Source organism: Carnimonas nigrificans ATCC BAA-78 (assembly GCF_000526695.1).
GTDB classification, from domain to species: domain Bacteria; phylum Pseudomonadota; class Gammaproteobacteria; order Pseudomonadales; family Halomonadaceae; genus Carnimonas; species Carnimonas nigrificans.
In genome coordinates this window covers 461,371-506,296 of record NZ_JAGO01000011.1, presented here as the reverse complement: position 1 = coordinate 506,296, position 44,926 = coordinate 461,371, and the positions used below count along the sequence as shown (strand labels likewise).

General features: G+C 56.3%; 44 protein-coding genes (1 of these 44 cut by a window edge). 17 read left to right on the top strand and 27 right to left on the bottom strand.

Annotation, left to right across the window (positions count from 1 at the left end):
• Positions 1–595: 595 nt before the first annotated feature.
• Both L881_RS0106020 and L881_RS0106015 read right to left on the bottom strand, forming a co-directional pair.
• The gene (locus tag L881_RS0106020; protein WP_025732803.1) at positions 596–1,288 is read right to left on the bottom strand and encodes a GntR family transcriptional regulator; all 693 of its coding nucleotides are present in this window, start codon (positions 1,286–1,288) and stop codon (positions 596–598) included.
• Positions 1,289–1,368: 80 nt separating this feature from the next.
• The gene (locus tag L881_RS0106015; RefSeq protein ID WP_025732802.1) at positions 1,369–2,208 is read right to left on the bottom strand and encodes an alpha/beta fold hydrolase; all 840 of its coding nucleotides are present in this window, start codon (positions 2,206–2,208) and stop codon (positions 1,369–1,371) included.
• A 108-nt stretch (positions 2,209–2,316) separates the two neighbouring features.
• Between L881_RS0106015 and pabB the strand changes: the two genes are divergently transcribed.
• Entirely contained in the window at positions 2,317–3,702 is a 1,386-nt protein-coding gene (gene pabB / locus L881_RS0106010; RefSeq protein ID WP_025732801.1) for an aminodeoxychorismate synthase component I, read from the top strand.
• Positions 3,703–3,823: 121 nt separating this feature from the next.
• Positions 3,824–4,456, top strand: coding sequence for a phosphoadenosine phosphosulfate reductase domain-containing protein (locus L881_RS0106005; RefSeq protein ID WP_034578669.1), 633 nt, complete (start codon positions 3,824–3,826; stop codon positions 4,454–4,456).
• Between the two features lie 148 nt (positions 4,457–4,604).
• Here L881_RS0106005 and rpoD read toward each other — a convergent pair whose 3' ends face one another.
• The 3 genes from rpoD to rpsU form a co-directional block, all read right to left on the bottom strand.
• A complete protein-coding gene (rpoD, locus tag L881_RS0106000; protein ID WP_025732799.1) occupies positions 4,605–6,461 on the bottom strand; it encodes an RNA polymerase sigma factor RpoD in 1,857 nt (618 codons plus the stop codon).
• A 340-nt stretch (positions 6,462–6,801) separates the two neighbouring features.
• Positions 6,802–8,649, bottom strand: a complete 1,848-nt coding sequence (dnaG, locus tag L881_RS0105995; protein WP_025732797.1) for a DNA primase — start codon at positions 8,647–8,649, stop codon at positions 6,802–6,804.
• 182 nt (positions 8,650–8,831) lie between these two features.
• The gene (gene rpsU, locus L881_RS13560; protein WP_084055411.1) at positions 8,832–9,047 is read right to left on the bottom strand and encodes a 30S ribosomal protein S21; all 216 of its coding nucleotides are present in this window, start codon (positions 9,045–9,047) and stop codon (positions 8,832–8,834) included.
• Between the two features lie 300 nt (positions 9,048–9,347).
• Here rpsU and tsaD point away from each other — a divergent pair, with 300 nt between their 5' ends.
• From tsaD to folK, 3 genes are read left to right on the top strand one after another with little or no spacing between them, the layout of a single operon-like run.
• Complete coding sequence (gene tsaD / locus L881_RS0105985) at positions 9,348–10,412, top strand: tRNA (adenosine(37)-N6)-threonylcarbamoyltransferase complex transferase subunit TsaD (RefSeq protein ID WP_025732795.1); 1,065 nt, start codon at positions 9,348–9,350, stop codon at positions 10,410–10,412.
• Positions 10,405–10,758 (top strand): dihydroneopterin aldolase, encoded by a 354-nt coding sequence (gene folB / locus L881_RS0105980; protein WP_025732794.1) that lies wholly within the window; start codon positions 10,405–10,407, stop codon positions 10,756–10,758. The genes tsaD and folB overlap by 8 nt, the downstream gene beginning before the upstream one ends.
• A 3-nt stretch (positions 10,759–10,761) precedes the next feature.
• Positions 10,762–11,316, top strand: coding sequence for a 2-amino-4-hydroxy-6-hydroxymethyldihydropteridine diphosphokinase (gene folK, locus L881_RS0105975; protein WP_025732793.1), 555 nt, complete (start codon positions 10,762–10,764; stop codon positions 11,314–11,316).
• 68 nt (positions 11,317–11,384) lie between these two features.
• On the opposite strand, the gene L881_RS0105970 is transcribed toward folK, so the two are convergent.
• From L881_RS0105970 to L881_RS0105945, 6 genes are all read right to left on the bottom strand, one after another.
• Complete coding sequence (locus L881_RS0105970; RefSeq protein ID WP_281172170.1) at positions 11,385–12,518, bottom strand: tRNA nucleotidyltransferase/poly(A) polymerase-related protein; 1,134 nt, start codon at positions 12,516–12,518, stop codon at positions 11,385–11,387.
• The gene (gene glpE, locus L881_RS0105965) at positions 12,515–12,835 is read right to left on the bottom strand and encodes a thiosulfate sulfurtransferase GlpE (RefSeq protein WP_025732791.1); all 321 of its coding nucleotides are present in this window, start codon (positions 12,833–12,835) and stop codon (positions 12,515–12,517) included. Before glpE ends, L881_RS0105970 begins: the two co-directional genes overlap by 4 nt.
• 60 nt (positions 12,836–12,895) lie before the next feature.
• A complete protein-coding gene (locus L881_RS0105960; protein WP_025732790.1) occupies positions 12,896–13,708 on the bottom strand; it encodes a symmetrical bis(5'-nucleosyl)-tetraphosphatase in 813 nt (270 codons plus the stop codon).
• Positions 13,705–14,541 carry a 16S rRNA (adenine(1518)-N(6)/adenine(1519)-N(6))-dimethyltransferase RsmA gene (gene rsmA, locus L881_RS0105955; RefSeq protein ID WP_025732789.1) on the bottom strand — a complete coding sequence of 279 codons (837 nt, stop codon included), beginning with the start codon at positions 14,539–14,541 and terminating at the stop codon, positions 13,705–13,707. Before rsmA ends, L881_RS0105960 begins: the two co-directional genes overlap by 4 nt.
• Positions 14,542–14,682: 141 nt before the next feature.
• Positions 14,683–16,143 (bottom strand): peptidylprolyl isomerase, encoded by a 1,461-nt coding sequence (locus L881_RS0105950; protein ID WP_051464805.1) that lies wholly within the window; start codon positions 16,141–16,143, stop codon positions 14,683–14,685.
• 163 nt (positions 16,144–16,306) lie between these two features.
• Positions 16,307–18,796, bottom strand: a complete 2,490-nt coding sequence (locus tag L881_RS0105945) for an LPS-assembly protein LptD (protein ID WP_025732787.1) — start codon at positions 18,794–18,796, stop codon at positions 16,307–16,309.
• A 215-nt stretch (positions 18,797–19,011) separates the two neighbouring features.
• Here L881_RS0105945 and L881_RS0105940 point away from each other — a divergent pair, with 215 nt between their 5' ends.
• From L881_RS0105940 to L881_RS0105920, 5 genes are all read left to right on the top strand, one after another.
• Positions 19,012–20,055, top strand: a complete 1,044-nt coding sequence (locus tag L881_RS0105940; RefSeq protein ID WP_025732786.1) for an aminoglycoside phosphotransferase family protein — start codon at positions 19,012–19,014, stop codon at positions 20,053–20,055.
• Positions 20,052–20,732: an N-acetylmuramate alpha-1-phosphate uridylyltransferase MurU gene (murU, locus tag L881_RS0105935; protein WP_025732785.1), complete on the top strand. Its 681-nt coding sequence runs from the start codon at positions 20,052–20,054 to the stop codon at positions 20,730–20,732. Before L881_RS0105940 ends, murU begins: the two co-directional genes overlap by 4 nt.
• Before the next feature lie 53 nt (positions 20,733–20,785).
• Positions 20,786–21,208 carry an OsmC family protein gene (locus tag L881_RS0105930; protein ID WP_025732784.1) on the top strand — a complete coding sequence of 141 codons (423 nt, stop codon included), beginning with the start codon at positions 20,786–20,788 and terminating at the stop codon, positions 21,206–21,208.
• A 49-nt stretch (positions 21,209–21,257) separates the two neighbouring features.
• The gene (locus L881_RS0105925) at positions 21,258–22,319 is read left to right on the top strand and encodes an AI-2E family transporter (protein ID WP_025732783.1); all 1,062 of its coding nucleotides are present in this window, start codon (positions 21,258–21,260) and stop codon (positions 22,317–22,319) included.
• Between the two features lie 178 nt (positions 22,320–22,497).
• The gene (locus L881_RS0105920) at positions 22,498–23,928 is read left to right on the top strand and encodes an MFS transporter (protein ID WP_025732782.1); all 1,431 of its coding nucleotides are present in this window, start codon (positions 22,498–22,500) and stop codon (positions 23,926–23,928) included.
• Here the strand turns inward: L881_RS0105920 and L881_RS0105915 are convergent.
• From L881_RS0105915 to purD, 5 genes are all read right to left on the bottom strand, one after another.
• Positions 23,918–24,478, bottom strand: a complete 561-nt coding sequence (locus L881_RS0105915; RefSeq protein WP_169730594.1) for a prepilin peptidase — start codon at positions 24,476–24,478, stop codon at positions 23,918–23,920. The two genes, L881_RS0105920 and L881_RS0105915, sit on opposite strands and share 11 nt — an antisense overlap.
• Before the next feature lie 483 nt (positions 24,479–24,961).
• On the bottom strand, positions 24,962–25,606 hold the full coding sequence (locus tag L881_RS0105910; protein WP_025732780.1) for a demethoxyubiquinone hydroxylase family protein: 645 nt from the start codon (positions 25,604–25,606) through the stop codon (positions 24,962–24,964).
• 154 nt (positions 25,607–25,760) lie between these two features.
• Positions 25,761–26,102 (bottom strand): histidine triad nucleotide-binding protein, encoded by a 342-nt coding sequence (locus L881_RS0105905; RefSeq protein WP_025732779.1) that lies wholly within the window; start codon positions 26,100–26,102, stop codon positions 25,761–25,763.
• Positions 26,103–26,168: 66 nt separating this feature from the next.
• Positions 26,169–27,041, bottom strand: a complete 873-nt coding sequence (locus L881_RS0105900; RefSeq protein WP_025732778.1) for a phosphoribulokinase — start codon at positions 27,039–27,041, stop codon at positions 26,169–26,171.
• Positions 27,042–27,272: 231 nt separating this feature from the next.
• Complete coding sequence (purD, locus tag L881_RS0105895; RefSeq protein WP_025732777.1) at positions 27,273–28,574, bottom strand: phosphoribosylamine--glycine ligase; 1,302 nt, start codon at positions 28,572–28,574, stop codon at positions 27,273–27,275.
• Positions 28,575–28,790: 216 nt separating this feature from the next.
• Here purD and L881_RS0105890 point away from each other — a divergent pair, with 216 nt between their 5' ends.
• The 7 genes from L881_RS0105890 to mnhG all read left to right on the top strand — a co-directional run bounded on the left by L881_RS0105890 (position 28,791) and on the right by mnhG (position 35,970).
• The gene (locus L881_RS0105890; RefSeq protein WP_025732776.1) at positions 28,791–29,519 is read left to right on the top strand and encodes a 16S rRNA (uracil(1498)-N(3))-methyltransferase; all 729 of its coding nucleotides are present in this window, start codon (positions 28,791–28,793) and stop codon (positions 29,517–29,519) included.
• 558 nt (positions 29,520–30,077) lie between these two features.
• A complete protein-coding gene (locus L881_RS0105885) occupies positions 30,078–32,912 on the top strand; it encodes a monovalent cation/H+ antiporter subunit A (RefSeq protein ID WP_025732775.1) in 2,835 nt (944 codons plus the stop codon).
• A gap of 1 nt (position 32,913) precedes the next feature.
• Positions 32,914–33,300: a Na+/H+ antiporter subunit C gene (locus L881_RS0105880; RefSeq protein ID WP_025732774.1), complete on the top strand. Its 387-nt coding sequence runs from the start codon at positions 32,914–32,916 to the stop codon at positions 33,298–33,300.
• Positions 33,297–34,823, top strand: a complete 1,527-nt coding sequence (locus tag L881_RS0105875; protein WP_025732773.1) for a monovalent cation/H+ antiporter subunit D — start codon at positions 33,297–33,299, stop codon at positions 34,821–34,823. The genes L881_RS0105880 and L881_RS0105875 overlap by 4 nt, the downstream gene beginning before the upstream one ends.
• On the top strand, positions 34,820–35,317 hold the full coding sequence (locus tag L881_RS0105870; RefSeq protein WP_025732772.1) for a Na+/H+ antiporter subunit E: 498 nt from the start codon (positions 34,820–34,822) through the stop codon (positions 35,315–35,317). Before L881_RS0105875 ends, L881_RS0105870 begins: the two co-directional genes overlap by 4 nt.
• Positions 35,311–35,598, top strand: a complete 288-nt coding sequence (locus tag L881_RS0105865; protein WP_245587930.1) for a K+/H+ antiporter subunit F — start codon at positions 35,311–35,313, stop codon at positions 35,596–35,598. Before L881_RS0105870 ends, L881_RS0105865 begins: the two co-directional genes overlap by 7 nt.
• 15 nt (positions 35,599–35,613) lie before the next feature.
• Positions 35,614–35,970: a monovalent cation/H(+) antiporter subunit G gene (gene mnhG, locus L881_RS0105860; RefSeq protein ID WP_034578768.1), complete on the top strand. Its 357-nt coding sequence runs from the start codon at positions 35,614–35,616 to the stop codon at positions 35,968–35,970.
• Positions 35,971–36,169: 199 nt separating this feature from the next.
• Here mnhG and L881_RS0105855 read toward each other — a convergent pair whose 3' ends face one another.
• The 11 genes from L881_RS0105855 to rnr form a co-directional block, all read right to left on the bottom strand.
• Positions 36,170–37,039, bottom strand: a complete 870-nt coding sequence (locus L881_RS0105855; protein WP_084055407.1) for a Hint domain-containing protein — start codon at positions 37,037–37,039, stop codon at positions 36,170–36,172.
• A gap of 651 nt (positions 37,040–37,690) precedes the next feature.
• On the bottom strand, positions 37,691–38,683 hold the full coding sequence (hemH, locus tag L881_RS0105850; RefSeq protein WP_025732768.1) for a ferrochelatase: 993 nt from the start codon (positions 38,681–38,683) through the stop codon (positions 37,691–37,693).
• A gap of 294 nt (positions 38,684–38,977) precedes the next feature.
• The gene (locus tag L881_RS0105845; RefSeq protein ID WP_025732767.1) at positions 38,978–39,241 is read right to left on the bottom strand and encodes a DUF6482 family protein; all 264 of its coding nucleotides are present in this window, start codon (positions 39,239–39,241) and stop codon (positions 38,978–38,980) included.
• 375 nt (positions 39,242–39,616) lie between these two features.
• Entirely contained in the window at positions 39,617–39,913 is a 297-nt protein-coding gene (locus L881_RS0105840; protein WP_025732766.1) for a hypothetical protein, read from the bottom strand.
• Positions 39,914–39,956: 43 nt separating this feature from the next.
• Entirely contained in the window at positions 39,957–41,345 is a 1,389-nt protein-coding gene (gene dnaB, locus L881_RS0105835) for a replicative DNA helicase (RefSeq protein WP_025732765.1), read from the bottom strand.
• A gap of 244 nt (positions 41,346–41,589) precedes the next feature.
• Positions 41,590–42,036, bottom strand: a complete 447-nt coding sequence (rplI, locus tag L881_RS0105830; protein ID WP_025732764.1) for a 50S ribosomal protein L9 — start codon at positions 42,034–42,036, stop codon at positions 41,590–41,592.
• A gap of 12 nt (positions 42,037–42,048) precedes the next feature.
• Entirely contained in the window at positions 42,049–42,903 is an 855-nt protein-coding gene (locus tag L881_RS0105825; RefSeq protein WP_025732763.1) for a hypothetical protein, read from the bottom strand.
• A 15-nt stretch (positions 42,904–42,918) separates the two neighbouring features.
• Positions 42,919–43,146, bottom strand: coding sequence for a 30S ribosomal protein S18 (gene rpsR / locus L881_RS0105820; RefSeq protein WP_025732762.1), 228 nt, complete (start codon positions 43,144–43,146; stop codon positions 42,919–42,921).
• A gap of 22 nt (positions 43,147–43,168) precedes the next feature.
• Positions 43,169–43,597 (bottom strand): 30S ribosomal protein S6, encoded by a 429-nt coding sequence (gene rpsF / locus L881_RS0105815; protein WP_025732761.1) that lies wholly within the window; start codon positions 43,595–43,597, stop codon positions 43,169–43,171.
• 225 nt (positions 43,598–43,822) lie between these two features.
• A complete protein-coding gene (gene rlmB / locus L881_RS0105810) occupies positions 43,823–44,659 on the bottom strand; it encodes a 23S rRNA (guanosine(2251)-2'-O)-methyltransferase RlmB (protein WP_051464803.1) in 837 nt (278 codons plus the stop codon).
• A protein-coding gene (gene rnr / locus L881_RS0105805) for a ribonuclease R (RefSeq protein ID WP_025732759.1) crosses the window boundary here: on the bottom strand, positions 44,659–44,926 show its 3' end. It continues 2,342 nt past the right edge of the window; only the last 268 of its 2,610 coding nucleotides appear in the window; its start codon lies off the right edge, out of view — the gene reads right to left on this strand; it ends in the stop codon at positions 44,659–44,661. Before rnr ends, rlmB begins: the two co-directional genes overlap by 1 nt.

Below are 44,926 nucleotides of genomic sequence, written 5' to 3'. Positions count from 1 at the left end.
AACTCTTCAGTTAAATACTACTAACAAAGCCGAAGCTCTGTTTAATTTGGCTCGAGAATTGACTGCTAAAGTTCTGCATAATATGAATTATGACAGTGCTAGAACACTCTAATCTCGATTATCTTAATCTCACCCGCCTGATACAGAATAAAAGGCGTTGCTCGTAAGAGCAGTGGTGAGTGACGTTGCCGTCCGAATCGAAACGAGCGCCCACACAAATTGTCTGATCGATTTTTTAAAGAGCGTTGAAAGAAGCGGTGAACTGCTCCGTTCAAGTGGATGCGTATTCTACGCAATCCTGAGTGGAAGTCAACTGCTTTTTTGTTTTCGTTAACGTTTCCGTTAACGTTTCCGTTAATTCAACAACTCAGCGATTTTCTTCCGGAAATCAACAACTTGAAAACCTTGCTGACTTCCTCGTTGAGGCCCTGCCCCAGCGATGGAGGCGTACTTTACGCACCACACCGCTTCTTGGCAAGGGCTTTTTACAAATTAATTTCTTTCCCTGCGTTTACGCTGCTTTGCGCGCAGGCGTAAGCCCGATTAAAGCTCACCACAACAATGGCCGATAGCTCCTCGGTGGCGGCATTGTCGGTCAGTGCTGATCGTCCAGCGCTATCGCATAGCGCTCTGAAATATTTTGTCGCGAAGCCACGACATGACGCCGCATCAGCATCTCGGCCAGCTCTTCATCCCCTGACTCGATGGCATCGACGATTCTGTAGTGCTCAAGATAGGCGCGCTGCGGACGAGCACCGGCGGCACTGAACTGAGTGCGATAAAGCCGTACCAGGTAGTAAAGATCATCACACAGCGTAGTAAAGAGCATACGGTTATGACTGCCCCGCGCAATCAGGTAATGAAAGTCGAGATCGCCTTCGCGCTGAAAATACGCCTCTTCGGAGGGCATCCCCTGCTGGCGTTCATGCACCGCCAGCACCTCGCGCAGCTTTTGAATCTCCTCGTTGGTCATATTACGCGCCGCCAAGCGAGCCGCCATGCTCTCAAGGGCTTCACGCAAATCGAACAGTTCAAGCAGTTCCCGCATGGAGAGCTGGACCACCCGCGCGCCTACGTGGGGCACACGCTCAATCAACCGATACGCCTCAAGCCGCCGCATGGCTTCCCGCAACGGCCCCCGTGAAATACCGTACTCCTGCGCCAATCCTGGCTCGGTGATTTTAGTGCCGGAAGGAATTTCGCCGCGCACGATCGCTTCCTGGAGCTGCTGGAACACGCGCTCCGCGAGCGTTCGTACCTCGCCTCCCGTTTCTGTCAATTCATTCATCACGAACCTATGTGAGGGCAGCCGTTGCAATAATTCTGCAACTTACCTGAATAACACCCATAACGCACACCTATCCCTCTTCATTCTGCACGGTCGATAAGCCTGGCGACATGCTGTGGTTTCTGAAAGGGCAACGAGTGGTCGGTTCCACTCAGTTGCACCGTTCGCCACGCTGGCTGAGTACGCGCCAACTGCTGATGATAATCGCGCAGAGTGTGGGGACTGTTGCCACCGACAATAGACAGCACCTGCTGCTGTGCTGCCAATATTGCTGCTCTATCCAGCGACATAATGGCTTCGGTAACGCAATCAAGGGCATTGGCGAACCCTAGCGGGCGCTCGGCCAGCCTGGCGGTAATGATTCTCTCGACACGCGGGTTACGCGAACGATGCGGAGCGATCAGCGCCAGAAAACGGTCGATGCCTTCCTTCCCTTGCGTTTTTCTAATCAACCGAGCCGCTTCTTGATAACCGGCACGCATACTCCGCATCTCTTCGAGATCAGCGCGCTCCAAAAGGCCCGGCTCAAGCAGCGTCACCTCCACAATGCGATCCCTCAAGCGTTCCTTGAGTAGCATGGTCATTAAGCCACCAAAGGAGTACCCAGCAACATCGAACTGCTCGAACCCTTGCTGATCCACCAGTGCTACGAGATCGTCAACCACCTGGGACGCGCTGAAAGGCACCTCAGCACCCTCCGGCGATGCGGTTCTTCCCGCCCCGCGCAAGTCAGGAATCAATATAGCGCAGCGTGGCTGCAACTGTTCAACGACGCCCTTCCAGGTCAACCCTCCCGCCACACCAGCGCCATGGAGCAACAACAATGGCCGCCCTTCTGCTGCACATGACAAGCGCCGCCAGAAAAGCCGCTGATCGCTTAACGCAAGCGTTCCTTCACGCAAGGTGTAGCAAGATGCCATCACAATCTCCCTGAACAAGTATGGCCTGGTATTATCCTCGCCTTGTCTAGTGGCCTCAATCGCCCTACCGTACCCTCCTTACCTTTGCCATTGAATTTGTGGAATACCATGGCCACTGCTGCTTATCGTGTTACCTCCATCGCGACACCGCTCGATTACTCGCCAACTCCTATTGCCTACTTCAGTGCCGTGCGACATCTGCCGGGAGCTGTTCTGCTCGATAGTGGCGCGCCTTCGCCTACCGCAGGCCGCTTCGATATCATCTCGGCCCTGCCGCTTGCCACGCTGACGACCGATGCGTATGGCAATGCCCATTGCGACGGGCACACGGCACTTGCCAAAGATCCCATTGCAGCCCAGCGTGAACTGCTTTCACTGCTTGTGTGTCATCGTGATCTCATACCCGAGCACCTCCCCTTTGCCGCCGGATTATTAGGCGCATGGAGTTACGAATTTGGACGGAGGCTGGAGCAGCTTGCCGTATCAGAGCAAGGCAGCGACCCCATTGCCCAGTGCGGTCTCTATGACTGGGCCTTGATTCAGGATCACCGTCTTCAGCAAAGTTGGCTGATCGCCTCTCCTGAGCGCCGTGACCAAATAATGCCACCGCTGGAAAAGGCATCTGCTACTGAAGCCGGCCCCTTTACGTTGAATTCACCTTTTGAGCCACTCATGTCACGCGCTCAATACGACGCCGCCTTCACTCAGGTAAAGCGCTATATCAACGCGGGTGACTGTTATCAGATCAACCTCACCCAAGCCTTTAGTGCCACTTACCAGGGGGATGAATGGAGCGCCTATCAACGCTTGCGCGCCGCAACGCCTTCCCCCTTTAGCGCGATGATGAAGGTGGGCGCAGGCTGGCTGCTTTCTGTCTCCCCCGAGCGATTTATTTCCGTGACCGACAATCAGGTCATTGCCCAGCCCATCAAGGGCACCCGTAAGCGCGGCAACACGATAGATGAGGATGAACGGTTAGCAGCAGAGCTGGAAAACAGCCTCAAGGATCGCGCCGAGAATGTGATGATTGTCGATCTCTTGCGCAATGACCTGGGGCGTGCCTGCGCAATCGGCAGCGTTACCGTGCCCATGCTTGCGGAGCGCATTGGCTATTCCAACGTGCATCATCTGGTCAGCACCGTGAGTGGCCGGCTTGCTTCCAACCGCGATGTTCACGATTTGCTGGCGGCTTCACTGCCCGGCGGCTCCATTACGGGCGCCCCCAAGCATCGCGCCATGGAGATTATCGACGAGCTGGAAGTCACCTCGCGCGGATATTACTGCGGCAGCGTTGGCTATATTGATAGCCGTGGCAACATGGATACGTCCATTGCCATTCGAACTGCTCAAGCGAAGGAAGGAAAAATCACCTTGTGGGGCGGCGGCGGGGTTGTCTCTGACTCTGACGGCGAGGATGAATATCTGGAAAGCATCACCAAGATCAACCGGCTGATGCAGGCACTTGCGGAGCTTCCCACCACGCCTTCGCGATAGATCTCCTACTTGTCTATAAGCAGGGAAGTTAACGTTATTACGCGTTGCCGCCTCATTTTGGTAGGGTAACGGCATTGTTGGCCGCCAATCATGCGGCTTGCCATTTAATGGAGATATTCATATGACCAACGAGAAAGCACTGGATCTCGATGCCATCAATCGCGACCTGGGCCATAGCGCTGAGGAGCTGGTGCGCTGGGCACTTTCCCTCGACAAGAAAGCCATCTGCACCACCAACTTTCGTCCGTTTGAAGCCGTGATTCTGCACATGGTAACGCAGGTGCAGCCGGATATTCCGATTGTCTGGATGGATAATGGTTACAATACCGATGCAACCTACCGCTTTGTCGATGAAGTCAAAAAGCGCCTCGGCCTGAACCTGATTACCTACTTGCCCAAGCGCTCGCGGGCACATCGCGAAGCCGTTGATGGCCCTACGCCAGCCCTCGATGACCCGCGTCACGAAGCCTTTACCGAAGAGGTAAAGCTGGAGCCGTTCACCCGGGCCTTGCGCGAAACCAGCCCCGGTGTCTGGTTTACCGCGCTGAGAGCAAGCGACACTGCCGTGCGCGCCACTATGGAGCCGGTCAGCATCAATCAGGATGGCCTTATCAAGGTAGCGCCGTTGCTCCATTGGTCATCCAAGGATCTCTACGAATACCTTCAGGCCCATGACCTTCCCAATGAGTTCGATTATGTCGATCCCACCAAGGGCGAAGAGAATCGCGAGTGTGGCCTTCACTTGCAGCACTGATATTGCCGCTAACCGTTGCACCCACTCCTAGACAGCGGCGAAACCGGTCATCACACAGTAGTTTTCACAGCAATTCTGATAGGCATCCAATGAAAAACCCCCGGCACCTTTCAATGCCGAGGGTTCATTTTTGCGTTGGCGCTCGCCGTTATTCGTCCATAAAGGAGCGCAGCGATTCCGAACGTGAAGGATGACGCAACTTGCGCAGCGCCTTGGCTTCGATCTGACGAATACGCTCACGGGTAACATCAAACTGTTTACCCACTTCTTCCAGCGTGTGGTCGGTATTCATATCAATACCGAAACGCATGCGGAGCACCTTCGCTTCACGCGCTGTCAGCCCACCAAGCACGTTGCGGGTCGCTTCGATCAAGCCTTCGCCGGTAGCGGAATCAATGGGAGAGATCATCGCACCATCTTCAATGAAGTCACCCAGATGGGAGTCATCATCATCGCCAATGGGCGTCTCCATCGAGATCGGCTCCTTGGCAATCTTCAGCACCTTGCGCACTTTCTCTTCCGGCATTTCAAGGCGTTCACCCAGCTCTTCAGGCGTAGGCTCACGCCCCATCTCCTGAAGCATCTGACGGGATACGCGATTGAGCTTGTTGATGGTCTCAATCATGTGCACCGGAATACGGATGGTACGCGCCTGATCCGCAATCGAGCGAGTAATGGCCTGACGAATCCACCAGGTTGCGTAGGTCGAGAACTTGTAACCGCGACGATATTCGAACTTGTCCACGGCCTTCATCAAGCCGATGTTGCCTTCCTGAATCAGATCGAGGAACTGCAAGCCACGGTTGGTATATTTCTTCGCAATGGAGATAACCAGACGCAGGTTGGCCTCAACCATCTCTTTCTTGGCACGACGCGCTTTCGCTTCACCGATAGAAAGGCGGCGGTTGATCTCTTTCAGCTCGGCAACCGAGAGACTTACCTCTTCCTGCTCTTCGGCAATACGGCGCTGGGCACGCAGAATATCGGGACGATAGATTTCCAGACCTTCAGCGTATTTGGGGTGCTTGGCGATAAACTCGTCAAGCCACTGCTGATTGCTCTCGTTCGCCGGGAAGGAAGAGATAAAGGTCTTGCGTGGTACGCGCGCGCGCTTCACAAAGATCTGCATGATGCGTTTTTCGTTCGCACGCACCTGCTCGATGGTGATACGCACCTGCAAAATAAGGCGTTCGAAATGCTTGGGCACCAGCTTGATCGGTGAGAACAGCTCGGCAAGACGCTCCTGCGCAACAATAACGTCCGGTGCATCACGACCGTTTTTGGCGATCAGCGCCTTGACCAGATCATTCTGCTCACGAATCTGCTCGAAGCGCACCTTGGCCAATTCAGGATCGGGGCCACCTTCATTGGTGTTATTGCTGTCATCATCCTCGTCGTCTTCATCGTCCTCATCGACGTCAGACTCCTCATCGGACTCTTCTGCCGAGAGGTCGATCTCTTCCTCGACCTCGGCAACACCGGGCACGCCTTCATCGGGGTCGATGAAGCCGCTGAAGAGATCGGAAAGACGACCGCCCTCTTCTCCCTGGGTGCCATCAAAGACGGTCAGGATGGTGTCTACTGCGCCCGGCAAAAATGCCAGCGCCGACATGACCTCGCGAGTACCCTCTTCGATACGCTTGGCGATTTCGATTTCGCCTTCGCGAGTCAGCAGCTCTACCGTACCCATTTCACGCATATACATGCGCACGGGATCAGTGGTACGCCCGACTTCAGTTTCAACGGCTGCCAGTGCAGCTACCGCCTCTTCTGCAGCACTCTCGTCAGTGGAGCTATCCGACATCATCAGATCATCGGCGTCGGGCGCCTCCTCAACGACATTAATACCCATGTCATTGAACATGCTGATAATATCTTCAACCTGATCTGGATCGGCAATATCTTCAGGAAGATGATCGTTGACCTCAGCGTAGGTCAGGAAGCCTTGCTCCTTGCCTCGCGCGATCAATTCCTTAAGACGCGACTGCGGTGTATTTCCAGCCATAGAAACCTGTCTCGACGAATTAAATGGATCATGCCGCCGCTCACTAAAAAAATAGCGCCGTCTCACTAGAACGGACGTGGCAACATGTAATTCCTACTACTGCAAAACACAAGTCAAGCGTATCGCTCTCAACTGCATGTGCCTACGCGAGCGCCATGCTCTGAAATGTTTTGCAGCCTGTCATTTTTGCCGTATTACGCTTTCATCCATACGGCGATCTCGCGTACTACGGTCTATCCACAGCAGGCATCAAACTACTGCCCTCATCACCTGCTGCGTTTAACCTGTTTGTTCCTCAAATGGGGCGTTACGCCTGGCATTTCAACCCTTGGCGCGCCCATCAGCGCCTGCCCAGCTCCTCAATGAGTGCCAAAAGACGCTGCTGCTGTGTCGCTGTCAGCTTCTGTCCTTCGCGGGTGATCGCCAGGAGCTGCTGGTACTCTTCTTCCGGCGAGAGCCGCTGGCGCCGCTGGTAAAGCATCTCGATAAGGGCGCGCAGCTCCGTCGCCTGATCCTCGCGTCTGATATCGGTAGGACGCCTGAGGAGCGCACTCAGCGGCTCCCCCTGGTCAGTGCCATGAAAATGCGCCAGCAGTACCTGGGAAGAGCGATAGCCTCCCGCTTTCAGCAAACGGGCCACTTCTATAAAAAGTAGACCATCCTCGTTTTCAGGGCACCAATCATTTTGTTCAGGAAGCTCGCTCACCAGCTCCGGATTGTGCACCAGCAGATGCAGCGCCCGCGTAATGGGGGCAGTGCCGATATGAACCTTTGCTGCGCGCCCTGGAGAAGCAGCATGTTGATTATCGGCGTGACCTTCAACAGCGTGATCTACCACCCCCTGTTCCTGCACATGACTACTCTGAGTCGCAGGAGTGACGAATTGTTCCAGACGCGCCACGCTGATACCGCTGCGCGTCGAGAGTTCTTCCATCAACAGGGAGTGAAGTACGCCCTGGGGCAGCAGACGGAGCTTTTCGAGCACATGCGCAACGAATCGCTCACGCCCTTCGACACGCTTGAGATCGACTCCCTCACGCGCCTGATCAAACAGAAACTCTGACAACGGGCTGGCGCACTCGATGCGCGCCTGAAAGGCTTCCCGCCCTTCCTGACGCACCAGCGAATCAGGGTCTTCCCCTTCAGGCAGAAACAAAAAGCGCGCCTGCCGGCCATCAATCATTGACGGCAGCGCCACTTCAAGCGCCCGCCGGGCAGCACGACGTCCGGCACCATCACCGTCAAAACAGAACACCACTTCATCGACCAAACGGTAGATGCGCGTCAGGTGCTCGTCAGTAATCGCGGTGCCCAGAGTAGCGACTGCGTTATGAATGCCGTTCTGCGCCAGCGCAACAACATCCATATAGCCTTCCACGACCACCAGCCGGGCGATATTGCCCTTCTGCTGGCGCGCTTCATACAGGCCATACAGCTCACGCCCCTTATGAAATACCGGCGTCTCGGGGGAGTTCAGATACTTGGGCTTTGCATCTCCCAGTACACGGCCGCCAAATCCAAGCGTTCTCCCCTTCCAGTCACGAATAGGGAAGATAACGCGATTGCGGAACAGGTCCCAGGTGCGCGAATCCTCCTCGCGCTGACGCAAAAGCCCGTACTCCACCTGCACGCTTTCAGCCACCGAGTGACCGTTGAGATATTGCTTGAGGCCATCCCAACCATCGGGCGCAAAGCCAATCGCAAAGGCGTCGATAATATCGCTGTTCAGGCCACGACCATTGAGATAGCGACGCGCCTCGTCAGCGTGCGGTTCGGTCAACTGCTGCTTGAACCAGCCGGACGCCAGCTCCAGCAAATTGACTCCGGCATCGCGCTTGCGGCGCTGGGCGGCTATTTTCTCCTTCTGCGCGGCAGGCAGATGGTCGTCTTCACGCTCCACTTCCATGCCCTGACGCTGCGCTAGCTGCTCAACCGCTTCAGGAAAACTCAAGCGGTCATATTCCATCAGGAAACGCAGCGCGTTGCCGTGAGCACCACAGCCGAAGCAGTGATAAAACTGTTTTTCACGGCTGACGGTAAAGGAAGGCGACTTTTCATCATGGAAGGGACACAGCCCAGACAGATTGCGCCCAGCCTTCTTGAGCACCACCCGTTCACCTACCAGTTCACCAATATCAACCCGCGCAAGCAGATCATCAATAAAGCGCTGAGAGATGGGTCCAGCCACGCTAATCTCCGCCAGGAATATTCACGACCAGCAGTGAAGGAAATACATGCCGCTGAAGCACATCAATGGATACAAGGATGCGCATCACCGGCTATAGAATACGAAAGGCCGCCGAAATGGCGGCCAATCAACCCTCTAGAAGCGGCGGGCTACCGCTTCGGGTACGCAGTATCAATCAGGGATCAATACAGACGTTCGAAACGCTTACGTTCACGCTGAAGTTTCTTGGCATGACGTTTCACAGCAGCAGCTGCTTTACGTTTACGCTCGGTAGTCGGTTTTTCATAGTGTTCACGGCGACGGACTTCAGAAAGAACGCCCGCTTTTTCGCAGGAACGCTTGAAACGACGGAGAGCGACATCGAACGGCTCGTTGTCACGTACTTTGACGGAAGGCATTAAGCGATCACCACCTTAAGGGTAAGTCGATTTATGATAAATCGCGCCCCAGGTATTCACCTGCCCGGAGTGCGGCCCAATTAAGAGACACGGCATTCTACAGCTCGCCCCGTCCATTTGCAATCCAAACTCTTCTTTCTCCAGCCGCGGGCTGTACGCCTGATAACGACCTGCTGATGCCTGGTTGACGGGGCCTTCGCAAGCAAGGGAAGACGTTGACCTTCAAAACAATTAGAATCTGCGCCCTGATTCCGCCCCTTTTGCGGCGGCAACGCTATTTTTTAAGCAACGGAGACGCCGATGCGTGTGCTGGGCATCGAAACATCCTGCGATGAAACCGGTATTGCTCTCTACGATACCGAACAGGGCCTGTGCGCGGATGCGCTCTTCAGTCAAATCGAGATGCACGCCGGGTATGGCGGCGTAGTGCCGGAACTGGCCTCCCGTGACCATATCCGCCGAATCCTGCCGCTGATCGAGAAGGTATTGGCCGATGCGAACCTTCAGCGCCAGCAGCTCGACGCCATCTGCTATACGGCAGGCCCGGGGCTGGTAGGTGCCCTCATGGTAGGCGCCAGTACCGCCCATGGCCTCGCCCACGCACTGAATATCCCTGTACTGGGCGTTCATCACATGGAAGGCCACCTGCTAGCCCCCATGCTGGAAGAGAACCCGCCCGCCTATCCCTTCGTTGCGCTGCTGGTATCCGGCGGCCACACGCAGCTGGTCGATGTGGCAGGCCACGGTGACTACCGTCTGCTCGGTGAATCCATTGATGATGCGGCGGGCGAAGCCTTCGACAAGGTTGCCAAGATGCTGGGGCTTTCCTATCCGGGCGGCCCTTCCGTCTCGCGGCTGGCCGAACAGGGTGACCCTACCGCTCTGCGCTTCCCTCGTCCCATGACCGACCGGCCCGGGCTCGATTTCAGCTTCTCAGGGCTAAAAACCCACACCCTCACCTGCTTGCGCCAGATGGATGCCGATAACGCTCTTACCGAGCAGGGCAGAGCCAACGTGGCCCGTGCCTTTGAGGAAGCCGTTATCGACACCATCGTGATCAAATGCCGCCGCGCGCTCGAACAGACCGGCCGCGACCGACTGGTAGTGGCAGGAGGCGTCAGCGCCAATCAACGCCTGCGCGCTCAGCTTGAGCCTGCACTACGCAAAAAGTGCCCAACTGCCAGGGTGTTCTATCCTGCCGCACGCTTTTGTACCGACAATGGCGCCATGATCGCTTATGCGGGCGCACTGCGTTTACAAGGCGGCGAACGGGACAGCAGCGGCCCCGTAGTTACCGCACGCTGGCCCCTCGCAGAACTATCCCCGACCACCGCCCCCTCTTCGGAGCATCATGCACATGGCTAGTATCTTGATCGAAGGGTTGGCATTCGACGCCGTGATTGGCGTGTACGAATGGGAAAAGAAGATTTACCAAAAGCTGCGTCTTGATCTGGAGATGGCGTGGGACATCAGCGCGGCGGCAGCCACCGATGATCTTGCCCATACGATCAATTACGCGGCGGTCTCTCAGCGCATCATCGAATGCGCCAATGAGCAACCGATTGAATTGATCGAAGCGATGGCTGAAAAAATAGCCGATGTTGTCAGCCACGAATTTGGCGTCAGCAAACTGCGGCTAACCCTGCGCAAACCGGGGGCGGTGCCTGAAGCTGATGCCGTGGGCGTGAGAATTCAGCGAGGTGAGTGGTAACCGATGGCGGCTGAAAAGCACAGAATTCTACTCGGCATTGGCAGTAACCTTCAGCGTAACCACCATATTGCACTGGCCCTGGATGAGCTTGCCCGGGAATTTGGCGAGCTGGATATTTCGCGGGTGTTTGAAAGTGAACCGGTAGGTATTACCGGTGCCGAGAACTTCTATAACCTGGTGGTGGGCTTTTACAGCGATATCGATGTTGCAGCACTATCGCAGTGGACCAAGCAGTTGGAAGCCGCTACTGGCCGACGCCCCGAAGATGGCCGTGCAGCGCCGAAACACCTTGATATAGATCTGCTTTGTGTAGGCAATCTGCATGGTGTGGTAGATGGCATTACGCTGCCCAGAGACGAAATTCTGACCAGCGCTTTCGTGCTGCGCCCGCTGGCAGAGTCCTTCGGCAGTGAAGTTCATCCTGTATTAGCGCTGAATTACGCTGTTTTGTGGGGCAGGTTCCGTCAGGCTCAACGGCTATGGCCGGTGGAGTTCCAGTGGAGGGGCACTACCATCTCCCGCACAGATGCGCAGCCCACAGAAAAACCACTCTCCTGACCGACTTTTGCGCGCCTCGCCTTGATATCCAGCCCCTCACGCACGAAGGGGCTTTCGTATTCCTGCCATTACTTCTTATTCACTGGGGCATCACCCGCCAATACTGCGTGCCGGGCCTTGGCGAGATATTCACCAATCTGCTTGCCCTTGATCCCCTGCTCTACCCAGAGACGCGGTGATAGCGCGCGCGCCTGTTCAAGCCGTACACCCAGCGTGTCGGTATCAAGCAGCGGTGCATACACGCTGAGTAACGGCAGCAATCGGCTCCAGCGCTCAGGCTTGCGCCATATATCAACGCTATTGCACCAACCTAGCCATCGGTCAGCGTCACAGCAGGAGTGGTTCAAGCGTTCGACCGAGAGTGCCAGCAGACGCGCCAGCTCCCGCACTTCCGTAGGCAGCTTGAGACGCTCGGCCAGTGCGCTACGCTGCTCATCCTCCAGAGGCAGTACCAGCGCCGCCCAACGTGGCGCCGCATCACGAATATCTGTCTCAACCGCCCGAGCCAGGGAGGAGAGACAGCTTTCAAAGCGGCTTTTATCCTCCAGCTCCGCAAACCATGGTGACAGAGCATCAGCACGAAATAGTGTGGTGAAGTAGCGGTCGGGCTGCCGTTCAGAGAGCGCCTTGAAGGTTTCCTGCTGCACCCGTTCAGCCGCCAGTTCACCCAGCTCGCCTGCATGGGCAAGCTGTTTGCATAGCGCCAGGGTCGACTCCGCCGGCTGAAACCCCAGCGGCGCATAGCGCGCATCAAAACGCGCCAACCGCAGCACCCGCAGGGGGTCTTCGACAAACGCAGGGCCGATATGCCGAAGCCGACGTGCCTCGATATCCGCCACTCCGCCGAAAGGATCGACCAGGCTGCCATCAAGCCGCTCGGCAATGGCATTAATGGTCAGATCGCGGCGTTCAAGGTCCTGTTCCAGCGTCACCTGCGGCGATGCATGGACCTCAAAACCGGTATAGCCCCGCCCTGCCTTGCGCTCGGTTCTCGCCAGCGCATACTCTTCATCGGTATCAGGATGCAGAAACACCGGGAAGTCGCGCCCAACCTGAAGAAAGCCTCGTGCCAGCATCTCATCGACACTGCTCCCCACCACCACCCAATCGTGATCGCTATAGGGATGGCCCAATAAACGGTCGCGTACCGCGCCGCCTACCAGATAGACCTCCAGCCCATCCAACGCGCTGCTGTCACTCACTGGCCGACCCACTCCGGATGACGCTGTTGCCATGCGGTAAAGCCACCGTCGAGGCTATAGACATCACTGAACCCCTGCTCGGCCAGCCAGCCTGCCGCTCCCTGGCTGGAGTGGCCGTGATAGCACACCACCACCAGCGGTTGCTGTTTGGGAGCACTCTCCAGAAAATGCGTCAGCGACACATTATCAAGATGGGTCGCCCCCACCACATGGGCATCGGCAAAGCTGACCGGATCGCGAATATCCACCAGAGTCACCTCTTCTTCATGATCTAGCCACTGCGCCAGCGTATCCGTATCAAGATGCTTGAATGACATGGCAGCTCCCTCGTTGGTCGTCGAGAATTGAATAGTAGTAGAGCGGCATTGACCTGCGGGTCATGCTCGACTGGTGGCCGCCACGCTAACGCGCTCACCGCTTTCCAGCGACATGGCGGTCAGGGCGCCGCCCCACGCGCAGCCGGTATCGAGCGCTTCACAGGCAATCTGCGCACCGGAAGTACGCCCTTCCAGCGCCGCCCAGTGCCCGAACAACAGCCGTAAGGAGTCACTGCGCCGATAGTGAAACCAGGGATTAAAGCCTCGTGGCGCAGATTGCGGCCCCAGTTTGGCGGAAAAATCCAGGCGGCCTGTGGCATCAATGAAACGCATGCGCGAGAACACATTCAGAATGGCACGCAGCCTGTCCCAGCCGCGCAAGGATTCTTCAAAATGGTCGGGGGAATTGCCATAGAGATGCTGCATCAGCACTTTCCAGTCACTCCCCCTCAGCACCGCTTCAGCTTCACCTGCATAGCGTTGCGCATCATCCAATGACCACTGCGGTAGAATGCCTGCGTGCACCATACAGACCGCGTTATCCTGCGAAGCAACCAATAGCGGCCGATGGCGCATCCATTCGATCAGCTCAGCCGCATCAGGTGCGGCGAGAATAGGCTTGATGGTATCGTTGCGCTTGGCCTTTTGTGCCCCTGCTGCCACTGCCAAAAAATGCAGGTCGTGGTTTCCCAGTACCATGGTGGCATTCAGCGAACGCGCCAGACGCAGCGCCCCCAGTGAACGCGGGCCTCGATTAATCAGATCCCCCACCAGCCATAGCTCATCCTGAGCGGAGTCGAAGCGCACCTTCTCCAGCAATGCTTCCAGCTCGTCAGCGCAACCGTGCACATCGCCCACTACCCACCTGGTCATGATCTCTCCTGCTGCTCGCTATACCGGTTAGTGATGCGCACAAACTCTTCGAGCGTGACCGTCTCGGGGCGACGGGTCGGGTCAATATCAAGAGCGCTTAACGTGTCGCTGTCTACCCAGCCCTTCAGGGTATTACGCAGGGTTTTACGCCGCTGGGAAAACGCCTGACGCACCACGGCGGCCAGAGCATCTATATCGTTGGCCTTGAATTCCGGTTCGCTGCGCGGGGTAAGCCGCACAATCATGGAATCCACCTTGGGGCGAGGCACGAAGGCTTCGGGCGGCACGATAAAGAGACTCTCAACGCGGCAGTGGTACTGCGCCATCACCGACAAGCGCCCCCAGTCACCGCTACCAGGACGTGCCGCCAGACGTTCGACCACTTCCTTTTGCAGCATGAAGTGCATATCGCGGATGGTGTCCGCCCCGAATGACAGCAGCTTGAAAATAAGAGGCGTCGAAATGTTATAGGGCAAGTTCCCCACCACACGCAGTGCCGGGCCATCTCCCTGCAATTCACTGAAATCGAAGTTCAGCGCGTCGGCCTGATGTACATGAAAGTCAGGATAATTGAAGAACTGGGTACGCAAGCCCGGCACCAGATCACGGTCCAGCTCGATGGCATCCAGCTGCCCTACGGCTTCCAGCAACTGCTCGGTAATCGCCCCCTGCCCCGGACCAATTTCAACCAAACGATCGCCCTGTTTGGGCCGAATGGAAGAGACAATGCGTGCGATGATATTGCCATCACGCAGAAAGTTTTGGCCGAACCGCTTGCGCGCGCGATGACCGCCGGTAGGTGATAGCGTTTCACCCTGAGTAGGCTTTGACATGCTGAATTCCACTTGCCTGAACACGCGGCCTGCGCCGCAAAAAAAGACACTCGCCATCAGTGCGAGTGTCCTCAGTGTAACTGATCAATACCACTGCGCCCATGCACACGCGGCGCAGCCCGATATCACAGCGGTGATGACTTATTGCTGCGGCTGCTGTTGCGCACCGCCGCCCATCGGCATCATCGGCCCGATTCCCTTGTCGTTGGGATACAGGCGATTATCGACGTAAGCCTCGGAGCGAATTTGCTGCAACCAGGTTTGCAACTCGTCCTGCGCCTTGCGCTGGAACAGCGCGCGACGCGCCTGCTCACGCTGCTGATCAACGGTCACGTCTTTCTGACGATGATCCTGTAGTTCAATCAGGTGCCAGCCAAACTGCGTTTTGATCGGCTGAGACAGCTGACCAATGGTGCCGCGATGCAAATAGTCGTTGAACGGGCCAACGGTATCGCCGTCATTCACCCAGTCCATCTGACCGCCGGAGAGTGCCGAACCGTGGTCATCGCTGTATTGCTTGGCGAGCTGAGCGAAGTCGGCGCCGCTTTCGATTTTCTGACGCAGCTCAAGCGCCAGCTGGTGGGCCTGTTCGTCAGTCCGAATCGGGTTAGGTGAAATCAAAATATGACGCGCCTTGAACTGCTCGACCTTGACCGGTGCCTGCTGACCACCACGGCGCTCAATCAGGCGCACCAGATGGATGCCGCTGGCACTGCGCACCGGCTGACTGACCGTACCCACGGTAAGATTAGGCACCACGCTTGAGAAGAGCGTTGGCAGCTCTTGCTGCGAACGCCAGCCGAGATCGGCGCCCTCTACCTGGCTGGAGCTGCCCTGGTCATTCTCGTCTGCGTTTTGATTGGCGTCGGCAGCCGCCTGCTCAAGGCTTTCACCGTTAAGAATGCTGTTGCGCAACTGCGAGGCACGCTGCTGCGCGGCCCTGACCTGCTCATTGGTGGCTCCATCAGGCAGCGGAATCAGCAGCTGCGCTACGTGATACTGCACGCCAGTGGCTGCCGCCTGATTTTCAAGGAGCTGATTGACCTCTTGATCGGACACTCGCACCTGCCCGCCCACGCTGCCCTGCTGTACCTGAGAGATCAGGATTTCGCGGCGAATCTGCTGGCGAACTTCATCATAGGAAAGCCCCTGACGGCGCAGTGTCTGAACGAACTGCTCGGAACTCATATGGTTGCGGCTGGCGACTTCGGCAACCGCTTGATCCAACTGCTGATCACTGACGTTCAGGTTGGCGCGCTTGGCCAACTGCAACTGGATATGCTCAAGGATCAGACGATCAAGCACCTGCCGCTGTAGTATGTCCTGCGGCGGAAGCTGCCCACCTTCACTGCTGACCTGCTGACGCACCTGCGCCATGCGTGCCTGCAGCTCGCTGGTCATGATCACTTCCTGATTGACTACCGCAGCGATGCCTTCAAGCTGCTGCTCCGGTGCCGCGGCCCCTGACTGCTGACTGGCAGACATCTGCTGGGCATATACCGGCGCTGCCGCACCCAAGGTTACCACCATTCCCAGAGGGAGCAGCATCGCCCGCGTCGACACGGGAAGACGCAGCCTCGCAGCCTTATTGCCATTCTTCATTATACGAACCTTGAACTTGACCAAGTAGCTGTTGGCACCTCGCCAGCATAAGCGTTGGCGCCGGAGAATCGAGCGGTTACATACCGCCTCGTCGGATGCGCAAAGCATCCCGAATCAAACGGCGCTTGTCCAGCCATAGGAACAAGCGCACGGGGTACAAGGGTTAGAAACCCGAGGGTCTATACCCTGGGACTGCGTCCTGGAAGTACGGTTCCGGGTTGGAACCAAGGCCGCCAAGTCCCTTGAAGATAAAGCGCAGGAAGACACCGCTTTTCGATTTATCGTCGTCGATACGGTTAAGTGTATCGTCGTCGTCGATGTATTTACGCCACGCTACCTGCACCGCATAGCAGCAATCGTTGAACTGGATGCCCGCCAGTTTCTCAAGCGAACGGCTGTTGGTCTGGTCGTACAGATAGCGCCCCACCAACGATACCGAAGGCGAAATGGCCCAGGCACCGGAAACATCGAACTCATTACGGTTATAGCCAAGACGATCATCGCGGTCACCGGAGGAATCGAAGCCTTCGCGTTCCCAGCGGTTACCGATATTGAACGCATTACCGTTGTCGAGATTGTGATAATGCACGTAGAGATCGTTGCGCTCCGCATTGCCGCGCTCAGTGTCATAGAACATCGCATAGCTCGCGCTCCAGTCGCGGTTGATGTTCCAGGTAGCGCGTGCGATGGCCGGCGAGTAGTCACGCGTCAGGTCATAGTTATATTTGTCGCGCGGCCCTTTGCCATTGGGACCGAAGTATTTCGACGGGTCATCATCGGTCACATGGCGATTTTCGAAGAAGTAGCTCTGCCCCAGATCAAACGTGAAACGCTGGAAGCCTGAGTCGTCATCGAAGAAGCTGGTGCTGACACCGTAGGAGATCTTGTTCACGTCACCAATACGGTCAATGCCGTTGAAGCGATAGGGAGACCACAGATCCTCGTAGGAAGGCGAACGCAGCGCCGTATCGAATTCAGGCAGCTTGCTCTGGTCGCGATAAGGTACGTAGGCGTAGTAAAGCCGCGGAGTAAGCGTCTGGCGATAGGCATTTCCGAACATCGACGAGTGGCGTTCGAACACCAGTCCTGAATCCACGCTGAATACCGGCACGGCACGATCGGGGGAAGAGTCCCAGTTGCGGTTCTGAGGGCTTTTCCAGTCGAGATCGTACTGGGTCAGATACATCTGCACGCGTGGTTCGAAGAAGCCCCAGGTCGGATCGTTGCGATAGCCGATGGCAGGCGCAATGTTGAAACGCGCGCCATTTACCTTCTGCGTCAGATAATCCTTGCTGCCTGGCATGTCCTCGGTACGCCACGAAACTTCATGATGGTAATAATCGTAGGACTCACTACGGTGGAAGTAGGTCGCGTTGGAGTTGAACTCTTCATAGAAGCCGTTCTCCTGCTGCCACAGCGCGTTGGCTGTCAATGACGGCAGCTCGTTGAACGGTTTATCCTCAGGATCGACCGGATCATCCATTATCTGATAACCGCGTGCGCGGGCCTGCAAGTGCCACACATCGCCTGCGTAGTCGAGCATCGCAATGCTTTGCAGGTTGTCGCGGTTCTGTTCGTCAAATGAATTGCCGAAATCATCGAAGTAGTCGCCGTCACTGGCACGAGCATACTTCATGCGGTAGGTCAGGCGATCAGTGAAGCTGCCGCTGTGATCGTAGTTGAAATACCAGCGATCATCTCCGTGGTGATCAGTGTCATTGCCAGTGCTGTGAGCACCATCATTGGCCAGATAGTTACCTTCTATCAGCCCTTCATCACGCTCGCCCCGATAGCGGAACTGCCCTCCCATCATCAAGCCACGCCCTGTCATGACGCGCGGCGTTACCGTAGCGTCGTAGTTGGGCGCAAGGTTCAGATAGATCGGCTGGTTGTAGTCGAATCCATTGTCGCTGCTAACCCCCACTGTGGGGTAGAGCAGCCCGGTAAGACGACGGTCATCAATGGGGAAGCGCATCCACGGCCAGTAGAAGACGGGCACATCATGGATACGGAATTTGGTATTGGTAGAAGTACCGTACCCTTCCGCGCGATTGATCACGATCTGATCGCCCTGGATTTTCCACAGGCTGCTATCAGGATCACAACTGGTGAAAGTGGCGTTACGCATCATATAGCGGCCATCGTCGAGGCGCTCAAGGCGATCAGCGTCGCCACGCGCATGGGACGAATGAAACACGTAATGCGCTTGCTCTACGTCGGCAGCGTTGCTGTTGACCGCAGCGCTGCCGGTGGTACCACGCACCAGAATATTGGGCTGGCGGTAGGTAACGGGGCCGGTCAGGTTAACCCGCGAGCGATCTTCGTTAAGTGTCGCCTGGCTGGCCTGAAGCTGCTGATCCTGCTGACGCACGATGACGTTACCGCTGAGCGTGGTAACGCCGGAGTCGCTGTAGCCGGCGTCGTCTGACTGGGAGTTGAGCTGGCCGTCGCCGGGCTGTGAAATCGAATAGCTGGGCGCTAGATAATAACCGCTGCATAGTTCGCCTTCAGGGCGGTTTTCGCCCCACGCATGCCAATCAAGCTGAGAGGCAGGTAGCGAGGAAGGAAGCGGTGCTGCAAAGGTAAACGCGGGCAACAGCGATGAAAATACGCCAGTCAGAGTACTCGCCGTCCAAAATAGGCGCTGAGCCATGGTGCTTGGTGTCCTTGCTTCTTGGGAATATCGCGCGATGAGCCGCAACGGCTTCATCACTTGACGTATACGAAGGGCGCGTTCAAGGTGCCTTCGGCACAACACGCGGCCATTATATTATGCGCTGGGTGCTAGCATGCGTGGTGTAGTGTGGAGCGTCAACCACGACCACGCTGCGATTTGTCATTTTTGTCCTTTATTACTCAGGAGAGTCAATGAGCGCTCGGTTCAAGGCGTTAACACACTGGGTCGCGCAACGTCACGCGCGAGCGGCACACTCATGCACGCTGACAGCAGTCGCTGATGACGCCAGTTTTCGCCGCTACTATCGACTCAATCTTGATAATGGTAGTCGCATCATAATGGATGCGCCTCCTGAAAAGGAGCCCACGCGCAGTTTTGTCGATATTGCATTGGCCTGGGGAGAGCAAAAGTTACCGGTGCCTGCCCTCTATGCTGCTGATCTCTCTCGCGGTTTTGTTGAGCTGGAAGATCTGGGCGGCACGCTTTTGACCGATCATCTGGCGACGCTTGATGAAAAAGCACAGTTGGAATGGTTACAACGCGCCATGACGCTTTCCACACAAATAGCCGCACAGCCAGCAGCAGCGCTTCCCCCTTATAACGAGCAGCGGCTGGGCATGGAACTTGACCTGTTCCCTGAGTGGGCGCTTGAGCGCTGGCTTGATATCCCGCCGCCGCCGCACTGGCAGTCACTGCGCAATCAACTGATTCGCCAGATTCTCGGCCAGCCCCAGGTGACTACCCATCGCGACTATCATTGCGGCAATCTGATGGTCGATGCCCAGCAGCAGCTTCGAGTGATTGATTTCCAGGGCGCATGGCAGGGTGCCATTGGCTATGACCCTGGCTCACTGCTGCGCGATCGCAACCTTCCCTGGAGCAGCGACATTCAACGCGCCGTATTCCAGCATCATCATCAGGCCACGCTCGACGCAGGTATTTCGCAGGAAACCTCGCTGGAGCAGCATCTTGGCTGGATAGATGAAGCCAGCGCCCAGCGCTCGTTGAAAGTGCTGGGGCTATTTTGTCGCCTGGCGCAGCGCGATGGCAAGCCACGCTATCTGCTCAACTATGAGCTGTTTTTCCTCGAACATCTCAAGCAATCGCTGAGCGCCATGGTACAGCGTGGCGCCCCTAACGCTTCGATGTGGAAGTCGCTGCTTGAGTGGCTGCAACACGAATTTGAACCTGCGCTCACTGGCGCACTCACTACACTAAAGGAGCAGCAGCGATGAAAGCGATGATTCTCGCCGCTGGACGCGGCAAGCGCATGTCGCCTCTCACCGATCACTGCCCCAAGCCGCTGCTACCGGTGGCCGGCAAGCCGCTGATCGTGCATCACATTGAACGGCTGCGCGATGCAGGAATTACCGAACTGTTAATCAATGCCGCTTATCTGGCGGATATGCTGATGGAACGGTTGGGCAATGGTCATCAGTACGGTGTCACCATCGCCTGGAGCCGTGAGGAGCAGGCGCTCGAAACCGCCGGCGGCATCCGGCAGGCACTGCCACTCCTGGGAGAAGAGCCGTTTTTGCTGGTCAATGGTGATGTATGGACCGACTTCCCGTTTAGTGAGCTAATCAACCACTCTCTCGGCGATGACCTCGCCCGCCTGGTGATGGTGCCCAATCCTGCGCACAATCCAGGCGGCGATTTCCACTTGACCGATACCCACCGTTTGCGGCTGGATGGCGAGCCACAACGGGTATACAGCGGCGTGGCCCTGATGGCTCCGGCACTGGTCGCTCACCTCCCCCTGGGTGAAGCCGTCAAATTGCTGCCGCCGCTACAAGCGGCCATCCAGCGGGATAAAGTCGGCGGCATTGATTATCGCGGCGCGTGGGTCGATGTTGGCACCCCCGAACGGCTTGCCGCACTTGACCAGCGTCTTGCCCACGCAGCCCCCTGAATCTATCGAATGAAAACATGTGCCAAGACGTATAAATGGATAAGGAGAACTCCATGAAGGCAGTCGTAAAATGGACAGATGGTCGCCAGTTTCTTGCCGAATCAGGCACTGGTCACAGTGTAGTAATGGATGGAGCGCCGGATCACGGCGGACGTAATACCGGCCCACGCCCAATGGAGATGTTATTGATGGGCCTGGGCGGCTGTACCGCCTTTGATGTGATGGAAATTCTCGAAAAGTCACGTCAGGACGTGATCGACTGCCGGGTAGAGCTGAATGCCGAGCGCGCTGATGGCGTGCCAGCGGTGTTTGAACGCATCCACGTACACTTTATTGTGATTGGCCGTAATTTGAAGGAAGCTCACGTCAAGCGCGCGGTTGACCTGTCGGCGGAAAAATATTGCAGCGCTTCGCTGATGCTGGCCCGCGGCGGTGTTGAAATTACCCACGATTACACCATCGAAGACGCAAGCTGAGTGACACTAAACACAAACGGCACGGCCAGCGGTCAACACAGGAGCTACCATGCAGACATCTACTGAGCACAAGGCCTTTGTGCTGCTGCTGGCGATTGTAAGCATCGCCTTCTTCTGGCTGATATTGCCACGCTATGGCGCCATTTTCTGGGCCATCGTGTTGGCGGTACTGTTCAATCCGATGAATGTTGCATTGACCAGAAAGCTGGGCGGAAGGCGCAATATTGCCTCGCTGCTCAGCGTACTGGTCTGTATTTTCATCGTCATCATTCCCATGTCGCTCATTCTCGGCGCCCTGATTCAGGAAGGGGCCTCCATGTATGTGCGTATCAGCAATGGGGATATTGACTTCAATGCGTATCTGGCACGCTTCCAGCAGGCGATCCCACCGAACGTCAGCGAATGGCTGCATAACAATCACCTCGGCGATCTCTCCGAGCTGCGCCAGCGCATCTCTTCTGCGGCGCTACAGGGCAGCCAGATGTTTGCGCGACGCGCCCTCAGCTTCGGCCAGAATACCCTCGACTTCATCATCAGTCTGGGCATCATGCTCTATCTGCTGTTCTTCCTGTTCAGAGATGGCGAGCGCCTGGGCGCACTGATCCGCGCCACCATTCCGCTGAGTTCTGCCTACACCAACAAGCTGCTGGCCAAATTTACTGCGGTAGTACGTGCCACGGTAAAGGGCAACGTCATCATTGCGGTGGTGCAAGGGGCCATCGGTGGCGTGACCTTCTGGTTCCTCGGCATTGAAGCGTCGCTGTTGTGGGGCGTACTGATGGCGTTCCTGTCGCTGCTGCCCGCCATTGGGGCCGCGATTGTCTGGGCCCCCGTTGCGGCGTATCTGCTGCTGGTCGGCGACTATATCAGCGGCTCCGTGCTGCTGTTCGTCGGGATCGTGGTTATTGGCCTGACGGATAACGTGCTTCGCCCGCCGCTGGTCGGCAAGGAGACCAAACTGCCTGACTACGTGGTGCTGATTTCAACTGTCGGCGGTCTATCGTTGTTCGGTATCAATGGCTTTGTGATGGGGCCATTGATTGCCGCTTTTTTCATTTCCGCCTGGACACTGTTTGGTGCCGAGCGGAAAGAGGAGGCTGCGCGCCAGTAACCCTTACGGCAGGCATGAGCGACCATGCCTGCCTTCTTCGTTAACTTGAAATTAAATTTCAATAAATTATAAAAAATAGCTACAAACAACCAAAAACATCAACACCCTCACCATATTCAAACAGCACCTTTCCTGATCTTCGCCTTATGATAGTGGCCCTTTCACTTTGGTTACCGTCATGAGCACTTCCCCTACTTCCTTCGGTATAAATGTCAGCAATACCGCTGACACATCAAGCGATAGCCATTCCATTGGAGCGCGCATCGACCGTCTTCCGGCCGTCGCTACGCTGTGGAAGCTGACAGCCCTGATCGCCATCGGGGGATTTTTTGAGCTATTTGATCTGTTCCAAACGGCCTATATCAGCCCAGGGCTACTGGAAGCAGGCATTTTTTCACGCGGCAGTGAAGGTCTATTCGGCTTCTCGGATCAAGCCGCGTTCGGCGCTGCTACATTTCTGGGACTATTTATTGGCGCAGTGCTTATCAGCCCCATGGCAGACCGCTTCGGCCGTCGCTCGATCTTCGCCTACGCCTTGCTTTGGTACACGCTACTCAGCGTTTTGATGGCGCTTCAATCCACTTCAGCAGGAGTGATGAGCTGCCGTTTGCTGGTAGGTATCGGGCTGGGCGTCGAGCTTGTCACCATCGACACCTACCTGAGCGAGTTGATGCCCAAGCGCATGCGCGGCTCAGCGTTCGCCTTTGCCTTCTTTATTCAATTTCTGGCAGTACCGGCAGTAGCGTTGCTGTCGTGGCTACTGGTGCCTCATAGCCCGTTTAATATTGCCGGATGGCGTTGGGTTATTCTGATCGGCGCTGCCTGCGCGCTGTTGATGTGGAGACTGCGCCGCACGCTGCCTGAATCGCCGCGCTGGCTGGCAAATCACGGCCAGAGCGAAGAAGCAGCGCGCGTGGTAAGTGACATTGAGCGCCGCTGTGAGAAGGAGTACGGTCAGCCTCTGCCGCCCATCGAAGCGCCCGCCAAGGTACCGCCGCACGCCAGCCAGCAGCCTTCCATGTGGCAGCCCCCCTACCGCAAGCGCATGCTGATGCTGATTACCTTCAACATCTTCCAGGCGATCGGCTTTTTCGGGTTCGGCAACTGGCTCCCTGCACTGCTGGGTGGTCAGGGCAGCGCGACGACTCATAGCCTTTTGTACGCATTTTTCATTACTCTGGCTTACCCGTTGGGTTCGCTGGTGATGATGAAAGCGGCCAACCGGCTGGAGAACAAGTGGCAGATCGTCGCTTCCAGTTTGGGCACGGTCATTTTCGGGTCACTGTTTGCGCTGGCAAGTGCCCCATGGGCGCTGATCGTCAGCGGTCTGGCGATTACCCTGTGCAATTCGTGGATGACCTATGCCTTTCACGCCTATCAAGCGGAGCTGTTCCCCACCGCGATTCGCGCTCGTGCGGTAGGGTTCTGCTACTCTTTCAGCAGACTATCGACGGTCTTCTCAAGCGTGCTGATCGGCTTCATTCTGGATAATCTGGGGGCTTCTTCAGTACTGGTGTTCATTATCACCAGCATGCTGATTGTGGTGCTGACCATTGCCCTGTTCGGCCCGCGTACCCAAGGGGTTGCGCTCGAACACATCAACCAGTAGCGGCTGCCTGACCGTACAAGACCCACATCAACCACCCCCACCCTGATAATGCCAAGGCGGGGCCAAAGGGAATGCGCGCTCGGCGATGGCCGCCTGACCAAACGAGCACGCTGGTCACCATTCCCAGCAGCGCCGCGACTGCCATGATGGGGGCCAGCAACAGTGGGCCGCCCCAGGCCCCTAGCGCAGCGAACAGTTTTACGTCGCCGCCGCCCAAGCCTTCACGCCGAACACATAGCCAGTAACCAGCGCGAATCAGCGTAAACAGTGCCCAGCCTGTCACGCTGCCAATAATCGCCTGCTCGGCACTGGTCAGTAATTGCTGGCTGTTGGCGAGCAAACCACCCCACAGCAGCGGAATAGTAAAATGGTTAGGCAGGGTGAAGGTTACCATATCGACGATCGCCAAACGTGCCAGTACAGCGCCACATAGCGCGACGGCCCAGGCAGGCATGGAGAAATTGCCGACCAGCAAAGGCCCTACCATGGCTAGAGCGACGACGATGACTGCAAGCACAGGCGGGCAGCAGTAACAGGGAGTATTCTTCACCACGCATCTCCAATAACAGGGATACCCGTTATCGGCCATTGCTGAGAGAAGTTGATAGCCTCCCGTGGTTATCTCATCTTTCACATAGGCCATGTTCGACGCTCTGCACCGCCCCTGCGCGCAGAATTGACACAAAAAAATACCCGACACTCGTGCAAGTGTCGGGGCGTCATCTGATAGAGTGCCGAGCCGCTATTGTTGTTGTAGGGCGGTGGCGCTATCAAGGATTGCAGTATTGTTTTTGTTGGGCAATCGTTCGTTATGGGTATTGACCAGGCGACGAGGTGTTCGCTCTCACATTGCTGTGCGCTGGCAAAAAGAATAAGGCAAAGCGTGGGCCATTTTTTAAAAAAACTTAAAGGTCAATAACTTAAAATAGAAAACCGTTTCAGGCAGCGCTATCTCTTCCCTATTCACGCACTCCGCTGGCGCAGAAACGGCATATCCGTGCACCGCAACCAGAACACCGCCAGTAGCACCCTGCTAGAAACGACGCGCCAGATAAGCAGTGGCCGTTGATGCCAATCTGGCGCCGGCACGAAGCGACCACTGCCGCCAGCCGGTATCGTCGGCGGCCACATAAGCCCCCTGCGCCTGCTGATCCGCCAATGCTTTCAGCAGCGCGCGTGAACGTTCATCCGTTGTCGGCAACGCAGTTAACTGCTGGCGAAGACGTTTTTCGCTGGCACCACAGTGGGCTGCCGAAACACGCCTGCCATTGCCCTGCCCCATTCTCTCTACCGCAGCACCACTCGCGAGCGCCGTGACGTAAGCCAAGGGAGCCAAATGGCTTGCACTCCCCTGTAGCTCTGATAACCGAGCGCGGATCCACACAATGCGATCAAAGCCCTGCGCCGCCAGACCAAATAGCTGCTCACGCTCGGCATCACTCTGGGCACTTAACGCGCGCCCTCGAAACAGCGCCACGCTCATGACCTGGTCGATATGATCCACGCGCAGCAAATCGGCTACCGCCTGGCGTTCGTCATGATCCACGGTTTCAGCGAGGGAGCGCCCTGGCGCTGGCTTGCTCGGAAGAAAATGCTGTGTACTGCCCAACGTTTGCAGCAAGCCATCGAACTGCACGATCAACGCATCAGTAAGGGTGAAGCGACGGGGAGCTTTCATCTCGATCTTCTCCGGGGTAAATACCAGCCCACATCAAAAGGCGCAGCGTAGCGGTATTCGGTGCTGATCAACACTATTCACCGCCAGCTCAACGCGCTGCTGCCACTGAATATTTTCTTGCACACGTTCGCACGATGCACCTTCTCGCCATGTATCAGGCCAGCGGCAGCAACAATGGACGGCCGCCCAACAAGTGCATATGAATGTGATAGACCGTTTGACCGGCATTTTCACCACAGTTCATCAGCACGCGATAACCCTCTTCCGCAATACCCAGCTCTTTGGCGAGACGCGCGGCGGTAATTGGCAAGCGACCAAGCAGTGCAGCATCGTCGTCGCTGAGGTCATTCAGCGTAGCGATCGGCTTTTTAGGCACGATCAATACATGTACCGGCGCCTGTGGCTCGATGTCGTTGAACGCAATAACCTGATCGTCCTCGTAAACAATGTCGGCCGGAATTTCGCGTGCAATGATCTTTTCAAATAGAGTCGTCATAACATCCTCACATGGTGGCTAAACAGCTAGATGCGTAAGCAATACCTGCTGCATTCTGCGCTAATCTCAGCGGAAACGCCGCTGACCAAGCAGTGCTTCTATTTTGGGGGCGAGTATCAGTTCAATTGCCAGCGGCATTTTGGCGCCGGGCACCACTATCGTATGGGGGCGGGAGATAAAGGAGCCTTCGATCATCGCCAGCAGATAGGGAAAATCAATCTGCATACGGTCACGGAAGCGAATCACCACGAAGGATTCAGCATCGGTCGGCACCGCCTGCTGCTCGAAAGGGTTGGTGGTATCGACCGTCGGCACGCGCTGAAAGTTGATATGCGTGCGCGAGAACTGTGGCTGAATAAACCGCACGTAATCCTGCATGCGCCCCAGAATCGTATCGACCACCGCCTCATGGGAATAGCCCCGCAGATTGGTATCGCGATCAATCTTCTGAATCCACTCAAGGTTCACGGCAGGGGCAATGCCCACCAGCAAATCGACATGGCGCGCGATATTGTATTCATCGGTGACCAGCCCGCCGTGCAATCCTTCATAAAACAGCAAATCGGTGCCCGCGGGCAGTCGCTGCCATTCGGTGAAGCTACCAACACGGTGCCCCTCCTCGATCAGGCGCTTGTCCTCGGCGTGAATATAGCGGCGAAAGTCACCCGTACCACGCAAGTTGTACTCGACGAACAGCGCTTCGAGGCGATCAATCAGGTTAGCTTCAACATGAAAGTGGGATAACTGCGCTTCGCGCTCCGGCTCTTCGCGGCGAATGCGAGCAAGATCGTCACGGGTGTAGCGATGAAAGGCATCGCCATCGACGTATGCGGCATTCACCCCCTCGCGCAGAAACATCCGCTCGAACGCCCGCCGAGCGGTGGTAGTGCCGGCCCCTGATGAGCCGGTAACAGCAACGATGGGATATTCACGCGACATCGAGGATCTCTCTTGATTAGTGGCTAAAGCACGAATGATCAGCACGGCGCAGCATCACCACCACTGCACCATTACCTGCCAGATCGCGTTAGCGGCTGTTCAACGCTCTGCTGTGCGCCGGCTCTACCGCGGTAAAACAGGCTCGGACTGCTCATTTACAGCGCGTAAACTTAGCACCTTCACCTGTTTTTGCCTTGCACAACGCTGGCTCGCGAGACGTTGAACGGGCTATTAGTGCTGCTCGCGGGCAATCGCACGATGGGCAATATCGGTACGGAATTCAGCCCCTTCGAGGTTGATCTGCTCGACGCCGCGGTAAGCATTGGCAGCCGCCTCAGCAACAGTGTCGCCCAGCGCGGTAACACACAGTACACGACCGCCTGCCGAGACGAGCTGATCATTTGCCAGTGCCGTACCCGCCTGAAATACCTTACAGCCCGTCTGCTCGGCAGCTTCAATACCGCTGATCGGATCACCCTTGCGGTAGCTGCCAGGATAACCACCCGCCGCAACCACCACACCGACTGCCGGCTGCTCATTCCACGCACACTCGACGCGATCGAGGCGGCCTTCAACCGCGGCCTGCACCAGCTCTACCAGATCGCTATCGAGCCTTAGCATAATGGGCTGTGTTTCAGGATCGCCAAAACGCACGTTGTATTCAATGACCTTGGGCGCGCCTTCAGTATCAATCATCAGCCCCGCATACAAGAAGCCGCAAAAGGGCGCACCTTCCTGCGCCATACCGCTGACGGTAGGCTCGATCACTTCACGCAAAATGCGCTGCTCCACCTCAGGGGTGACGACCGGTGCGGGAGAATACGCCCCCATGCCGCCGGTATTGGGGCCTTTGTCACCATTCAGCGCGCGCTTGTGATCCTGACTGGTTGCCATGGGCAGGATGTGGGTGCCATCAACCATGCAAATAAAGCTGGCCTCTTCGCCATCGAGAAACTCTTCGATAACCACCCGAGCACCGGCATCGCCGAAGGCGTTGTCTTCAAGCATATCGCGAATGGCATCACGCGCTTGCTGTTCGGTGGTGGCAACGACTACGCCCTTGCCCGCCGCCAAACCGTCAGCCTTGATCACGATAGGCGCAGCACGCCCCTGTTGGGATAGCTCATCAAGGTAAGCGAGTGCTTCATCAATACGGGTGAAGGTTTGAAAATCTGCGGTGGGAATCGCGTGGCGGGCCAGAAATTCCTTGGTGAACGACTTGGAGCCTTCAAGCTGTGCGGCAGCCGCCGTCGGCCCGAAAATCGCCAGGCCGTGCTGCTGAAAAAGATCAACGATCCCTGCCACCAGCGGCGCTTCCGGCCCGACAATGGTGAGTGCAACCTGCTGCTCCCTGGCGAAGGCTACCAGCGCGTCGTGGTCATCCATCGAGAGCGCCACATTGGTAAGTGCCGGGTCCTGCGCCGTACCTGCGTTGCCGGGTAGCACAAACACGTTGCTCACCCTGGGAGACTGCGCCGCTTTCCATGCCAGCGCGTGTTCACGCCCGCCGTTACCGATGATAAGCACGTTCATTGCACCCTTCCTATGTACCTGACAGCTCCATGAAAATCGCGCGCTCACGCATGAAAATGCGAAGCATCGCGGCTATGTGGCGTATTATGCCAGAAATTGCACGCTAACCGAGTAGCCTGACCCTCGCGTTGCGTCAGGCCGATAGTGAACACCACACAATACGGTGATTTGCTATGATTGGCCGCCTTATATAAGTAGACCCTGCACGAGCCAACCATGAATCTGATTCTCTTTTCCCAGGCTGACACCTTTACCAGCAGCGACGGTGAGCTGCGGGTACGCATCAATGATGCACGCCGCCTCGCCCATCTTCATCAGGTACATCGTGCAGAAGAGGGAAAAATGTACCGGCTGGGTGAAATCAACGGCGCAATGGGGCGTGGTGAACTGCTGACGCTCACCGAGCAGGTCGCGGAATTTTCCTTTGTCGCCGAACAGCAGCCACCGGCGGCGCTGAATGTGCATGTGCTGCTGGCCCTGCCACGACCACGCATGCTGGCGCGCAGCCTTGAAAACATGGCGGCACTGGGGGTAAAGCGCATTACCCTTATTAATACCGCACGAGTCGAGAAGAGCTTCTGGCAAAGCCCCGAACTGCGCGAAGAAAAGATCATGCACCATCTACAGCTAGGGCTTGAGCAGTGCTGCGATACTCTGATGCCACAGGTGGATAGCGCGCCACGTTTCAAGCCATTTGTTGAAGATCAGCTACCGGCACTGTTGGCGGAGCGTCGTGGGCTGGTGGCTGACCCCGGCGCAGCGCTCCCCTGCCCGCGCGGCTTGCCCGTAGAGACCCCGCTGCTACTGGCCATTGGCCCTGAAGGCGGCTTTGTTGACTACGAGCTGGAACAGCTCCAGCAGACGGGAGTAGAAGGCGTACAGCTCGGCGCACGTATTCTGCGCGTCGAAACTGCCGTGGTCGCCCTGCTCTCTCGCCTTTATTGATGTGCTGATGAGCGCGAGTGGCAGCGCTTCCACTTCAGCGGGAGGGCTGCCACCGACAGCCAATGTTGCAAACATTCTGCACAGTCAAGTGGCAATTGTTTGAAACAAATGATATTTTTTCAGGCATTAACAATTTCCGATTCCGGCAGTCCTCACGCCAGCAGCCTCTGCTCCTCTGACGATGAGCAACCGCTGCTATCGGTAACGCCCGCCGGGCCAAATGCAACGTTTGACCTAACACGCCTCCGTGCAGAGCGCCACATTCAGCGAGTGCCATGATGCCTTGCATGCCAGCACTCAAGAACGCTGCCGGAGAAATCACGATAGAAGGTTGTTGCGCGTGTTGTAACAACCACAAGCAAGCAGCGTATCGCTTGCCTGAATGCGAATGTTTCGCTCGAAGGCTGGCTAGCGCACTCGCGTTACTCCGGAACGCCACCATCATCAGCGTTACGGGAAGCAACGCCGCTAGTCGCCGATAATCTGCACAAGTGAGCACCTGTAGATGGCCGCTGCTGGTGCACTCAAGGTAACTATTTCTTTAATAAGAGAGCATTAATGTTACTGCCCTTGATTATCCTGCTTCCCCTTATCGGCAGCCTGGTACCGGTGCTGGCACGGCGTGCCAGACGCACGCCCATCGCCCTGTTGACCGCGCTACTGCCCGGTGCGGCGCTAGCGATTACCATCTGGCTGGGAATACAGGTGCTGAAGGGTGACATCCTTCACTTTGCCCTGCCGTGGGTGCCTCAAATGGGCCTGGCGCTGGCATTTCGCTTCGATGGGCTTTCGCTTCTCTTTACCCTGCTGATTCTTGGCATTGGTCTGCTGGTCATCGTCTACGCGCGTTACTATCTCGATCCCAAGGATTCGATGCCGAAATTTTACGGCTTTCTGATGCTGTTCATGACCTCCATGCTCGGCATCGTGACCTCCGACAACCTGATGCTGCTGTGGTTTTTCTGGGAACTGACCAGTGTGTCATCGTTTCTGCTGATCAGCTTCTGGTCGTGGTCAAGCAACGCGCGTAAAGGCGCTCGCATGGCCTTTGCGGTCACCGGTGCCGGCGGATTGTGCCTGCTGGCGAGTCTGATGCTGATGGGCCATATCGTCGGCAGCTTCAGCCTGGATACCGTGCTTCATTCAGGCGAAACGCTGCGCCAAAGTCCGCTCTATCCGCTGGTACTGATACTGCTGCTGCTGGGTGCCTTCACCAAATCGGCGCAGTTTCCGTTCCAGTTCTGGCTGCCCCATGCAATGTCAGCCCCAACCCCGGTAAGTGCCTACCTGCACTCGGCGACCATGGTAAAAGCCGGTATCTTCCTGCTGATTCGCCTCTATCCCGTAATGGGCGATACCAATGGCTGGTACTACATCATTACCCTGACCGGGCTGATCACCATGTTCTATGGTGCCTACATGGCGATGGTGCAGTACGACCTGAAAGGGCTACTGGCCTACTCGACCATTAGCCACCTTGGGTTGATTACCATGCTGCTCGGGCTTGATACCCGGCTCTCGACGCTGGCGGCCGTGTTCCACGTAGTCAACCACGCCATTTTCAAAGCCTCACTGTTCATGGCAGTGGGCATCGTGGATCATGAATGCGGCACCCGCGACTCACGCCGGTTGGGGGGGCTGCGACGTTACATGCCCTATACTGCGGCGCTGGCAACGGTGGCCGGTGCGTCGATGGCAGGCGTGCCGCTGCTGAACGGCTTTATCTCGAAAGAGATGTTCCTGACCGAAACACTACAAATCCAAAGCCTCGGCGGCCTGTCATGGCTGATTCCTGCGCTGGCAACCCTCGGCTCGGCACTCTCCGTGGCCTACTCGCTGCGTCTGGTGGTGGATGTCTTCTATCGCGGTGAGCCGCGCTTTCTGCCCAAGCAGCCCCATGAAGCGCCGCGCCCCATGCGCCTGCCTATCGAGATACTGATTATCCTGTGTCTGGCCGTGGGCATGTTCCCCTCCTTCACCGTAGGCGCACTGCTGAACAGCGCCATGAGCGTGGTCGCCACTGATGCCATGAGCGGCCAAAGCCTGGCGGTTTGGCACGGCATCAATCTGCCGCTCATGATGAGCGCAGCGGCCATGCTGCTGGGGTTAATCATCTACCTGATGCGCAATATCCTGCACTCCAGCTTCCGTCGCGATTTTCTCAAGACAGATGCCAAGCTGGTCTTTGAAAGAGCCGTTCAGAAAAGCATCGCGTTCGGCGAGCGCGTGCTGGATCGCATCGACAGCCGTTCGCTTCAGCAATATATGCTGGTCATGATGACGCTGATGCTGATCATGGCGGTGCAGGGGCTGGTGAAAATGCCCGGTCTGATGGGGCCGGTAGCGCTACAGCCAATTGACCCCTTTGTGCTGGCAGGTGCCATCGCGATGTGTATCGGCGCTATTGCCACGGTCAACTTCCAGCGCTACCGACTGATTGCACTGATCTGCCTCTCCATTACTGAGCTGATGGTGGCGCTGGCGTTCCTGAAATTCTCGTCGCCCGATCTCGCCCTTACCCAGTTGGTGGTGGCACCGGTAACGCTCATTCTGATGCTGCTCACGCTCTTCTTCCTGCCGCAGCAAACGCCGCGCGTCTCCAGCGGCATTCGTATCCTGCGCGACCTGGTGCTGGCAGCGGCTGTCGGTACGGTTATCGCCAGCATCAACTTTGCCGTGCTGACCGATCACTACGATTCGATTGGTAAATTCTTCACCGATAATGCGGTATCAGGTGCGGGCGGGCACAACGTGGTCAACGTTATTCTGGTCGATTTCCGTGGTTTCGATACCCTGGGTGAAATCACCGTGCTGGGCATCACGGCGCTGGGGGTTCTCAAACTGCTTAACCGCATGAAGCTGTTCGTACCAACCACCAGCGCAGAAAACCGCCCTTGGGCGCCGGAGTACTTCCCGACCATTTTCGGATCAGTGGCGCAAATAGTGTTGCCGCTGGCACTGATGGTGGCGTTCTACTTCTTCATTCGCGGTCATAACCTCCCTGGCGGCGGCTTTATCGGCGGGCTGGTAGCAGCTTCCGCGCTGATCATGATGTATACCGCCCGTGGTGTTGAGTGGACGATGCGCCGGCTACGCATCGACTTCCAGCGCTTGATTGCCACCGGCTTATTGATCGCATGGCTCACCAGCGCTGCGCCGCTACTGTTCGGTCACAACTTCCTGACCACCTGGTTCGATCACTTCGATATACCGCTGATCGGCTCGCTGGAAATTGCCTCGGCGCTGGTCTTTGACCTTGGCGTGTTCCTGACGGTGGTAGGCGCAACAATGATGATTCTCGCCAACCTTGGGCGTCTTGCCACCCCTTATAGCCCCGCTCGCGAGCACCGTCAGATTGATGGTGCGATGTCTGCCAAGAAGGAGATGCGCTGATATGGAAGCGATATTTTCGGCCACCATCGGCATTTTGACCGCCTGCGGCATATTCATGATGCTAAGAGGCAGAACCCTGCCCATTGTGCTCGGTATGAGTCTGATGACCTTTGCCACCAACCTGTTTCTCTTTTCCATGGGACGGCTTCGCATTGGTGCCGATGGACTGGTAGGAAGCAAGCTCGGTTCAATCGACCCAGTGCCATCGGCGCTGGTGTTGACCGCGATTGTGATCGGCTTTGCGATGACGGCATTTGTCATGATTCTCGCCATTCGTGCACGCGCCGACCTGGGTAGCGATCATATCAACGGCAGCCGGCGCAAATCGCGTCACGATCATCGCTCCGACCCCCTTGAACTCGACGAATCAAGAGGCGGCAAACGATGATGCACCACCTGGTCATAGCGCCCATTGCGCTTCCCATGCTGTTTGCCTGCCTGCTGATGCTTGAGCGCAGCGTGTTGCCACACCGCCGTCGAATGCTGGCCTTGATCGGCACCACGCTCCAGCTGGTGGTGGCCGTTACCCTTTTGGTCATGACGCGAGACGGCACCATCTGGACCTATCAGCTGGGCGAATGGCACCCTCCTTTCGGCATCGTTCTGGTGCTTGATCGCTTGGCCGCCTACATGGTGATCATTTCGACCCTGCTCGGCGCCGCGGCGATGCTCTACGCCTCCAACGGACAGGATGCCAAGGGCACCAACTTCCATGCGCTGTTTCAATTCCAGCTCATGGGGATCAACGGCGCTTTCCTTACCGGTGATATCTTCAACCTGTTTGTCTTCTTTGAAATTCTGCTGATCGCTTCTTATGCGCTGCTGCTGCACTCCGGCGGAAGGAAAAGAACCCTGGCAGGTATGCACTATGTGATTCTCAACGTAGCGGCATCGTCATTCTTCCTGATTGCCGCCGGTACGCTTTACGGCACGCTGGGCACGCTTAACATGGCCGATCTGGCGGTCAAGGTGACGCATGTTACCGAGCGCCAGCAGGGGCTGGTGGAAGCCGCGGCTCTGATGCTGATGGCGGTGTTTCTGCTTAAAACGGCGATTCTGCCCCTGCATTTCTGGCTACCGCGCGCTTATGCGGCGGCTCCCGGTTCGGTAGCGGTCATTTTTGCGATTATGACGAAGGTAGGGGTCTACTCGCTGCTGCGCGTCTATACGCTGATCTTTGGCGATCAGGCGGGCAATATCGCCCACTTTGCTCACCAATGGCTGTGGTGCGGCGGCATCGCCACCATTGCCGTGGGTGCGCTGGGCGTCTTCTCAAGCCCTGACCTGCGTATCCAGATCAGCTATCTGACGCTGGTATCGGTAGGCACCATGGTAGCGGCGCTGGGAATGGGTTCCGTCGATAGCTACAGTGCCGTGCTCTTTTATCTGCCGCATACCACCTTTATTACGGCAGGGCTTTATCTGGTGGCAGAAGCCATCGGCCGCCAACGCGGTCGTGCGGGCACCCGTATCGTCAAGAGTCGCCGTCTTCGCCAGCCCTATCTGCTGGGGACACTTTATTTTGTGGGCACACTGGCCATTCTTGGCATTCCGCCCTTCTCCGGCTCAATTGCCAAGGTCATGATATTGACCACGGCCCACGGCTATCAGGCCGCCTGGCTATGGGGTGTGGTGCTGCTGTCAACGCTGCTGGGCCTGGTCAGCATGTCGCGCGCAGGCACCACTATCTTCTGGCGCGCCGGTCAGGATGCCTCCACGCGGGGAGCCTTGCTGAACTGGCGCACCGGGGGGGCGGCAATCGCGCTGCTCAGCGTCGCGCTGCTCATTCCCTTGTTTGCGTATCCGCTGAGCGCCTTTACCCACGATATCGTGGCTCAGTTGGCAGCGCCCGGCCACTATGTCGAGGCGGTGTTGGGTCAGGCACCCAGTCTTGGGGAGGCAGTGCAATGAAACGCTTTATAAAGTGGCTGATTACCCACCCTTTTATCTCAAGCCTGGTATTTGTGATGTGGATGCTCATGAATACCTTGAGCGTTGGCAACACCATCATGGCACTGATCGTTGCCCTGCTGATTCCGAAACTGATAGATGGTTTTTGGGTGCCGCAGCCGCAACTGCACAAGCCGTGGAAGCTGGTCATGTTCCTGATCCATGTGATCTACGACATTGTGGAATCCAATATCAAGGTGGCGAAGAATACCTGGCTGCCAAAACATGCGCCGCGCCCTGCCTTTATCTTCTATCCGCTGGCGATGCAGGAATCCTTCCCCATTACGCTACTGACCAGCACTCTCTCGCTGTCGCCCGGCACGCTCTCGGCGCACTTGCGACCGCATGACAATACGCTGCTGATTCATGCGCTGGATGTGGAAGACCCAGACCAACTCGTCAACTTCATTTACGAGCGCTATGAACGACCGCTCAAGGAGATTTTCGGATGCTAAGCCATTATCCGATTATTCATGTTGCGATGTGGGTGACCGCCCTGCTGTTCAGCATCGCGGTGTGTCTGAATATCTATCGCATTCTGGTAGGCCCGAGCCTGCCTGATCGCATCGCTGCGCTGGATACGCTTAGCGTCAATGCCATCGGACTCATCTTATTGATTGGCATAGGGACGGGCAGCCGCTATGGATTTGAGGCCGGTTTGCTGATCACACTGTTCAGCTTTTTAACCACTGCTGCGCTATGTAAATATCTGCTGCGCGGCATGATTATCGAATGAGTGGAGATTGAGGCCATGTGGCAATTGATTATAGAAAGTGTCATCGCCCTGTTGCTGGTCATTGGGGGGCTGGCTGCCCTGACCGGTGCCGTGGGCATGTTGCGCTTCAACGACTTCTATATGCGCATGCATGGCCCGGCCATGAGTTCTACGGTGGGCATCGGTGCCGTGATTCTCGCATCAATCGGGTTCTTCTGGTTTCATACCGGCACATTTAGCGCCCAGGAACTGATTCTTATGGTGCTGCTGATGGTTACTACTCCTATTAGCGCCCACTTGCTCACCATGAGTGCCATGCATATGAAGCTGCCGCGCCAATCCAATACCCAGGGCGGCCCATTCGAAATCAATGAGCAGATCGACCAGGATTAAAACGCTGGCGATCAAATGCCTCCATGCGGGTAGCGCGGCAGGTCATATAAGCTGCCTGCTGCCCTGTATGTTGCCCCTGCCAGCCCCTACTTGCTCAGCCCCACAATAAAAACGCGCCTTGGCTCGATGGTCAGGCGCATTCTGTGAATACGTTACGCGACGTACTGGCGTCGCTCTATCGTGCAGTGCCAGTGTGGCCCTAGCACGCTACCGCAAGTGCATTCTCTGCCACCAGCTCAAGCTGCTCTCTGATAGCGAACAGCAGATGTTCATCCTTATCGCCAGGACGAACCACTTTAAACCCGGGGCGCGGTGAGCGACCCTTGATGTTCTGCCAATCGTCGGCCAATTTAGCGGAATCAGCATTAATGAAGCGACCACGGGTATTGCCATTATCCGTGAACGACTCCGAGAACATGCCGCTGGTAGCGATCATGTCGTAGGTATCAAATTCAACATGGTAGTAGTCGATGCGCTCTACGAAATCATCCTGATAAATGGTGTTGCCATTGATGATATCCATTGCACGCACCAGCACTCCATTGATATGCAGATGGTGCCAGGCTGAGACCACTACCTCGCGCGTTGGCACACCGTTGCCCAGTGCTCCCGGCAGGATATGAACCGGATAGTGTTCGCGTTTTTCCTGGGCAGAAAAATCAGCGCGGAAGCGGGCAGGCTGTATACCAAGCCATTCCACTTTTCTCACACCGGAGAGCGTGATGACTTCATCGCCCTCTTTCAGCGTTTCGACCGCCACTTCGCCGGTTGGCGTAGAAACAAGCGTACCTTTAGTGAAGCAGGTAATACGCTCACCGGTCATCTCATAATATTTATCTGCGAAGCCTTGCTCCAGTTTGAGGGTAAAGTCAGTAGGGTTCTTTGCATTTATATCTCTTATTGCAGCATAGCAGTAACGAACACTCTCAGGACCAGCAGCTCCAACCTGTTTTATTATTATATCAACGGTATTATCTTCAGGCCCATAAACCGGATTAAATATCGCTGGCCCATCTGAAAATCCCGGGAATGTAGTAATACTAACTGGCTCATCAACTTGAGATGCCATTTTTTACTTTCCTTCATTTATTAGTAAGCAAGCCCCACAGGGGAAAACGCACTATATGGCGAGGAAAATACCCGTACAATACCCACTACACCCTTGATAATTCAGGCATAATTAAGTATAGAGCAAACCTCTCACAATTCATTAAATTTGGCGATAAAAAAGCATAAATGCGCATGAGATCGCGCATTACGTTCCAATTAATTGCTTTTTCAACATTAAAAACAAAGATAATATTAAGATTAATAACCAACACTTTCGTCTAACAAAAAACTTTATTAAACATTCAGTTATATTTAAATAAAGGAAAATAATAATACTAAATCCACATCATTCGCGAATTTTCCGCCTCCTATTATTAGGGAAGTATTAAAACTCCCCGTTAACGTGGTTCGCCGAGATAATACCGGCATCAGGGATTAATAATGCTACTCATTACGCACATTGAGCTGCATGACGTTTATGCCAGGGCCAACCAAGCGATTTTTTGCCTTGAGGGCACATCTGGATCCACGTCACTCCTGCAAGCCAGTAACACTTTACGCTCGGGTGCAGAGATTATTTGCCTGACAGGAAAGGCCATACCAGACGTGAAGAAGCCGCCGCGCAGTAGGCTCCACGCGGCGGCTTCAGGTTGTTACAAATGTGTGGCGACTACCAGCCCTGGATGTTTTGCTTCACCAGATCGGCCAGCACAGCAATATGATCCTCGCGATCGTTCAGCGCAGGAATATAGCGGTATTCACCACCGCCTGCCTCTTCATAGCCCTCACGATTCTGAATGGCCAGCTCTTCAAGGGTTTCTAGGCAATCGGCGGCAAAGGCTGGGCTCATGATATCCAGCGCTGCGTGGCGTTTTGTCCTGCCCCACTCTTCCAGAGTGGCATCAGTATAGGGCTTCAACCACTCCTCACGGCCAAAACGCGACTGGAAGGTCATGGTCCATTCGCTGTCATCCAGCTCCAGCGCTTTGGCAACTGAGCGGCTGGTAAGATCACACTCGTCATAATAAGGGTCGCCCTTCTGCTCTACATAGCGTTTGGGCACGCCATGAAATGACATGACCAAATGCCCTTGGCGGCCTCTTTCCTTCCAGTGCTCGCGCACGCTATGCGCCAGCGCCTCTATATAACCGGGATGATCGCAATAACGGCGCACCATGCGCAGCTCAGGAATATCAGTAACGGATTTCAGTGCCTTCGCTACACGGTCGAATACCGATGCCGTAGTAGAGCTTGAATATTGGGGATAGAGCGGCAGCACCAGCACCCGTTCAACCTTCTGACGCCGTAATGAAGCGAGCGCTGCCTCCATTTTGGGGTAGCCATAGGTCATGCCCAGCTCAACCGGCACATCGAAGCCAAACTGCTGCGACAGCGCACGTTTAAGCGCGATCTGCTGACGACGTGAAATCACCAGCAGCGGAGAGCCTTCATTGAACCAGATGGACTGGTAAGCTTCTGCCACCTTTTTGGGCCGGAAGGGCAAGACTGCTCCATAAAGAATCGGCAGCCATAGCGGTCGTGCTACATCCACCACGCGCGGATCAGAGAGGAATTCAGCCAGGTAACGACGCACCGCAGGACGCGTAGGCTCGTCGGGAGTGCCTAGATTGACCAGCAACACTCCAAAACGCGGTTGTGACATAGCTTCACCTCTTGCCTCTGGATTAGGAGATCATGATAGCGCTCTTATCACCCCACCGAGAACGGCGGGAGATGGCTTCGCTGATAGATGGGGCGCAATTATATAGCACGCAGTTGAAAGACGCGGCCTATGGCTCTCTATCAGCTAATATTGAGAAAGGCTATCGGTATTGAAATCGTGAAAGCCAGCGGGAATAAGCACTCACCGAACGATGGTTGTTTGACGGTGGTACAGTCGTGAAGGGAATTCAACAAGAGCGGTAGCCCGCTCCATTACAGATTTAGAAAGCTATCGCTAGAGTAGCAGAGAGGTGGCGGTGTCCCGGACGCGGTCTTCGTTTTGCTCGGTCAGCCAGGCGCGCGTGAAGCCGAGAGTACGTAACGTCTGAGAGGCGCCATCGAGTGAACGGAACATCAGCGGACGGCCCTTCTTGCGCAAGCTGCCGACGTTGCAACGGTTATGCGTTAGCTCGATTTGATAAAGATGCAAGCCGGTAGAGGTCACGATGGTTGGCTCTACATCAAGTGGTGGATATTGCTTTAGTTGTTCGATTTCCATGGATGATCACTCCTTTTATGTACTTTTACCTGTTTTCATCGTCTCCGTTTGAAAATGCGGTAAATACGTGGTGGCAAGCGCCATAGCGAGAGATAGCGTTATCTCTCGGTCACTTGTACTTCCCATTGAACATAGCATTGGAGTATGAAATTAAAATGACGCTGAAGCTCATACTCAAGGCTGCTACCGGCCTTTGCCAAGTGCGTGCGCACCTGCCGCTTTCATTCAATGAATGAACACCCCACCTTAACATCGAAGCAGCACTCGCAATCAAGCCCCCGCATCATGGATGTGAAGGCTTGATAAAACACGTCGCCACGAATCGTGCACATACACTTGAGCAGCCGTGCGTTTGCCACTACTGGCATCGCTCACTTACTGGTTGTAGGTGCTGGGGTCGATCCAGGTACCCAGAGAGTTGCGGTCGATCCACTTGCCGCTTTTCACTTCCTTGTAGCGGAATACCACCTTGTCCCCCGGCGCAAACGGCAGCTCTGCGTCCTCGACCTGGTAGGTATAGGTGTCGCCATCAATCACCAGCGTATGGCGATAAAGATCAGGCATACCCAGCCACTCTTTAAACGGCCCTTCACGCTCCATCTTCTCAAGTGTGCCCTTGCCCTGAAGTTTGGGCTGACGCTGTTGTCCCGAGCGTCGAAATCCTCCAGCCATACCTTCCTACCTATGTGTTGCCATTGAGTAAAACGTTATTCAACTACTCGTCGCCGTACTGACCGTAGCTTTCAGGCGCCAAATCTTCAAACCGCGTGTACTTGCCTACGAAGGCCATATGAACGGTGCCAATGGGGCCATTACGCTGCTTGCCGATGACCAGCTCGGCCAGCCCCTTGTTATCCGGGTTATCGCGGTTATAAACCTCGTCACGGTATACAAAGGCGATCAAATCGGCATCCTGCTCGATCGCTCCCGATTCACGCAAGTCGGACATTACCGGACGCTTGTTGGGGCGCTGCTCAAGGGAGCGGTTAAGCTGCGATAGTGCCACCACCGGGCAACTGAACTCTTTTGCCAGCCCCTTCAAGGAGCGTGATATCTCGGAGATTTCCGCTGTACGGTTCTCAGACATGCCGGGCACCTGCATCAGCTGTAGATAGTCGATCATGATCATGCCAATCGGGCCATTCTCACGCACCAATCGCCTGACCCGAGAGCGCATTTCGTTAGGAGAGAGCGCCGGCGTATCGTCAACAAACAGCTTGCGATCCTTGAGCAGGTTGACCGCTGAGGTGAGCCGCGGCCAGTCTTCGTCTTCAAGCTGACCGGTACGCACCTTGGTCTGGTCAATACGGCCCAGTGACGACACCATACGCAGCATCAACTGCTCGGCGGGCATCTCCATGGAGAAGACCACCGCGGCCACGTCGCCGCTCACCACCGCATGCTCCACCAGGTTCATGGCAAAGGTGGTTTTACCCATCGACGGGCGCCCTGCCACGATCACAAGATCCGACGGTTGCAGGCCGGAAGTCATTTCATCCAGGTCACGAAAACCGGTAGAAAGCCCGGTCATCTGCCCCTTCATGTTGAAAAGCTGGTCGATTTTATCGACAGCCTTGCTCAGCAGACCGCTCATGCCCAGCGGCCCCCCGAACTTGGGACGTGATTCGGAAATCTGGAAGATCAGGCGCTCGGCTTCGTTGACCAGCTCATCGGCAGGGCGACCCTGAGGGGCAAATGCTCCTTCTGCAATCTGGTTAGAGACCTGAATCAGCTTTCTAAGTGTGGCACGTTCGCGCACGATATCAGCATAAGCGCGAATATTACTCGCTGAAGGCGTATTGCGCGCCAGTTCGGCCAAATAGGCCAACCCGCCCACCTGCTCAAGCTGATCGCGCAGCTCCAGCGCTTCGGAGAGGGTAATAACATCGACCACATGACTTTCATCGAGTAGCTGCTTGACCGCATTAAAGATGGCGCGATGCTCGTAGCGGTAGAAGTCATCCGGCACCAGACGTTCCGATACCACTTCCCAGGCAGCGTTATCCAGCAGCAGTCCACCCAGTACGGATTGCTCGGCTTCCAGCGAATGGGGAGGCATCTTTAGCGCATCTGTTTCACGATCGCGCACGTTTGCTTCACTCATAAAAATTCCCGATAACCAAGGCCAGGCTCCCCCGCTATGTCTGGATCGCAGTGACGATCAATGCGTCTATTTTGCCTGAATCGCCCCCGCTCTTCACGGGAAATAGCCGGCTATTTCTGCACGAGAAACCGCCGACATGACAGATTTACAAAGCGACAAGGGGGATGAAAAATCACCCCGCGCCCTGCAAACAAAAGGGACGCCCCCCGAAAGGTGCGTCCCTTGAGCATAGCCCTGCTAAAAATTATTCAGCAGTAACTACAACGCGAACAAGCGCTTCTACGTCAGCGTGCAGGCGCAGTTCGACATCATATTCGCCGGTATTGCGAATAGGGCCTTCCGGCATGCGAACTTCACTTTTAGCGACGTCGATACCCGCCTGGGCAATCGCTTCGGCCAGGTCACGCGGACCGATGGAACCGAACAGTTTGCCTTCATCGCCAGCCTTCGCTACCAGCGACAGCTCAATGTCTGCCAGCTGTGTAGCACGGCTTTCAGCTTCAGCGCGACGCAGCGCAGCTTCCGCTTCAAGCTCGGCACGACGAGCTTCAAATGCTTCAACGTTTTCACGGCTGGCCGGTACGGCGAGACCGTAAGGCACCAGGTAGTTACGACCGTAGCCAGGCTTGACGGTAACCTTGTCACCGAGTTCGCCCAACTTGCCAAAGTTATCGAGCAGAATGACTTCCATCTCGTAGACCTCTTAATGTTTGTTGCTTGCCAATCGACCGCGGATATTCGCGAAAGAGTCGATCAAGGCCAGCAACAGCACTATCAACGTTACAGGCCAGGCTACCAGCACCAGAATGTCGATGATGGCTGCCCACAGCCCATTAATTCCTTTCAGATCGACCACCCCATGCACCAGGGCGATACCTGCTGCCATCAGCGGTAGCCACACCACCACCATGGTGGAAAAGATACCGAGCGCCATGCCAAGCAACGCAATGCCGAAGATAATCAGCAGCTCCACCGGCTTAAGCCGAAGCTTCAGGAACTCTTCGCGCAGGCCGCCAGGGTTGAACAGCCGTGCCTGCCAGTAGCGTGCCAACAGCGTTACGCCAAACGCAACAACCAGCAGCACCAGCCCACTGAGCACGCCCATGACCAGAACACCCAGCGCTTGCGCGTTCAGACCTTGCTCGGCATAGGATGCCAGCATCGCCTTTACTTCGGGCGACTGACGCTGCATCTGCGCCAGCAGTTGATCAGCGTGAGGCGGAATCAAAAGGCCGCTTTGGATCAGTAGTGCAGCCACTACCGACGTGCCAATCAGCGCCCTGCTCCAGCTCACGGTAACGCGCAGCAATAGCGACATCACAATGATCAATACCAGCCCGCACAGCGGCATGACATCACTTTGAATTGCCCATAACAGCGAAGGTACTACCGCCGCTGCCGTCACGGGCAGCGCAGGGGCCGGGCCCTTGCGCAATATCCACAGCGAAGCCACCGCACCTGACAGCCAGAAGCCCCAGGGTAGAATACTGGCAATCAGCGCCACCGCCATAGCATGAAAGCGCTTTGCCAATAGCCAGTTTACGAAGCCTGTCAGCATGGGTTGGGTCGAAACTTACTGGTGGCTGTCGGTGTACGGCAGCAGCGCCAGGTAACGCGCACGCTTGATAGCGGTTGCCAGCTGACGCTGGTAACGAGCGCGAGTACCGGTGATGCGGCTAGGTACAATCTTGCCGGTCTCGGTGATGTAGGACTTCAGTGTGTCGATGTCCTTGTAGTCGATCTGCTTCACGCCTTCAGCGGTGAAACGGCAGAACTTGCGGCGACGGAAAAAGCGTGCCATGGATCAATCCTCCAAACGATGATTATTCAGCAGTAGCGTCTTCAGCTTCGGCGTTTTCTTCACCGCGGCTGGTATCGCTGTCGTTGCTGTTTTTGCTTTCTTCACGATCACGACGGCGACCACCGCGTTCATCGGCAGTTTTCGAGATCGGAGAAGCTTCGGTTACCGCTTCCTGAGCGCGCACGACCAGGTTACGAATAACGGCATCGTTAAAGCGGAAGATGTTTTCCAGCTCAGCGATCACCTCGGAGGTGGTTTCGACATTCATCAGCACGTAGTGCGCTTTATGAATCTTGTTGATCGGGTAAGCCAGGTGACGACGGCCCCAATCTTCCAGACGATGAACAGTACCACCGTTCTCGGTAACGAGATTGGTGTAGCGTTCGATCATCGCCGGAACCTGTTCGCTCTGGTCAGGGTGGACCATGAAGACGATTTCGTAATGACGCATGATATCTCCTTTCGGTTTAACAGCTTCTTCAGCAGTGGTGATAACCGACTGACTAAAAAGCAAGGAGTGAGTCACAGCGGTAGCGCTGGACACTAAAATAGGTACCTGTCAGGTACCCGGGATCGCCCTGATGGCTGCATCCACATGAAGGGGTACAGCTATCGGGGCAGTGTATTCTAGAGATTGAGACGCTGGATCACAAGCGCGGCGTAGAGAAAGACCCGTCTATTGGCTACTGACGCGCTGGCGTACCGATTCGAACAGGCTAATGCCCGCTGCCACGGACACATTAAGGCTCGATACCTGCCCCGCCATGGGGAGCTTGACCAGCTGATCGCAATGTTCACGGGTCAGACGACGCATGCCACTGCCTTCCGCTCCCATCACCAGAGCCGCAGGGCCGCGCAAATCGACATCGAAAAGCGTCTGCTGCGCTTCACCTGCGGTGCCATACACCCAAACGCCCTGCTCACGCAGCGCATCGAGAGTACGCGCCAGATTGGTGACCTGATATACCGGTACTGACTCTGCCGCGCCGGAAGCGATCTTGCGTACCGTGCCGTTGAGCGGTGCAGCGCGATGCTTGGCGACAATCACGCCGTGCCCGCCTGCGGCATCGACATTGCGCAAACAGGCACCAAAATTGTGCGGATCAGTTACCCCATCCAGCACCAGCAATAGTGGTGCGGTCGGCTCATTCCACGATTCCAGCCGCCACAGCAGTGACTGCTCGGCCTGCGCTTGCAGGGCAGGACAGAACGCCACTACCCCCTGATGATTGCCGTTGGCGCTGCTTTGATCAAGCACCTCACGAGTCACCTGGGTTACAGGCGTTCCGCGCTGCTCCGCCAACGCCACCAGTTGAGCGAGCCTGCGCTCGGCGGCTCCCTCTTGCACCCAGAGTGCGAACGGTGCCGGTGCATGTCGCGAGGCCAGCACCGCCTCTACGCTGTGAATGCCATAAACCGTATCGCCCTGGGGGGAAGATGAAGGAGCGCTACGTGGACGCCGGTTTCCCGCCGCTGCGGGGCGGCGCCCTTTTGTTTCACCACGTCGCGCCATCAGTCTTTATCCCTGGAGCCTTCCTGGGAGGCCGCATGAGGCGCTGCATCCCTGGGGGTATCGGCAGCGCCGCCACGGGCCTTGTCACCGGCAGCATCGGCGGCTTCCTGTGAAGCACCATTCACCGAACGCTTGCGCGGCCTGCGCGTACTCTCCTTGCGCTCATCCCACGGCGGCACATCAGCACCACCTGCTTCGCTGGCATTCGTCTGCCCATCACCTTCAGCCTGACGCGGCTTACGACGATCACGCCGCTGCGGGCGACGC

Bases quoted from the DNA above. Each gene is read 5' to 3' on its own strand.
- L881_RS0106020 (WP_025732803.1), bottom strand. From the start codon at position 1,288: ATGAATGAATTGACAGAAACGGGAGGCGAGGTACGAACGCTCGCGGAG.
- L881_RS0106015 (WP_025732802.1), bottom strand. From the start codon at position 2,208: ATGGCATCTTGCTACACCTTGCGTGAAGGAACGCTTGCGTTAAGCGAT.
- pabB (WP_025732801.1), top strand. From the start codon at position 2,317: ATGGCCACTGCTGCTTATCGTGTTACCTCCATCGCGACACCGCTCGAT.
- L881_RS0106005 (WP_034578669.1), top strand. From the start codon at position 3,824: ATGACCAACGAGAAAGCACTGGATCTCGATGCCATCAATCGCGACCTG.
- rpoD (WP_025732799.1), bottom strand. From the start codon at position 6,461: ATGGCTGGAAATACACCGCAGTCGCGTCTTAAGGAATTGATCGCGCGA.
- rpsU (WP_084055411.1), bottom strand. From the start codon at position 9,047: ATGCCTTCCGTCAAAGTACGTGACAACGAGCCGTTCGATGTCGCTCTC.
- tsaD (WP_025732795.1), top strand. From the start codon at position 9,348: ATGCGTGTGCTGGGCATCGAAACATCCTGCGATGAAACCGGTATTGCT.
- folB (WP_025732794.1), top strand. From the start codon at position 10,405: ATGGCTAGTATCTTGATCGAAGGGTTGGCATTCGACGCCGTGATTGGC.
- folK (WP_025732793.1), top strand. From the start codon at position 10,762: ATGGCGGCTGAAAAGCACAGAATTCTACTCGGCATTGGCAGTAACCTT.
- glpE (WP_025732791.1), bottom strand. From the start codon at position 12,835: ATGTCATTCAAGCATCTTGATACGGATACGCTGGCGCAGTGGCTAGAT.
- L881_RS0105960 (WP_025732790.1), bottom strand. From the start codon at position 13,708: ATGACCAGGTGGGTAGTGGGCGATGTGCACGGTTGCGCTGACGAGCTG.
- rsmA (WP_025732789.1), bottom strand. From the start codon at position 14,541: ATGTCAAAGCCTACTCAGGGTGAAACGCTATCACCTACCGGCGGTCAT.
- L881_RS0105950 (WP_051464805.1), bottom strand. From the start codon at position 16,143: ATGAAGAATGGCAATAAGGCTGCGAGGCTGCGTCTTCCCGTGTCGACG.
- L881_RS0105945 (WP_025732787.1), bottom strand. From the start codon at position 18,796: ATGGCTCAGCGCCTATTTTGGACGGCGAGTACTCTGACTGGCGTATTT.
- L881_RS0105940 (WP_025732786.1), top strand. From the start codon at position 19,012: ATGAGCGCTCGGTTCAAGGCGTTAACACACTGGGTCGCGCAACGTCAC.
- murU (WP_025732785.1), top strand. From the start codon at position 20,052: ATGAAAGCGATGATTCTCGCCGCTGGACGCGGCAAGCGCATGTCGCCT.
- L881_RS0105930 (WP_025732784.1), top strand. From the start codon at position 20,786: ATGAAGGCAGTCGTAAAATGGACAGATGGTCGCCAGTTTCTTGCCGAA.
- L881_RS0105925 (WP_025732783.1), top strand. From the start codon at position 21,258: ATGCAGACATCTACTGAGCACAAGGCCTTTGTGCTGCTGCTGGCGATT.
- L881_RS0105920 (WP_025732782.1), top strand. From the start codon at position 22,498: ATGAGCACTTCCCCTACTTCCTTCGGTATAAATGTCAGCAATACCGCT.
- L881_RS0105910 (WP_025732780.1), bottom strand. From the start codon at position 25,606: ATGAAAGCTCCCCGTCGCTTCACCCTTACTGATGCGTTGATCGTGCAG.
- L881_RS0105905 (WP_025732779.1), bottom strand. From the start codon at position 26,102: ATGACGACTCTATTTGAAAAGATCATTGCACGCGAAATTCCGGCCGAC.
- L881_RS0105900 (WP_025732778.1), bottom strand. From the start codon at position 27,041: ATGTCGCGTGAATATCCCATCGTTGCTGTTACCGGCTCATCAGGGGCC.
- purD (WP_025732777.1), bottom strand. From the start codon at position 28,574: ATGAACGTGCTTATCATCGGTAACGGCGGGCGTGAACACGCGCTGGCA.
- L881_RS0105890 (WP_025732776.1), top strand. From the start codon at position 28,791: ATGAATCTGATTCTCTTTTCCCAGGCTGACACCTTTACCAGCAGCGAC.
- L881_RS0105885 (WP_025732775.1), top strand. From the start codon at position 30,078: ATGTTACTGCCCTTGATTATCCTGCTTCCCCTTATCGGCAGCCTGGTA.
- L881_RS0105880 (WP_025732774.1), top strand. From the start codon at position 32,914: ATGGAAGCGATATTTTCGGCCACCATCGGCATTTTGACCGCCTGCGGC.
- L881_RS0105875 (WP_025732773.1), top strand. From the start codon at position 33,297: ATGATGCACCACCTGGTCATAGCGCCCATTGCGCTTCCCATGCTGTTT.
- L881_RS0105870 (WP_025732772.1), top strand. From the start codon at position 34,820: ATGAAACGCTTTATAAAGTGGCTGATTACCCACCCTTTTATCTCAAGC.
- L881_RS0105865 (WP_245587930.1), top strand. From the start codon at position 35,311: ATGCTAAGCCATTATCCGATTATTCATGTTGCGATGTGGGTGACCGCC.
- mnhG (WP_034578768.1), top strand. From the start codon at position 35,614: ATGTGGCAATTGATTATAGAAAGTGTCATCGCCCTGTTGCTGGTCATT.
- L881_RS0105855 (WP_084055407.1), bottom strand. From the start codon at position 37,039: ATGGCATCTCAAGTTGATGAGCCAGTTAGTATTACTACATTCCCGGGA.
- hemH (WP_025732768.1), bottom strand. From the start codon at position 38,683: ATGTCACAACCGCGTTTTGGAGTGTTGCTGGTCAATCTAGGCACTCCC.
- L881_RS0105845 (WP_025732767.1), bottom strand. From the start codon at position 39,241: ATGGAAATCGAACAACTAAAGCAATATCCACCACTTGATGTAGAGCCA.
- L881_RS0105840 (WP_025732766.1), bottom strand. From the start codon at position 39,913: ATGGCTGGAGGATTTCGACGCTCGGGACAACAGCGTCAGCCCAAACTT.
- dnaB (WP_025732765.1), bottom strand. From the start codon at position 41,345: ATGAGTGAAGCAAACGTGCGCGATCGTGAAACAGATGCGCTAAAGATG.
- rplI (WP_025732764.1), bottom strand. From the start codon at position 42,036: ATGGAAGTCATTCTGCTCGATAACTTTGGCAAGTTGGGCGAACTCGGT.
- L881_RS0105825 (WP_025732763.1), bottom strand. From the start codon at position 42,903: ATGCTGACAGGCTTCGTAAACTGGCTATTGGCAAAGCGCTTTCATGCT.
- rpsR (WP_025732762.1), bottom strand. From the start codon at position 43,146: ATGGCACGCTTTTTCCGTCGCCGCAAGTTCTGCCGTTTCACCGCTGAA.
- rpsF (WP_025732761.1), bottom strand. From the start codon at position 43,597: ATGCGTCATTACGAAATCGTCTTCATGGTCCACCCTGACCAGAGCGAA.
- rlmB (WP_051464803.1), bottom strand. From the start codon at position 44,659: ATGGCGCGACGTGGTGAAACAAAAGGGCGCCGCCCCGCAGCGGCGGGA.